This window comes from Halovulum marinum (genome assembly GCF_009697225.1).
Classification (GTDB): domain Bacteria; phylum Pseudomonadota; class Alphaproteobacteria; order Rhodobacterales; family Rhodobacteraceae; genus Halovulum; species Halovulum marinum.
The window spans coordinates 1-56,615 of sequence record NZ_WIND01000004.1; the positions used below are offsets into that span (position 1 = coordinate 1).

The 56,615-nt window shown below is 72.0% G+C and carries 50 protein-coding genes, 1 tRNA gene and 1 pseudogene; 30 read left to right on the forward strand and 22 right to left on the reverse strand.

Annotated features, from left to right (window positions below; all coding sequences use genetic code 11):
- The 4 genes from GE300_RS07235 to GE300_RS07250 all read left to right on the forward strand — a co-directional run.
- A partial coding sequence (locus GE300_RS07235; RefSeq protein ID WP_325063140.1) for a DoxX family protein occupies positions 1-440 on the forward strand: 440 nt, incomplete at its 5' end.
- A gap of 50 nt (positions 441-490) precedes the next feature.
- A complete protein-coding gene (locus tag GE300_RS07240) occupies positions 491-1,060 on the forward strand; it encodes an NADPH-dependent FMN reductase (RefSeq protein WP_154445895.1) in 570 nt (189 codons plus the stop codon).
- Positions 1,057-2,154, forward strand: a complete 1,098-nt coding sequence (locus tag GE300_RS07245; protein ID WP_154445896.1) for an NAD(P)/FAD-dependent oxidoreductase — start codon at positions 1,057-1,059, stop codon at positions 2,152-2,154. The genes GE300_RS07240 and GE300_RS07245 overlap by 4 nt, the downstream gene beginning before the upstream one ends.
- Positions 2,155-2,222: 68 nt before the next feature.
- Positions 2,223-2,663 carry a hypothetical protein gene (locus tag GE300_RS07250; RefSeq protein ID WP_154445897.1) on the forward strand — a complete coding sequence of 147 codons (441 nt, stop codon included), beginning with the start codon at positions 2,223-2,225 and terminating at the stop codon, positions 2,661-2,663.
- A gap of 520 nt (positions 2,664-3,183) precedes the next feature.
- On the opposite strand, the gene GE300_RS07255 is transcribed toward GE300_RS07250, so the two are convergent.
- Positions 3,184-3,270, reverse strand: a tRNA-Leu gene (locus GE300_RS07255).
- 59 nt (positions 3,271-3,329) lie between these two features.
- Positions 3,330-4,049, reverse strand: coding sequence for a competence/damage-inducible protein A (locus tag GE300_RS07260; RefSeq protein WP_154446118.1), 720 nt, complete (start codon positions 4,047-4,049; stop codon positions 3,330-3,332).
- 62 nt (positions 4,050-4,111) lie between these two features.
- Here GE300_RS07260 and sfsA point away from each other — a divergent pair, with 62 nt between their 5' ends.
- Entirely contained in the window at positions 4,112-4,822 is a 711-nt protein-coding gene (sfsA, locus tag GE300_RS07265; protein WP_154445898.1) for a DNA/RNA nuclease SfsA, read from the forward strand.
- Between the two features lie 74 nt (positions 4,823-4,896).
- Positions 4,897-5,700: a type I methionyl aminopeptidase gene (gene map / locus GE300_RS07270; protein ID WP_154446119.1), complete on the forward strand. Its 804-nt coding sequence runs from the start codon at positions 4,897-4,899 to the stop codon at positions 5,698-5,700.
- Here the strand turns inward: map and GE300_RS07275 are convergent.
- Positions 5,657-6,475: a hypothetical protein gene (locus GE300_RS07275; RefSeq protein WP_154445899.1), complete on the reverse strand. Its 819-nt coding sequence runs from the start codon at positions 6,473-6,475 to the stop codon at positions 5,657-5,659. The genes map and GE300_RS07275 overlap by 44 nt on opposite strands.
- 109 nt (positions 6,476-6,584) lie before the next feature.
- Here GE300_RS07275 and radC point away from each other — a divergent pair, with 109 nt between their 5' ends.
- Complete coding sequence (gene radC / locus GE300_RS07280; RefSeq protein WP_154445900.1) at positions 6,585-7,382, forward strand: RadC family protein; 798 nt, start codon at positions 6,585-6,587, stop codon at positions 7,380-7,382.
- Between the two features lie 188 nt (positions 7,383-7,570).
- Here the strand turns inward: radC and GE300_RS07285 are convergent, their stop codons facing one another.
- Both GE300_RS07285 and secA read right to left on the reverse strand, forming a co-directional pair.
- Positions 7,571-10,213 (reverse strand): hypothetical protein, encoded by a 2,643-nt coding sequence (locus GE300_RS07285; RefSeq protein ID WP_154445901.1) that lies wholly within the window; start codon positions 10,211-10,213, stop codon positions 7,571-7,573.
- A gap of 287 nt (positions 10,214-10,500) precedes the next feature.
- Complete coding sequence (gene secA, locus GE300_RS07290; protein ID WP_154445902.1) at positions 10,501-13,293, reverse strand: preprotein translocase subunit SecA; 2,793 nt, start codon at positions 13,291-13,293, stop codon at positions 10,501-10,503.
- Between the two features lie 287 nt (positions 13,294-13,580).
- Between secA and GE300_RS07295 the strand changes: the two genes are divergently transcribed.
- From GE300_RS07295 to GE300_RS22890, 4 genes are all read left to right on the forward strand, one after another.
- The gene (locus GE300_RS07295; protein ID WP_154445903.1) at positions 13,581-14,510 is read left to right on the forward strand and encodes a peptidylprolyl isomerase; all 930 of its coding nucleotides are present in this window, start codon (positions 13,581-13,583) and stop codon (positions 14,508-14,510) included.
- Positions 14,511-14,516: 6 nt separating this feature from the next.
- Entirely contained in the window at positions 14,517-15,770 is a 1,254-nt protein-coding gene (gene argJ, locus GE300_RS07300) for a bifunctional glutamate N-acetyltransferase/amino-acid acetyltransferase ArgJ (RefSeq protein WP_154445904.1), read from the forward strand.
- A complete protein-coding gene (mutT, locus tag GE300_RS07305; protein ID WP_325063141.1) occupies positions 15,767-16,165 on the forward strand; it encodes an 8-oxo-dGTP diphosphatase MutT in 399 nt (132 codons plus the stop codon). Before argJ ends, mutT begins: the two co-directional genes overlap by 4 nt.
- 116 nt (positions 16,166-16,281) lie before the next feature.
- Positions 16,282-16,446: a hypothetical protein gene (locus GE300_RS22890; RefSeq protein WP_233416857.1), complete on the forward strand. Its 165-nt coding sequence runs from the start codon at positions 16,282-16,284 to the stop codon at positions 16,444-16,446.
- Between the two features lie 19 nt (positions 16,447-16,465).
- Here the strand turns inward: GE300_RS22890 and hemH are convergent, their stop codons facing one another.
- Together hemH and GE300_RS07315 are read right to left on the reverse strand one after the other, a co-directional pair.
- A complete protein-coding gene (hemH, locus tag GE300_RS07310; RefSeq protein WP_154445905.1) occupies positions 16,466-17,566 on the reverse strand; it encodes a ferrochelatase in 1,101 nt (366 codons plus the stop codon).
- A gap of 77 nt (positions 17,567-17,643) precedes the next feature.
- Positions 17,644-18,528 carry a methyltransferase domain-containing protein gene (locus tag GE300_RS07315; RefSeq protein WP_325063142.1) on the reverse strand — a complete coding sequence of 295 codons (885 nt, stop codon included), beginning with the start codon at positions 18,526-18,528 and terminating at the stop codon, positions 17,644-17,646.
- Positions 18,529-18,611: 83 nt separating this feature from the next.
- On the opposite strand from GE300_RS07315, the gene GE300_RS07320 reads away from it, so the two are divergent.
- Genes GE300_RS07320 through GE300_RS07335 form a run of 4 tightly spaced genes read left to right on the forward strand, consistent with a single transcriptional unit; the run spans position 18,612 to position 20,926 of the window.
- Positions 18,612-19,352, forward strand: a complete 741-nt coding sequence (locus GE300_RS07320; RefSeq protein ID WP_154445906.1) for a ComF family protein — start codon at positions 18,612-18,614, stop codon at positions 19,350-19,352.
- Between the two features lie 30 nt (positions 19,353-19,382).
- Positions 19,383-19,640: a glutaredoxin 3 gene (grxC, locus tag GE300_RS07325; RefSeq protein ID WP_325063143.1), complete on the forward strand. Its 258-nt coding sequence runs from the start codon at positions 19,383-19,385 to the stop codon at positions 19,638-19,640.
- 4 nt (positions 19,641-19,644) lie between these two features.
- Positions 19,645-20,484, forward strand: coding sequence for a carbon-nitrogen hydrolase family protein (locus GE300_RS07330; protein WP_154445907.1), 840 nt, complete (start codon positions 19,645-19,647; stop codon positions 20,482-20,484).
- Positions 20,477-20,926, forward strand: a complete 450-nt coding sequence (locus GE300_RS07335; RefSeq protein ID WP_154445908.1) for a MarR family winged helix-turn-helix transcriptional regulator — start codon at positions 20,477-20,479, stop codon at positions 20,924-20,926. Before GE300_RS07330 ends, GE300_RS07335 begins: the two co-directional genes overlap by 8 nt.
- Before the next feature lie 164 nt (positions 20,927-21,090).
- On the opposite strand, the gene ubiG is transcribed toward GE300_RS07335, so the two are convergent.
- Positions 21,091-21,867, reverse strand: a complete 777-nt coding sequence (gene ubiG, locus GE300_RS07340) for a bifunctional 2-polyprenyl-6-hydroxyphenol methylase/3-demethylubiquinol 3-O-methyltransferase UbiG (RefSeq protein WP_154445909.1) — start codon at positions 21,865-21,867, stop codon at positions 21,091-21,093.
- 48 nt (positions 21,868-21,915) lie between these two features.
- Here ubiG and pip point away from each other — a divergent pair, with 48 nt between their 5' ends.
- Together pip and GE300_RS07350 are read left to right on the forward strand one after the other, a co-directional pair.
- Positions 21,916-22,926: a prolyl aminopeptidase gene (gene pip, locus GE300_RS07345; RefSeq protein WP_154445910.1), complete on the forward strand. Its 1,011-nt coding sequence runs from the start codon at positions 21,916-21,918 to the stop codon at positions 22,924-22,926.
- 110 nt (positions 22,927-23,036) lie between these two features.
- The gene (locus tag GE300_RS07350) at positions 23,037-23,690 is read left to right on the forward strand and encodes a thermonuclease family protein (RefSeq protein WP_154445911.1); all 654 of its coding nucleotides are present in this window, start codon (positions 23,037-23,039) and stop codon (positions 23,688-23,690) included.
- Between the two features lie 4 nt (positions 23,691-23,694).
- Here GE300_RS07350 and GE300_RS07355 read toward each other — a convergent pair whose 3' ends face one another.
- From GE300_RS07355 to GE300_RS07370, 4 genes are all read right to left on the reverse strand, one after another.
- Complete coding sequence (locus GE300_RS07355) at positions 23,695-25,713, reverse strand: NADPH-dependent 2,4-dienoyl-CoA reductase (RefSeq protein WP_325063144.1); 2,019 nt, start codon at positions 25,711-25,713, stop codon at positions 23,695-23,697.
- A 33-nt stretch (positions 25,714-25,746) separates the two neighbouring features.
- A complete protein-coding gene (locus GE300_RS07360) occupies positions 25,747-26,406 on the reverse strand; it encodes a hypothetical protein (RefSeq protein WP_154445912.1) in 660 nt (219 codons plus the stop codon).
- On the reverse strand, positions 26,387-28,120 hold the full coding sequence (gene ilvD / locus GE300_RS07365; RefSeq protein WP_154445913.1) for a dihydroxy-acid dehydratase: 1,734 nt from the start codon (positions 28,118-28,120) through the stop codon (positions 26,387-26,389). Before ilvD ends, GE300_RS07360 begins: the two co-directional genes overlap by 20 nt.
- 424 nt (positions 28,121-28,544) lie before the next feature.
- Positions 28,545-29,294 carry a helix-turn-helix transcriptional regulator gene (locus tag GE300_RS07370; protein ID WP_154445914.1) on the reverse strand — a complete coding sequence of 250 codons (750 nt, stop codon included), beginning with the start codon at positions 29,292-29,294 and terminating at the stop codon, positions 28,545-28,547.
- A 107-nt stretch (positions 29,295-29,401) separates the two neighbouring features.
- On the opposite strand from GE300_RS07370, the gene GE300_RS07375 reads away from it, so the two are divergent.
- Genes GE300_RS07375 through GE300_RS07385 form a run of 3 tightly spaced genes read left to right on the forward strand, consistent with a single transcriptional unit; the run spans position 29,402 to position 32,667 of the window.
- Positions 29,402-30,343, forward strand: a complete 942-nt coding sequence (locus GE300_RS07375; RefSeq protein ID WP_154445915.1) for a CPBP family intramembrane glutamic endopeptidase — start codon at positions 29,402-29,404, stop codon at positions 30,341-30,343.
- Between the two features lie 42 nt (positions 30,344-30,385).
- Positions 30,386-31,402, forward strand: a complete 1,017-nt coding sequence (accD, locus tag GE300_RS07380) for an acetyl-CoA carboxylase, carboxyltransferase subunit beta (RefSeq protein WP_154445916.1) — start codon at positions 30,386-30,388, stop codon at positions 31,400-31,402.
- On the forward strand, positions 31,399-32,667 hold the full coding sequence (locus GE300_RS07385; protein WP_325063145.1) for a bifunctional folylpolyglutamate synthase/dihydrofolate synthase: 1,269 nt from the start codon (positions 31,399-31,401) through the stop codon (positions 32,665-32,667). The genes accD and GE300_RS07385 overlap by 4 nt, the downstream gene beginning before the upstream one ends.
- Positions 32,668-33,288: 621 nt before the next feature.
- Here the strand turns inward: GE300_RS07385 and trxA are convergent.
- From trxA to regB, 8 genes are all read right to left on the reverse strand, one after another.
- Entirely contained in the window at positions 33,289-33,609 is a 321-nt protein-coding gene (gene trxA / locus GE300_RS07390) for a thioredoxin (RefSeq protein ID WP_154445917.1), read from the reverse strand.
- A 65-nt stretch (positions 33,610-33,674) separates the two neighbouring features.
- On the reverse strand, positions 33,675-37,004 hold the full coding sequence (addA, locus tag GE300_RS07395) for a double-strand break repair helicase AddA (RefSeq protein ID WP_154445918.1): 3,330 nt from the start codon (positions 37,002-37,004) through the stop codon (positions 33,675-33,677).
- The gene (gene addB / locus GE300_RS07400; protein ID WP_154445919.1) at positions 37,001-39,928 is read right to left on the reverse strand and encodes a double-strand break repair protein AddB; all 2,928 of its coding nucleotides are present in this window, start codon (positions 39,926-39,928) and stop codon (positions 37,001-37,003) included. Before addB ends, addA begins: the two co-directional genes overlap by 4 nt.
- On the reverse strand, positions 39,921-40,616 hold the full coding sequence (locus GE300_RS07405; RefSeq protein WP_325063146.1) for a nucleotidyltransferase family protein: 696 nt from the start codon (positions 40,614-40,616) through the stop codon (positions 39,921-39,923). The genes addB and GE300_RS07405 overlap by 8 nt, the downstream gene beginning before the upstream one ends.
- 7 nt (positions 40,617-40,623) lie before the next feature.
- Positions 40,624-41,664, reverse strand: coding sequence for an aminoglycoside phosphotransferase family protein (locus GE300_RS07410; protein ID WP_325063147.1), 1,041 nt, complete (start codon positions 41,662-41,664; stop codon positions 40,624-40,626).
- Entirely contained in the window at positions 41,661-42,152 is a 492-nt protein-coding gene (gene tsaE / locus GE300_RS07415) for a tRNA (adenosine(37)-N6)-threonylcarbamoyltransferase complex ATPase subunit type 1 TsaE (protein ID WP_325063148.1), read from the reverse strand. The genes GE300_RS07410 and tsaE overlap by 4 nt, the downstream gene beginning before the upstream one ends.
- 80 nt (positions 42,153-42,232) lie before the next feature.
- Positions 42,233-43,741, reverse strand: a complete 1,509-nt coding sequence (locus tag GE300_RS07420; RefSeq protein ID WP_154445921.1) for a PAS-domain containing protein — start codon at positions 43,739-43,741, stop codon at positions 42,233-42,235.
- A gap of 85 nt (positions 43,742-43,826) precedes the next feature.
- Complete coding sequence (gene regB / locus GE300_RS07425; RefSeq protein WP_154445922.1) at positions 43,827-45,266, reverse strand: sensor histidine kinase RegB; 1,440 nt, start codon at positions 45,264-45,266, stop codon at positions 43,827-43,829.
- Between the two features lie 94 nt (positions 45,267-45,360).
- On the opposite strand from regB, the pseudogene GE300_RS23850 reads away from it, so the two are divergent.
- Positions 45,361-45,786 (forward strand): annotated as a pseudogene (locus GE300_RS23850) (SCO family protein); the annotation flags it as partial.
- Between the two features lie 155 nt (positions 45,787-45,941).
- Here the strand turns inward: GE300_RS23850 and GE300_RS07435 are convergent.
- Together GE300_RS07435 and GE300_RS07440 are read right to left on the reverse strand one after the other, a co-directional pair.
- Entirely contained in the window at positions 45,942-46,703 is a 762-nt protein-coding gene (locus GE300_RS07435) for an SDR family oxidoreductase (RefSeq protein ID WP_154445924.1), read from the reverse strand.
- Between the two features lie 76 nt (positions 46,704-46,779).
- Positions 46,780-47,277, reverse strand: a complete 498-nt coding sequence (locus GE300_RS07440) for an Lrp/AsnC family transcriptional regulator (protein WP_154446125.1) — start codon at positions 47,275-47,277, stop codon at positions 46,780-46,782.
- Positions 47,278-47,415: 138 nt separating this feature from the next.
- Here GE300_RS07440 and cysG point away from each other — a divergent pair, with 138 nt between their 5' ends.
- From cysG to GE300_RS07485, 9 genes are all read left to right on the forward strand, one after another.
- Positions 47,416-48,813: a siroheme synthase CysG gene (cysG, locus tag GE300_RS07445; RefSeq protein ID WP_154445925.1), complete on the forward strand. Its 1,398-nt coding sequence runs from the start codon at positions 47,416-47,418 to the stop codon at positions 48,811-48,813.
- Entirely contained in the window at positions 48,813-49,121 is a 309-nt protein-coding gene (locus GE300_RS07450) for a DUF2849 domain-containing protein (RefSeq protein WP_154445926.1), read from the forward strand. Before cysG ends, GE300_RS07450 begins: the two co-directional genes overlap by 1 nt.
- A 2-nt stretch (positions 49,122-49,123) precedes the next feature.
- Positions 49,124-50,785 carry a nitrite/sulfite reductase gene (locus GE300_RS07455; protein ID WP_154445927.1) on the forward strand — a complete coding sequence of 554 codons (1,662 nt, stop codon included), beginning with the start codon at positions 49,124-49,126 and terminating at the stop codon, positions 50,783-50,785.
- Positions 50,775-51,515 carry a phosphoadenylyl-sulfate reductase gene (locus GE300_RS07460; RefSeq protein WP_154445928.1) on the forward strand — a complete coding sequence of 247 codons (741 nt, stop codon included), beginning with the start codon at positions 50,775-50,777 and terminating at the stop codon, positions 51,513-51,515. The genes GE300_RS07455 and GE300_RS07460 overlap by 11 nt, the downstream gene beginning before the upstream one ends.
- Complete coding sequence (locus GE300_RS07465; RefSeq protein WP_154445929.1) at positions 51,512-51,946, forward strand: DUF934 domain-containing protein; 435 nt, start codon at positions 51,512-51,514, stop codon at positions 51,944-51,946. The genes GE300_RS07460 and GE300_RS07465 overlap by 4 nt, the downstream gene beginning before the upstream one ends.
- A gap of 16 nt (positions 51,947-51,962) precedes the next feature.
- Complete coding sequence (locus GE300_RS07470) at positions 51,963-52,769, forward strand: ferredoxin--NADP reductase (protein ID WP_154445930.1); 807 nt, start codon at positions 51,963-51,965, stop codon at positions 52,767-52,769.
- A 161-nt stretch (positions 52,770-52,930) separates the two neighbouring features.
- Positions 52,931-53,719 (forward strand): alpha/beta hydrolase family esterase, encoded by a 789-nt coding sequence (locus tag GE300_RS07475; RefSeq protein ID WP_154445931.1) that lies wholly within the window; start codon positions 52,931-52,933, stop codon positions 53,717-53,719.
- A 22-nt stretch (positions 53,720-53,741) separates the two neighbouring features.
- Positions 53,742-54,977, forward strand: a complete 1,236-nt coding sequence (locus tag GE300_RS07480; protein ID WP_154445932.1) for a CaiB/BaiF CoA transferase family protein — start codon at positions 53,742-53,744, stop codon at positions 54,975-54,977.
- Positions 54,974-56,569, forward strand: a complete 1,596-nt coding sequence (locus tag GE300_RS07485; protein ID WP_154445933.1) for a thiamine pyrophosphate-binding protein — start codon at positions 54,974-54,976, stop codon at positions 56,567-56,569. Before GE300_RS07480 ends, GE300_RS07485 begins: the two co-directional genes overlap by 4 nt.
- Positions 56,570-56,615 lie beyond the last annotated feature (46 nt).

Below are 56,615 nucleotides of genomic sequence, written 5' to 3' on the forward strand. Positions count from 1 at the left end.
ATGTCCGGCCGGAAGGCAAGTCAATGTATTTGCTTGGAAACGAGATTGTTGACTTCACTACGCCCATTACGGAAGCGAACGTCATGAAATCCATCTCGATAGGTCTGCGCGCTCTATTGTCCCTCGCTTTCGTCGGAGCCGGCGGAGCCAAACTTGCCGGCGTCGACATGATGGTCGCAACCTACGACGCAACCGGGCTGGGCCAGTGGTTCCGGTATCTCACCGGGATCGGCGAAATCGCAGGTGCGGTTCTGCTCTGGCTGCCCGGCCGGCAGGTCGTGGGCGCGGGCCTGCTGGGTGCCACGATGGTTGGCGCGGTGCTGGCTCACTGGCTCGTGATTGGTCCGTCAGCCGTCCCTTCCATCGTCCTCGGCCTGCTCTGCGCCAGTGTCCTCTACATCCATCGCGCCCAGATTCCCGCCTACCTCGGCCGCGCCTGATTGGCGTTCAGTCATCCTGCCCCGGTTCAAGATCAGAACGGAGTGAGTCCATGAAAATCCTCGCTTTCGCGGCTACAAACAGCAGCAATTCCATCAACCGCGCCCTGGTCGAATTCGCGGCCGAGCGCCTTGGGTCCGTGATGTCGCCGAAGGCGGAGGTCGCCTTCGTTGATCTGAACGACTTCGAAATGCCGATCTATTCCATTGATCGCGAGCGCGCGTCCGGTATTCCGCAGGCGGCCAAGAGCTTCTTCGACCGGATCGGCGAAGCGGACGCCGTGCTGGTCTCCTTCGCGGAGCACAACGGCTCGGTCACGTCCGCCTGGAAGAACCTTTTCGACTGGATGAGCCGGATCGACATGAAGCTCTGGCAGGACAAACCGGTCGTCTTCCTCGCCGCCACCCCGGGGCCGCGCGCCGGCGCGGGCGTGCTGGGCCATCAAGCGCAGCTGGCGCCGTTCTTCGGGGCCGACCTGCGTGGCGTGCGCGGGATCGGTACATGGGGCGAAGCCTGGGACGCCGGGACCGGATCACTGGCGCGGGCCGAGGACATCGCGGCGCTGGACGCCGCCCTCTCGGGACTGGTTGCGGAAAAGGCGCAAAGGGGAGAGGCCGCATGAGCCTAGAGCCAAGCCAACCGAAGCTCGTCATCGTCGGTGGCGGCTACCTGGGCAGCGATCTGGCAAAGTCGCTGGACGCGGTGATGGATGTCACCCTTATCGAGCGCGCCAGCCATTTCACCCACGCCCCTGCGATGATCCGCGCCATGGTCGACCCGGCGCTGCTGGACCGGGCGTTGATCCCCTACGACGGGCTGCTCGAGCGCGGGCGGGTGATCCGGGGCGAGGCGACCTCGGTCGACGGCACCGGGGTGACGCTGGCCGACGGCACGCGGATTGCGGGCGACACCATCGTTCTGGCGACCGGCTCGACGAATGCCGCGCCGTTCAAATCCGCGACCGGCGAGATCGAGGACCTGCGGGCCGACAATGCGCGCTGGAACGCCGCCCTGCGCGAGGCGTCCCGGGTTCTGATCATCGGCGCAGGGGCGGTCGGCACCGAACTGGCCGGCGAGATCGCCCATGCGCACCCCGAAAAGAAGGTCACACTGGTTGCCAGCGACCCGGCGCTCTTCCCCGGCTTTCCCTCAAAGCTCGGCGCCTCGCTGGCTGCCAAGCTCGCGGCGATGGGAGTGGAGGTCATCACCGGCGCCCGGGCCCAGACCTTGCCGGGCCGGAACCGGCCGGAGGGCGGCACCGTCGCCCTGTCGAACGGCCGCGAGATCGAGGCCGACCTGATCGTGCCGGCCGTGGGTTCGCGCGCGCTGACCTCCGTGGCCGCCACTCTGCCGGACGTGGACCGCGCCGCCGATGGCCGCATCAAGGTCGACGGCTATCTCCGTCCGTCCACTCTGCCGAATGTCTTCGCCGCCGGAGACATCGCTGCCGCAGGCGATGCCATGACCATCGTCGGCATATCTCGCCAGAAACCGTGGTTGGAGAAAACCCTGAAATCCCTCGCCTCCGGCAAACGGATCGACGACCTCAAACCCTATGCGCCCTGGGGCGACAAGGCCCCGATCCTCGTGCCGCTGGGGCCGGAACGCGGCAACTCCTTCATGATGGTCGCAACGCTCGGTGACTGGGTCACGCGGATGATGAAGGGCCGCGACCTCTTCCTGACCAAATACAACAAGCTTCTGGGGCGCGCCTGACGGCGCTGGAAGACCGCCTCCTGCATCGGAAGACGCGGTGCCGTGACCCTGAACCAAAGGCAACCAAGATGACCGACACGCAAAGGACAGCCCTGAAAATCGCCACCGTCCTGTGGGTGATCTGGGGCCTGGTTCATGCATTCGCCGGCGTGGTCGTCCTGAGTTCCGACGCGTCCTCCGGCTTTGCCGCCATTGCCGACGCAGTCGACCCCGCAGCGCTCGCGGCCGAGTATCACCCGGCTGCCGGCGGCATTCTCAACCAGCACGGATGGAACCTGCTGTGGTTCGGTGTTGCGACCGTCATCGGCGGCGTGCTGATCTGGCGCGGCAACGTGACGGCGATCTGGGTGACCGGCATGGTCGGCGGCCTGGCCGATCTGGGCTACCTGCTGTTCGTCGATTTCCCCGGCTATGTGAACTTCTTCCCCGGCACGGTGATGACCTTCATCTCCGGCGCTGCGATCCTGCTGAGTTTCCGGGTCTGGTTCACCGCCCGTAGGGCCCGCTGAAGAACAGTCTCCGGGTTCACGGCCAACGATGCCGGGGCCCGACCCTCGAGCCGCCAGCAGCGCACCGGGGGCGAAGCAGCGCATTCGATCAAGTAGGCTGTCAAGACCCGGCTATCGTTGCCGGCGACAACGGAGCGCGCATAGCGGGCGTACTTCGATCCCGCAGCGAACCACCGCTTTCCGCCCACTGTGTCGGATCAAGCTTTTTGCACGAAAGTGCGAAATGTTATCGAAGCGGTCCTATAGCAAGGAATGGATAAACGTCCGCAACGGCCCGCCACCTGAACGCTAGGAAAGGCCCCGTCCCGAGGGCTCAGGGCCACTTACAACGCGTAAATATGCAGCCGCCTCGCCGCCATGAGTGCGGGAGCATGACATCCACGAAGAATCCTCAGCCCGAATAGATAAACGCTTCGAGCGTTCTGCCAGAGCATGACAGCTGCGCCTGTGGGGCCATCTGTGGGGCCCATAGGATCATCTACAATCAGTTTTTAATTTTCAGCCACTTAATGCAATATCGTGGTGCGGGCGGCCGGACTCGAACCGGCACGGCCTGTCGGCCCAGGCATTTTAAGTGCCATATGTCTACCAATTCCATCACGCCCGCAGCGGTGCGACGGCAGGCATTTCTGCCCCCGCGGCGCGCCGGTTGCAAGCGCCGAGCGGCTATTCCGCCAGCGCCCGGACGTCGTTGGTGGCCGCGTCCAGCGCCGCCCGGTCGGCCGAGCGCAGCACGATGTTGACCAGGAAGCGGCCGTCGCGCTGCACCGGATAGCTGCCGATCGCGACCTGCGGGAAGCGCGCGTCGATCTCGGCCAGCGGCCCGGCGATGTCGCCCTCGCCGCGGTCGATGCGCACGTTCTCGGTCAGCAGCGGCGCGCCGCCGGTCAGCGTCGGCAGCAGGCTCTCGACCATCACCTCGAACACCGAGGGCACGCCGGCCATCACGTGCACGTTGTCCATGCTGAACCCGGGCGCCTTCGACACCGGGTTCTCGATCAGCACGGCGCCGTCGGGGATCCGCGCCATGCGCAGCCGCGCCGGGTTCAGGTCGGCCGCGCCGCCCGGATAGTGGCTGGCCAGGATCGCGCGGGCGTCGGCGCGCACGTCGATGCCGACGCCGAAGGCGCGCGCCACGCAGTCCGCGGTGATGTCGTCGTGGGTCGGGCCGATGCCGCCGCTGGTGAACACGTGGTCATAGGCCGCGCGCAGCTCGTTCAGCGCCGAGACGATGGTGTCGGCGACATCGGGCACCATCCGCACCTCGCGCAGGTCGATCCCCTTCGCCGCCAGCTTGCCGGCAAGGTGATACATGTTCGAATCGCGGGTCCGGCCCGAAAGGATCTCGTCGCCGATCACCAGCATCGCGGCGGTCGGGTTCGGCAGGGGTGTGCTGGGCATCGCGGCCTCGTGCTTGTCCTTCGCGGCGCGGCACGGTAGCCGGGGGAATGCAGTTCGACCGGCCCCTGATCCGCGCGACGCTCCTGCGCAGGTATAAACGCTTTCTGGCCGACGTCACCCTGGAAGACGGGCGCCAGGTCACCGCGCACTGCGCCAACCCCGGCGCGATGACCGGGCTGGCGCAGCCGGGCGCCGCCGTCTGGCTGCGGCCGGCGGCGAACCCGAAGCGCAAGCTGCAGTGGTCGTGGACGCTGGTCGAGCTGCCCGGCGGGCACTTCGCCAGCGTCGACACCGGCCTCGCCAACCGGCTGGTGGCCGAGGCGCTGGCGGCGGACGCGGTGCCGGCGCTGGCGGGCTATGCCAGCGTCCGCCCCGAGGTCCGCTACGGCGCCGGCAGCCGCGTCGACTTCCTGCTGCGCGGCCCGGACCGCGCCGACGCCTATGTCGAGGTGAAAAGCGTCACCCTGCGCCGCGCCGGCCGGCTGGCCGAGTTCCCCGACACCGTCACCGCCCGCGGCGCCCGCCACCTGGCGGCGCTGACCGAGATGGCGGCGCAGGGGCACCGGGCGGTGCTGCTGTACCTGGCGCAGCGCGACGACTGCGACGCCGTGGCGCTGGCCGCCGACATCGATCCGGCCTATGCCGCCGCGGCGCGGGCGGCGCACGCCGCGGGGGTCGAGGCGCTCGCCCACGGCACGCGGATCACACCGGACGGGCTGCGGCTGGACCGCGCCTTGCCGGTCCGGCCCCCGGGTTGATAAACAAGCCCCACCAGACCACATTGCTGGCAGCGCCCCCGCCGCAAAACCGCAAGGAGCCCGTGTTGGAAGGCATGAATCTCGGCCGTCTGAACCGCGACGGCATCCGCATCCACGACCCCGAGCACTTCGCGGGCATGCACAGGGCCGGCCGGCTGGCGGCCGAGATCCTCGACGCGATCGCCCCGCACGTCGTGCCGGGCGTCGAGACGGGCGAGCTGGACCGCCTCATCCACCAGCAGATCAGGGACGCGGGCGCGGTCTCGGCCACGGTCGGCTACAAGGGCTACCAGCACGCCAGCTGCATCTCGATCAACCACGTGGTCTGCCACGGCATCCCGTCGGACAAGAAGCTGCGCGACGGCGACATCCTGAACATCGACGTCACCGTGATCGTCGACGGCTGGTACGGCGACACCAGCCGCATGTACGTCGCCGGCAAGCTGGCCCGCAAGGCCGAGCGGCTGATCGACATCACCCACGAAAGCCTGATGCGCGGCATCGCCGCGGTGAAGCCGGGCAACACCTTCGGCGACATCGGCCACGCGATCCAGACCTACGCGGAAAGCCGGCGCTGCTCGGTGGTGCGGGATTTCTGTGGCCACGGGCTGGGGCGGGTGTTCCACTCCGCCCCCAACGTGCTGCACTACGGCCGGCCCGGCTCTGGGCCGAAGCTGGAGCCCGGGATGTTCTTCACCATCGAGCCGATGATCAACCTCGGCCGCCCGGAAACCAAGGTGCTGGCCGACGACTGGACCGCGGTGACCAAGGACAAGTCGCTGTCGGCGCAGTTCGAGCATTCGATCGGCGTGACCGGCGACGGCTGCGAGATCTTCACCCTTTCGCCGGCCGGGAAATTCCACCCGACCTGGGGCTGATCCTTCGGCGCAGCCCGCGCGCCACGCTGCGCACCGAGCGGATGTCCCAGCCCGGGAGCCCGTCGAACCGCGGCACCGCCTCCAGGCTGTAGCCGATCCGCGCCTCCTGCTCCAGGTCCAGCTCGCGGGCGATGAACGCCAGATCGTCCGCGTCGATGCGCGGCAGCTGCTTCGGGACATAGGGGCTGGTGGTGATGCCCTTGAACGTCTGGACCGGCGCATAGGGCTTCAGCCGCAGATCGAACCCCGCGGCCAGCGCCGCCAGCGTCGCCTTCGGGTCGCGGTTCACGTCCTCGTAGCGCAGGAAGGCGACGCGCGCCGGCATTCCGGCCAGCTCCTCGAAATAGCCGATCTTGGCGCTGCGCAGCTTCAGCGCGTTGGCATAGTTGACCTTGGCCTTCGGCTCCATGTCGGCGGTCGAGGCCTCCTCGCCGCCGTCCTTGCGGAACGCGCCCTGCCATTCGTGGCGGATGAACCCGGAAAAGTTCAGCCCCTGCATCGCCCGGCTCAGGTCCAGCGGGCGGGCGTGCAGGCTTTGCAGCCAGCGCAGCGGGTGGCGGTAGACCAGCACCGTCAGCAGCCCCGCGGTCGGCGCCACGCGGCGGTCGACGAAGCCGTGCTTCCAGCCGTAGACCGGGGTGCGCGCCGCACCGTCCAGGTTGCGCAGCAGCAGTTGCGTGACGAAGTTGGTGCCCGAGCTGCGCTCGCCCAGCACCTGGAAGCCGGTGATCGGATCGTCAAGATTGCGCGCCATGCGCGGGGGCTGCCACTTCATGCGCCGAGCCTATGTCACGGAACGCGGCGGATTCCACGCCTTTTTGCGGCCCCCGGGTTCGCACGGCAGGGTTAAGCGCGCATTAACCGGCGCCGCGCCAAATGGCGGCATGAGACGCCGCAGGACCGCCCCGCCGACCGACCTTGCCGAAGCGCCGCTGCTGGCGCTGACCGGCGGCCCCGCGCCCGGTGACGCGGACGAGGTGCCGCCGCCGCGCGCCGGCGCGCCGGCACCGCCGTCCTACCTCGCCGACCACCGCAAGCGGCTGCGCGGCCGGTTCCTGCGCGCCGGCGCCACCGCGCTCGAGGATTACGAGCTGCTGGAGCTGGTGCTGTTCCGCGCCATCCCCCGGCGCGACGTCAAGCCGCTGGCGCGGGCGCTGCTCGACGCGTTCGGCGACTTCAACCACGCGATCTCGGCCCCCGCCGCGCGACTGGCCGAGGTGCCCGGCGTCGGCGAGGCGGTGATCTGCGAGCTGAAGATCGTCGAGGCGGCGGCGCACCGGCTGGCCCAGGCCCGGGTGCTCGGGGCCGAGGTGCTCAGCTCGTGGGACGCGCTGATGAGCTACTGCAAGACCTCGATGGCGCACCGCGACACCGAGCAGTTCCGGGTGCTCTATCTCGACCGCAAGAACGTGCTGATCGCCGACGAGGCGCAGGCCCGCGGCACCGTCGACCATGTGCCGGTCTACCCGCGCGAGGTGGTGAAGCGCGCGCTGGAGCTGGGCGCCTCGGCGCTGATCCTGGTCCACAACCATCCCTCGGGCGACCCCGCGCCCAGCCAGGCGGACATCAGCATGACCCAGCGCGTCGCCGACGCCGCCGAGGCGCTGGGCATCGTGCTGCACGACCACGTCATCGTCGGCAAGGAACGCGACACCAGCTTCCGCAGCGCCGGGCTGCTGTAGCGGTCGGCGCGGACGTCGGCGGCGGCGGTTTTGTCGGTGCCCGTGCCAGTGCCAGTGCCAGTGCCAGTGCCGGTGCCGGTGCCGGAATTCGCCGTTAACGAAGTTTCAACAAACGATCCCCCAGAGATTTCATGGGCTTGAGGGGGTTTTCACGGTGAGATCGCCGGTTTACGGCTACGCAGGCCGGGTCAGTAGGCGTCGACGATCCTGACCCGCGCCAGCCCGAAGTCGGCGCCGGCGACCCGCCCGCCGCTGCAGATCCCGGTGTCCAGCGCCAGGTCGGCGGTGTCGACCAGGTGCGCCTGCTCGGAACGCAGCACCCGGACCACCGGCTGCCGGGCGCAGGCGTCGGAATAGGCGTTCATCTCCAGCGCGAACTCGATGTCGCCCGGATCCGTGCGCAGCGTCTCGAAGATGGTGTAGACCTCGGCCCGCGCGCCCGGTCCCTTGAACGGCCCCAGCAGCGTGACATAGCCGCCGCCCGAGCGCCGCGCGGTGCGGTAGTCGCGGGCGTTGCCCTCCCAGATGTCGCCGTCGCTGCCGGGCCGCGCGCCGAACTCGCGCGCGTGCAGGTCGAAATCCAGCTCGTCGGTCCAGATCACCGCGATCCGCGTCATCCGCGACATGCCCTCGACCGTGGCCCGGTCGACCGCGCTGCCGCCGTCGGGGAAGGTCACGCGCACGATGGCGTTGGACTGCATCGCCGGCACGATGAAATTGGCGACGCCGTCGGCATCGGTCTCGGCCGAGAACACCAGCCCGGCGTGCTCGACCAGGAAGGTCTGCTCGGGGCGGCAGGGCGAGGACAGCGAGGCCACCAGTTCGGCCCCCACCTGCACCTGCATCGACAGGTCGATGTCGCACCGCGGCGCCGCGCCCAGCGCCGGCGTCGCGCGCGGCATCTCGAGCACCGGATCGGCGGCCGCCGGCGGCAGCGCCGCCACCTCGGTCTCCGCGGTCGCGGGCGCGGGCGCGGGCAATCCCGCGGCGGCCGGCCCGGTGCCCGCCTCGGGCAGTGCCGGCCCGGTACCGGCGCCGGACAGCGCGGCGACCTCGGGGCCCGGCGCGGCGGCGGGTGCCGTCGCGGTTTCCTCGCCGCCGAGCAGCAACTGCAGCGGCGTCAGCGCCTCCTCGGTGCGGCGCTTGTACGGCCGGCGGTCCTGCTGCGGGTCAAGCGACGCCATCTCCACCGGCTTGCCGGCGGTGTCGGGGCGGATGTCGGCCGTGCCGGCGGTCAGCGTGCCGGCGGCCTCCTCGATGCCGCCGGCGTCCAGATCCAGCGTGGCAACCTCGACCGGTCCCTTCGGTCGGGGCGCCGGGGCCGACTCGACCACCGCCGCCGCGGGGGCCGGCTCGCCCGGGCCGAACAGCGCCTTGGCCGCCGAGACGGTGGCGCCCAGCACAGTGTTGCTGCGCGCAAGGCTGGCGATCAGGCTGCGCTCCTCGGGCTGCGGCGCCGGGGCCTGCGCGGGCTGGGTGATCTGCGCGTCCGGCGCCAGCGCGACCTCGGCGGCGGCGGGCGCTGCGGGCGCCGCCGTGGGCGCCCGCGCGACGTCGGCCGCAGGCAGCGGGGTCTGCGGCGCGGGCACGGCGGCAAGCTGCTGCAACGCCGGCTGCGACGGGGCGGTCGCGCCGCCGGCCGCGACGCGCGCCACATCGGCCTGCACCGCAGGCGCGGACTGCACGTCGGCGGACGCCGGCATGTCCAGCGCGGCGACGCCGGTCGCGGCGGCGGGGCCGGTCGGCGAGGCCGGCACGGGCAGCGCGTCTTCGGTCGCGGGAACGTTCAGGGCGGCGATCTCGGTGGCGACCGCGGGCCCGGTCTGCGGCGCCGGCGTCGGCGCCGCGACCTGAGCGGCTGCCGGGGCGGCTGCCGGGGCAACGGCCGATGCGGTGACCGGCGGAATGATGCCAGGCTCGGCCGCACGCAGCGACCCGGCGGCGGCTGGCGCGGCGGCGGTTTCGGGCAGCGGCATCGTCGGCAGGGCCGGCACGCTGGCCATCACCTGCGGGGTCGCGGCGACCGGCGGCGCCGGGGGCCGGAAGGCGGGCGGCCGGAACGCCGGCGCGGTGCGCGGCGCGGCCGAGGCCACGGCCAGCCCCATCGGCGCCGGCGCGCGGCGCGGGTCGCGGTCGCCCGGCCCGGCGACGGCGATGCCGGCGGTTTCGGTGGCCGGCGCCGGGGCGGCCATCTCGGCCCCCGCGACCGAGACTGCGCCGCTGCGCGCCGAGGTCCGCGACACGGTGACGTTGGCGTCGTGGCCCGCATCCGCGGCCTGCGCCACCGCCGGCGCGGCCTCGCGCATGCGCCGCACCTCGGCGGTCGCCTCGGACGGGGTGATCACCTCGGCGGCGTCGGGCAGCGTCAGCCGCATCGGCTGCCGCAGCGCGACCCGGTCCTGGTCCGGCGCGGCGACCACGGGGGCGCCCGGCCCCTGCGGCAGCGCGGTGTCGACGCTGGCCACCTGCAGCGACGAGAGCACCTTCAGCGTCACCGGCACCGCCTTGCACTTGCCGTCGTAGGGCAGGCAGTACGAGATCTCGATGGTCCCGGCGCAGTCGGCCGGGCTGGAATACTGCACCGCGCCGTCGACCACGCTGGCGACGCCGCATTCCGGCGCCCGCAGGATCTGCATCGCCGAGACATCGGCGCGGTCGGCGTTGGCGTCGTTCAGCAGCACGTCGAGCGTCTGCACGCGGCCGGCCCGCAGGGTGAAACTGTCGGCACGGGGCTCGAAACTGCCGCCCCCGATCAGCGATTCGCCATCCTCGCCGCGCTGGATCACAGCGCCGACGCCGACGATGAGGAACATCGCCGTGATGATGGTCATGAACCGCTCGTCAACCTTCACGCCTCACCCCTCCGACAGCAGGTGGACCCGTTTCCACCAACTATTCGCGAAACCCGGCCCGCTTGCACCCTTTTCCTTCGGACTACCGCCCGATCGGCCGCAATTGCGGCCTTGCAGCCGCACCCGACCCCCTAGGGCTAGAGTCCGACTCCGGCGACAATATGATTACTGCCGCCTGAATGTGGCGTATCGGACACAAACTACGAAATACCCGGGAACTGTCAGCAGGATACGCGAAGCAGGCGCGCCACGCAATCCGGCCGGCGTCAGAGCCGGCCGTGGCAGTGCTTGAACTTCTTGCCGGAGCCGCAGGGGCAGGGCTCGTTGCGGCCGGTGCTGGCCCATTCGGCCGGCATCTCGTCGGTGTCGCCCACCGGCAGCGCGGCGGCGGCCGCGGCCTGGACGGCATCGCCGGTCCGCGGCGCGGCGGCGGCACCGGGCGCGGCCGCAGGGCCGGCGGACCCAAGATCAGCGGGCCCAGGACCGGCGGGCCCGGGTCCGGCAGACTCGGTGCCGGCCTGGGCGGCCATGCGCTGCTGCGCCTGGAGCTGCTCGATCAGCGCGCGCTGCTCGGCCTCGGTCATCAGCTTTATGTGCGCCATGCGCCGGGTGACGTCGACCCGCAGCCGGTTCAGCAGGTTCTCGAACAGCTGGAACGCCTCGGACTTGTACTCGTTCAGCGGGTCGCGCTGCGCATAGCCGCGGAAGCCCACCACCGAGCGCAGGTGGTCGAGCGTCATCAGGTGGTCGCGCCAGCCCTGGTCGATGGTTTGCAGCAGCACCTGCTTCTCGATCTTGCGGATCGGCTCGGCGCCGTATTTTTCCTCGCGCTCGGCGGCGGCCTTGTCGGCGGCCTCGACCAGGCGCTCGCGGATGATCTCGTCGTCGACGCCCTCTTCCTCGCCCCAGGCCATGATCGGCAGGTCGAGGTTCAGCACCCGGATCGCCTCGGCATAGAGGCCTTCGGTGTTCCACTGGTCGGCATAGGCCTTGGGCGGGATGTGCTCCTCGACCAGATCCTCGATCACCTGGTCGCGCATGTCCTTGATCGTCTCCGAGACGTCCGCGTCCTCCATGATCTCGCGGCGCTGCTCGAAGATGGTCTTGCGCTGGTCGTTCATCACGTCGTCGAACTTCAGCAGGTTCTTGCGGATGTCGAAGTTGCGCGCCTCGACCTTGCGCTGGGCCTTTTCCAGCGCCTTGTTGATCCAGGGGTGGACGATCGCCTCGCCCTCTTCCATCCCCAGGCGCTTGAGCATGCCGTCGAGCCGCTCGGAGCCGAAGATCCGCATCAGGTCGTCCTCGAGGCTGACGTAGAACAGCGTCCTGCCCGGATCGCCCTGCCGGCCGGAGCGGCCGCGCAGCTGGTTGTCGATGCGGCGGCTCTCGTGCCGCTCGGTGGCCAGCACGAACAGCCCGCCGGCCTCGATCGCCTCTATCTTGGCGGCGGCGATCTGGGTCTCGACCGCCTCGCGGATCGCGTGCGGGTCCTCGTCGGGGCGGGCATCGATCTGCTTCTGGATCTCGGCGTCCATGTTGCCGCCGAGCTGGATGTCGGTGCCGCGGCCGGCCATGTTGGTGGCGATGGTCACCGCGCCCGGCACGCCGGCCTGGGCGATGATCTCGGCCTCCTGCTCGTGGAAGCGGGCGTTCAGCACCTTGTGCGGCACACCGGCTTCGGTGAGCATTTTCGAAAGCAGTTCGGATTTCTCGATCGAGATCGTGCCCACCAACGACGGCTGACGCTTTTCATAGGCCTTGGCGATACGCTCGACCACGGCGGCGTACTTCTCGCGCTGGGTGCGGTAGACGCGGTCGTCCAGATCCTCGCGCGCGATCGGCTTGTTGGTCGGCACCTCGACCACGCCCAGGCCGTAGATGGTCATGAATTCCTCGGCCTCGGTCTGCGCGGTGCCGGTCATGCCGGCCAGCTTCTCGTAGAGGCGGAAGTAGTTCTGGAAGGTGACGCTGGCCAGCGTCACGTTCTCGGGCTTGATCGACACCCGCTCCTTCGCCTCGAGCGCCTGGTGCAGGCCGTCGGACAGGCGCCGGCCGTGCATCATCCGGCCGGTGAACTCGTCGATCAGCATCACCTCGTCGTTGCGGACGATGTAGTCCTTGTCGCGGCTGAACAGCTGGTGCGCGCGCAGCCCCTGCTGCACATGGTGCACCAGGCTGGCGCTTTCCGGATCGTAGAGCGAGGCGTCGCTGTCCAGCAGCCCGGCGGCGTGCAGGCGCTGCTCGACAAACTCGTTGCCGGCGTCGGTCAGCGTCGCCTGGCGGGCCTTCTCGTCGACCTCGAAATGCTCGGCCGTGAGTTCGGGGATCATCTCGTCGATCCGGGTGTAGAGCTCGGACCGGTCCTCGGTCGGCCCCGAGATGATCAGCGGCGTGCGCGCCTCGTCGATCAGGATCGAATCGACCTCGTCGATGATCGCGAAGTAGTGGTCGCGCTGGAAGATCTCGGACAGCTCGGACTTCATGTTGTCGCGCAGGTAGTCGAAGCCCAGCTCGTTGTTGGTGGCGTAGATCACGTCGCAGGCATAGGCGGCCTGCTTCTCCTCGTTCTCCATCTGCGGCACGACCACGCCGCAGGTGATGCCCAGCGCGTGGTACACCTTGGACATCCAGTCGGCGTCGCGGCGGGCCAGATAGTCGTTGACCGTCACCACGTGCACGCCGCGTCCGGTCAGCGCGTTCAGATAGACCGGCAGCGTCGCCATCAGCGTCTTGCCCTCGCCGGTCTTCATTTCCGAGATGTTGCCCTGATGCAGGAAGATCCCGCCCATCAGCTGCACGTCGTAGGGGCGCAGGCCCAGGGTGCGGACCGCGGCCTCGCGCGCGTTGGCGAACGCCTCGGGCAGCAGGTCGTCCAGGCTTTCGCCCTTGGCCAGGCGGTCGCGGAATTCCTGCGTCCTGGCCAGGATCTGCTCGTCGCTGAGCGCCTGGTACTCGGGCTCCAGCGCGTTGATGCGCTCGACCAGCGGGCGGACGGACTTGATCTTGCGGTCGTTCGGGGTGCCGAACACCTTCTTCTGAATCGTGGCGAGGCCCAGCATCTGAACTCCGTTCATTTCTGTCGGCCGCGCGCCGGCGCCGAGCGTGATTTGCGCTTCGCCGCGCGGTTCGTTCCACCGACTGCGACCGGCCTTGCCCGTGCGGATGCGAGTGTCTAGGTAGGGCGGAAGGCGCGCGCGTCGCTCGATCGAGGTCGCAAGCCATGTAAGCGGCGTGCGCTGGGCTGTCAACGTTACCCTCCGGCAGCCGCCGGCAGGGCATCTTCGGTCCGGCCGGCATCGACGCAACACCGGTGCGCGGCGCAGCGCACAACAGGAGAGAGCCTTTCATGAAACACCGCATTCCGTTCACCGCCGTGCTGGCGGGTTCTCTGGCGCTGGCCGCGCCGGGTTTCGCCCAGGACCAGCAGGCCGAGGGCCAGGACGCCGGCACCAGCGAAACCGTGGCCGAAACCGCGGCCGAAACCGCGACCCAGGACACCGCGGCCGAGGTCGGCGCGGACACCGTGGTCGCCCGTGTCGGCGACATCGAGATCACGATGGGCCATGTCATCGCCGTGCGCCGCCAGCTGCCCGAGCAGTATCAGCAGCTGCCCGACGAGACCCTGTTCAACGGCATCGTCGACCAGCTGGTCGACCAGTACCTGTTGTCCGAGGAGCTGACCGAGGTTCCGGTCGAGCTGGAATACCGGCTGGAGAACGAGCGCCGGGCGATCCTCGCCCAGGAGGTGATCGAGCAGGCGCTGGCCGGCGAGGTCACCGACGAGGCGCTGCAGGCGCTCTATGACGAGACCTACGGCGACGTCGCGCCGTCGACCGAGTACAACGCCAGCCACATCCTGGTCGAGACCGAGGAAGAGGCGCAGGCGATCGTCACCGAACTGGAGGGCGGCGCCGATTTCGCCGCGCTGGCGGCCGAGAAGTCCACCGGCCCGTCCGGTCCGAGCGGCGGCGAGCTGGGCTGGTTCGGCCCCGGCGCGATGGTGCCCGAGTTCGAGCAGGCGGTGGTCGGGCTGGAGCCGGGCACGGTCTCGGACCCGGTGCAGACCCAGTTCGGCTGGCATGTGGTGCGCCTGAACGAGACCCGCGAGGTGCCGCCGCCGTCGCTGGAAGAGACCCGCGCCGAGCTGGCCGACCAGGTCCGGCAGCAGGCGATCCAGGAGCGGATCGAGGGGCTGCGCGCCGACGCCGAGGTCGAGAGGTTGACCGGCGACGTGCCCGCGGACGCGTTCCGCGACGATTCGCTGCTGCCGGAGTGAGCTGACATGGCCGGTCCGCTTTCCCGGTCGCCGCTCGCCCCGGCGGGCGGCTTTCCCGCCCTGCCCCGGATCGCCGGCGTGCGCTTCGCCGCCGCCGAGGCCGGGGTGCGCTACAGGAACCGCAAGGACGTGATGCTGGCCGAGATCGCCGCCGGCAGCGCGGTGGCGGGCGTTTTCACCCGCTCGGCCACCCGCTCGGCCCCGGTGCTGTGGTGCGAGGAGAAGATCGCCGCGCCCCACGATCCGGCACAGGGGTTCGCGATCCTGGTGAACTCGGGCAATTCCAACGCCTTCACCGGAAAGAACGGCCACGAGGCGGTGGAGCGGACCGCGCGCGGCGCGGCAGACGCGCTGGGCGTGCCGCTGGAGCATGTGTTCGTCGCCTCGACCGGGGTGATCGGCGAGCCGCTGCCCGCCGAGCGCATCACCGCCAGGCTGGCGGAACTGGCCGCGAGCCTGGACGAGGGCCAGGCCGAGGCCGCCGCACAGGCGATCATGACCACCGACACCTTTCCCAAGGGCGCGGCCGCGACGGCCGCGGTCGGCGGGAAAACCGTGACCATCTCCGGCTTCGCCAAGGGCTCGGGGATGATCGAGCCGAACATGGGCACGATGCTGGCCTATGTCTTCACCGACGCCGCCGTGGCGCAGCCGGTGCTGCAGCAGATGCTGCGCGAGCTGTGCGACGTGACCTTCAACGCGATCACCGTGGACAGCGACACCTCGACCTCGGACACGCTGATGGTGGCGGCGACCGGCAAGGCCGGGAACCCGGTGATCGACAGCCTGGACGGGACCGACGCGCAGGCGTTCCGGCAGGCACTGCACGGCGTGCTGCTGGACCTGGCGCAGCAGATCGTGCGGGACGGCGAGGGCGCCACCAAGTTCGTTTCGATCACCGTCGAGGGCGCGGCGAGCGACGCCTCGGCGCGGATCGTCGGCAAGGCGATCGGGAACTCGCCGCTGGTCAAGACGGCGCTGGCGGGCGAGGACCCGAACTGGGGCCGCATCGTCGCCGCCATCGGCAAGGCCGGCGAGCCGGCCGACCGCGACCGGATCGGGATCCGCTTCGGCGACATCCTGGTGGCCGAGAACGGCTGGGTCGCGCAAAGCTACAAGGAAGCCGACGGCGCCGCCTACATGAAGCGCCCCGAGATCGCGATCACCGTGCAGATGGGCGTCGGCGAGGGCCGCGCCACGGTCTGGACCTGCGATCTGACCCACCAGTACATCTCGATCAACGCGGATTACCGGTCGTGAAGACGGTCCTGGTCTCGGCCGTCGCGCTCATCGACCGCGACGGCCGGGTGCTGCTGACGCAACGCCCCGAGGGCAAGTCGATGGCCGGCCTGTGGGAGTTTCCCGGCGGCAAGGTCGAGCCGGGCGAGACGCCCGAGGCCGCGCTGATCCGCGAGCTGCACGAGGAACTGGGCATCGACACCTGGGAAAGCTGCCTGGCGCCGCTGAGCTTCGCCTCGCACAGCTATGACGACTTCCACCTGCTGATGCCGCTGTTCGCCTGCCGCAAGTGGCAGGGCGAGGCGCACGGCCGCGAGGGGCAGGCGCTGGCCTGGGCGCGGCCGCAGCGGCTGCGCGACTATCCGATGCCGCCGGCCGATCTGCCACTGATCCCGGTGCTGCGCGACTGGCTGTGATGTCACAAAAGGGCACGGCTTGTCGCATTTGCGACACCCGCCCTTGTATTCCGAGTGAAAAACTTCACACTTTTCGAAAAGGCCCAGTCAAGCGGCCGACAGGAAAGGGGACGTCAATGCTGCAGACGATCGTGACGGCCAGTCACATATTCGTTCAGGGCGAACTCGTGAAGAAGCTGGCGGATGGTCGGGTGATGGTGCGCGTCGGCACGATGAAATACATCGGCAAGCCGGTGCAGGCGCTTCGAAGGCGCGCCCGGCCGACCATCGTATCGGCCTGAACGGCCCGCGCCGGCGGCGTCAGCCTTCGACCCAGCCGGACAGCTCGCGCCCGATGATCGCCATCATCATGGCGATATGCGCCGCATCGTCGTTGAGGCAGGGGATGTAGGTGAAGCTCTCGCCGCCCGCCGCCTCGAAACTCTCCCTGATCTCCTCGTTGATCTCTTCTAGCGTCTCGACGCAGTCCGACGAGAATGCCGGCGCCATGATCGCGATGTTCCTGATGCCGTCCTCGCGCGCCAGCCGGGCGACCTCGTCGACGGTATAGGGCTTCAGCCATTCCTCGGGGCCGAAGCGCGACTGGAAGGTGACGCGCAGCGCGTCCCCGTCCCAGCCCAGCCGCTCGCGCAGCAGGCGCGAGGTCTTCTGGCACTGGCAATGGTACGGGTCGCCCTCCAGCAGATAGCGCTCGGGCACACCGTGGTACGAGGTCACCAGCAGGTCGGGACGGCGGTCGAGCCCGGCATAGGCGCGCTCGACCGACTGCGCCAGCGCCTCGATGTAGAGCGGGTCGTCGTAATAGGCGGGCACCGTGCGGATCGACGGCTGCCAGTTCATCTTCATCAGCGTACGGAACACCTGGTCGCAGGCCGTCGCCGTGGTCGCCGCCGCGTATTGCGGATACAGCGGGAAGAACAGGATCCGCTCGCAGCCCTCGGCGCGCAGCCGGCGGATCGCCGCGTCGGTCGAGGGGTTGCCGTAGCGCATGCCGAAGTCGACCAGCACGTCCTCGCCCCAGCGCGCCGCGACCTGCGCGGCCACCGCCTGCGCCTGCTTCCGGGTCCAGGTCAGCAGCGGCCCTTCGTCCAGCTCGTCGTTCCAGATGCCGCGATAGGCCGCCCCCGAGGTGAACGGCCGCTTGCTGAGGATCACCAGCTGCAGCAGCGGCTGCCATTTCCACGGCGCGTAGTCGATCACCCGGCGGTCCGACAGGAACTCGTTCAGATAGCGCCGCATCGAGCGGTAGTCGGTGCCGTCGGGCGTGCCGAGGTTGGCCAGGATCACGCCGATGCGCGCCCGGGGCACCGGCGGGTGGTCGGGCTGCGCATGGGTCAGGCGGCCTTCGCCGGGCTGCACGCGCGGGTGTGTGGGCGAGTGTGTGGTCTGGCCGCCATCCATCGGTGTCGCTCCCTCTGTGCCTGGGCCCGATTCTCTGCCTGGGTCGGTCGCGAAGCCTAGCCTACCCGGTCCGGGCTTCAATTGCCGTCGTTGTCGCGGTCCCCGGTGCCGGCCACGGTCTCGCCGGCGGGGATCTCGGCGGTGCCCAGCGCGTCGGCCAGCCGGGCGCGGGCTGAGCCCGGACGCAGCGGCTGCGGCTGACCCGGCGCCGGTTTCCAGCCGGTCAGCAGCACGATCTCGGCGGTGGCCAGGATCCGGCCGGGGTCGTCCGGCGCGGGGAAGTTGCGGGCGTAAAGCGCCGCCGCCCGCGCGAACAGCGCCCGCGGCGGCGGGCGGCGGTCGCGGGCGGCCAGCGCGTTGCTCTCGCCCATCGCGCGCAGATCGCGCATCAGCGCCAGCGCGTCGGGATAGGTCACCGGCAGCACCAGCGCATCGGCCACCGGCAGCGCGAAGCCGGCCCGCTGCAGCAGCCCGCCAAGGTCGCGGATCTCGCCCATCGGGGCGATGCGCGGGCTGAGCCCGCCGCGCAGCGCCAGCTCGGCCTCGGACAGGCTGGCGCGCAGTTCCTGCAGCGAACGGCTGCCGAACTGCGCCGCGATCATCAGCCCGTCGGGGGCCAGCGCGTGGCGCATCTGCACCAGCTGGCCCACCGGATCGTCCGCCCAGTGCAGCGCCAGCGCGTGGATCAGCAGGTCGTGCGCCTCCGGCACCAGGTCCAGCACCTCGGCGTCCTCGGCCAGCGCCGCGCCGCCGATCACCCCGTCCGCCACCAGCAGCTCGCGCCACAGCGCCGCCATCGGCCCGACGATCGCCGGCCGCGTAAAGCGCCTGTTAACCTCGGCCAGCCTATCCGAGACCTCGGCGGCGGCGGCGCGGTGCAGGAAATCCGCCGGATCGCGGGCGGCGCGGGCGCGGCGCAGGGCCAGCGCGGCGCGGTCCGTCAGTCTGGGCGGCGTGGTCACGGGCGTCTCCGTCCTTCGCGGCCGTCGCTCGGCGGCCGTGCCGCTGACTTAGGCGCGCGGGCGCGGGAAGGAAAGGCCGGGCGATGGGGCTGCTGCCGGGATCGCTGCTGAACATGCTCTACCCGCCGGAATGCGCCCGCTGCCGGGAACAGACCGATTCCGTCTACGGCCTGTGCCCCGCCTGCTGGCGCGAGACCGCGTTCATCACCGGCGGCGCCTGCGGCTGCTGCGGCATGCCGGTGCCCACCGCGCGGCCCGGCGACGCGGTGCGCTGCGAGGGCTGCACCGCGCACCCGCCGGCCTGGGACGCGGGCCGCGCGGCGGTGCTGTACCAGGGCGCGGCGCGCGAGGTGATCCTGAAGTTCAAGCATGCCGACCGGCTGGACCTGGCGCCGGTGCTGGCGCGCTGGATGGCGCGCGCCGGCGCGCCGCTGCTGGCGCGGGCGGACATCGTCGCGCCGGTGCCGCTGCACTGGACCCGGCTGCTGCGCCGGCGCGCGAACCAGGCCGCCGAACTGGCCCGGCGGCGCGAGCTGGCGCCGGCGGGCCGGGTGCTGCCGGACCTGCTGCGCCGGCACCGCGCCACCGCGCAGCTGAAGGGCGCCACCCGCGACGAGCGCCACGCGATCCTGCGCGGCGCGATCAGCGTCACGCCGCGCCGCGCCGGGCTGCTGCCGGGCGCGCGGGTGCTGCTGGTCGACGACGTGATGACCACCGGCGCCACGCTGTCCGCCTGCGCCGAGGCCTGCCGCAGCGCCGGCGCCGCAGCCGTCGACGTGCTGGTCGTGGCCCGCGTTGCAAGAGAGGATTTCGTGCCTACCTGATAGCACCGAAAACACGACGGAGGCTGGGCAGTGAAACCGGTAACCCTTTATACCACCCCGATCTGCGGCTACTGTGCGGCCGCAAAGCACCTGCTGAAGGGCAAGGGCGTGAGCTATACCGAGATCGACGTGATGGCCAGGCCCGAGCGCCGGGCCGAGATGACCCAGCGTGCCATGGGCGGCCGCACCGTGCCGCAGATCTTCGTCGGCGACATCCACGTCGGCGGGTTCGACGACATCGCGGCGCTGGACCGGGCCGGCAAGCTCGATCCGCTGCTGGCCGACTGAGGCGATGCGGGCCGGGCTGGTACAGCTGACCTCCTCGGACGAGCCGACCGAGAACCTGGCCGCCGCCACCGCGACAATCCGCCGCGCCGCCGCCGACGGCGCGCGGCTGGTGCTTACCCCCGAGGTGACGAACTGCGTCTCGGCCTCGCGCCGCCGCCAGAACGAGGTGCTGCGCGCCGAGGCCGAGGATCCGGTGCTGGACGGGCTGCGCGATCTGGCCGCCGAGCTTGGCATCCACCTGCTGATCGGCTCGCTGGCGCTGAAGACCGAGGGCGCGCGGTTCGCCAACCGCTCGCTGCTGGTCGCGCCCGATGGCGCGATCGCCGCGCGCTACGACAAGATCCACATGTTCGACGTCGACCTGGGCGGCGGCGAGGCGTATCGCGAATCCGACGGCTTCCGCCCCGGTGCGCGCGCGGTCACCGCGGCGCTGCCCGGCGGGCCGGTGCTGGGGCTGTCGATCTGCTACGATCTGCGCTTCGCGGCGCTGTACCGGACCCTGGCGCAGGCCGGCGCGCAGGTGCTGACGGTGCCCTCCGCCTTCACCCGCCCCACCGGCCGCGCGCACTGGGAGCCGCTGCTGCGCGCCCGCGCGATCGAGACCGGCTGCTATGTGCTGGCCCCGGCGCAGACCGGCGACCACCCGGCCCGCGCCGGACGCAGTCGCAGCACCTGGGGGCACTCGATGGCGGTGTCTCCCTGGGGCGAGGTGCTGCTGGACATGGGCGACGCGCCGGGCGCCGCCGTCGTCGATCTGGATCTGGACACGGTGGCCGAGGCCCGGCGCCGGATCCCCAGCCTGGCCCACGACCGGCCGTTCCGCCCGCCGGTGTCCGATGACTGACCAGGTGACCACCGACCCGCTGGCCATCGGCCTGTTCTCCGAGATCGCCACGGTCGACCAGCTGATGCGCGCGCGGCTGGGCAAGGCGCTGCCGCGCGGCATGGCACTGTCGCATTTCAGCGTGCTGAACTACCTGGCCGGGATCCACGCCGAGCGCACCCCGGCGCAGCTGGCGCGGGTGTTCCACGTCACCCGCGCGGCGATGACCAACACCCTGACGCGTCTGGACCGCGCCGGCTATGTCCACATCCGCCCGGACTGGGACGACGCGCGGCAGAAGTTCGTGGCGATCAGCCCGGCGGGGATGCGCGCGCGCGACCAGGCGGTCAGCGCCATGACGCCGGTGCTGGAGGGCGCGATGCGCGAGCTGGGCGCCGACAACATCCGCGCCGCGCTGCCGGTGCTGCGGCGGCTGCGCACGCTGCTGTCCACCGACGAGTAGACACCCCGGACGCCGGTCAGTCCTCGACCCCGACGGCGCGCCAGAAGGCGGCGTCACGGGCGTCCTGCCACGGACCGCGCAGCGCGATCCACAGGCAGAGGGCAAGCACGGCCAGGCTCAGCATGTGCGGATGATGGCGCGAAACCGGGCGCGGCGCCAGCGGCTCAGTCGACCGGTTTCACGCTGGTGGTGACGTAGTTCACGCTGAGGTCGCGGTCCGACAGCGACCAGCTCCACGCCAGCGGGCTGAACACGAAGCCCTTGCGGTCGACCGGCTCCAGCCCGGCCCCGCGCAGCAGGGCGAACAGCTCGTCCGGGGTGATGAACTTGCGCCAGTCGTGGGTGCCCTTCGGCAGCCAGCGCATCACCTGCTCGGCGCCGACGATCGCCACCATGTAGCTTTTCGGATTGCGGTTCAGGGTCGAGCACACCATCAGCCCGCCGGGCCGCAGCAGGCGGCGGCAGGCGGTCAGGTACGCCAGCGGGTCGGCGACATGCTCGACCACCTCCATGTTCACGACCACGTCGAACTGCTCGCCGGCGTCGGCCAGCGCCTCGGCGGTGGCGTGGCGGTAGTCGATGTCCAGCCCGGACTGGCTGGCATGCACCGCCGCCACCGGGATGTTGCCGGCGGCGGCGTCGGCGCCGGTGACGATCGCGCCCAGCCGCGCCATCGGCTCGCACAGCAGGCCGCCGCCGCAGCCGATGTCGAGCAGGCGCAGGCCCTCGAACGGGCGCGGCTGGTCCGGGTCGCGGCCGAACTCGGCGGCGACCTGCGCGATGATGTAGTCCAGCCGGCACGGGTTGAGCATGTGCAGCGGCCGGAACTTGCCCTTCGGGTCCCACCACTCGGCGGCCATCGCCTCGAACTTGGCGATCTCGCCGGCGTCCACCGTCCCCGTCGCCGGGGCGTCGGACGCGGTCTGGGTCGTTGCACTCATGTTTCCAACCTGCGATGCTGCGCTCAGCCACATTTAGCACGAAGGTCCATGCCGGAAACCCAGTCCCCGAGCGGCGCGGCGCCACGGCGCACCCTGTACCCCCCGCGTGAACCGTTCCGCCAGCAGGTCATGGACATGCCGGGCGGCCATCGCGTCTATGTCGAGGAATGCGGCATCCGCAACGGGCAGCCGGTGATCGTGCTGCACGGCGGCCCCGGCGGCGGCTGCTCGCCGGGCATGCGGCGGTTCTTCGATCCGACCCATTACCGCGCGGTGCTGTTCGACCAGCGCGGCTGCGGTCGCTCGACGCCGCACGCCAGCGTCGAGAACAACACCACCTGGGATCTGGTCGAGGACATCGAGCGCATCCGCAGGGCGCTGGGCATCCGCAAGTGGATCGTGTTCGGCGGCTCGTGGGGGGCGACGCTGGCGCTGGTCTACGCCCAGACCCACCCCGAGCGGGTCGAGGCGCTGGTGCTGCGCGGCATCTTCACCATGACCCGGAGCGAGCTGGACTGGTTCTACGGCGGCGGCGCCGGCACGTTCTGGCCCGAGCAGTGGCGCGCGTTCGCGCACATGGTGCCCAAGGCCGAGCGCGGCGACCTGATCGGCGCCTATCACCAGCGCTTGTTCGGCGACGACGTGGCCGAGCAGACCCGCTTCGCCCGCGCCTGGGCGGGCTGGGAAAGCGCGCTGGCGGTGCTGGCGCCCACCGGCCCGCGGGGCCTGCCCTCGGGCGCCTACGCCCGCGCCTTCGCCCGGCTCGAGAACCACTATTTCATCAACGACGGCTTTCTGGACGCGGACGGGAAGATCCACCGCGACATGCCGGTGCTGCAGGACATCCCCGGCTACATCGTGCAGGGCCGCTACGACATGGTATGCCCGCCCGCCACCGCGCAGCGCGTGCACGAGGCCTGGCCGGGCTCGCGGATGACGATGGTGCCCGACGCCGGGCACGCGCTGTCCGAGCCCGGCATCTCGGAGGAGCTGGTCGGCACCATGGACCGGCTGCGCGACAGCGCCCGCGCGGCGCGGCTGCGGCGGCACCTGGGCTGAGGGCGGCGCGCCCGTCCCGTCGTTAACCCTTCCTTAATCTTTCCTAATTTCCGACGTACTCTCCGCCTCCGCCCGTGGTCTGATGGCCACGGGATCGGAAGGGGCGAGACATGCGGAAATTTGTCCTGGCCTGCGCGCTGGCGCTGGCCACCGCGCTGCCGGCGGCGGCGCAGCAGGTGCGGGTGATCGACGGCGACACGTTCGAGATGGACGGCCGCCGGATCCGGCTGCTGAACATCGACGCGCCCGAGATCGGGCAGACCTGCCGCGACGCCGCCGGGCAGGCGTGGCGCTGCGGCGAGGCCGCCGCGAACGCGCTGCGCGCGCTGGTGGCCCGCGGCCCGGTGCGCTGCGCCGCCGACGACGTGGATCTCTACGGCCGCGATCTGGCGCACTGCACCGCCGGCGGCGCGGACATCGGCGGCGCGCTGGTGGCGCAGGGTCTGGCGGTGGCCTTCGTGCGCTACAGCGACGAGTACCTGGACGCCGAGATCGCCGCCTTCAAGTCCGGCAAGGGCATGTGGGCGGGCAGCTTCGTGCGGCCCGAGGTGCATCGCCGCACCGCCTGGTCGACAAGCGCCGGCGAGGCGCCGCGCGCCGACTGCCCGATCAAGGGCAACATCAATTCCAAGGGCGAGCGGATCTACCACACGCCCTATTCGCGGCACTACGGCCGCACCAAGATCGACGAAGCGCGCGGCGAGCGCTGGTTCTGCACCGAGACCGAGGCGCTGGAGGCCGGCTGGCGCGCGCCCTACTGGTGACGCGCTACAGCCGCGCCGCCAGCCGCGCGCCCTGGTCGATGGCGCGCTTGGCGTCCAGCTCGGCCGCGACGTCGGCGCCGCCGATCACATGCGCCGGGCGGCCCCGCGCCAGCAGCGCGTCGGCCAGCGCGCGCTCGGGCTCCTGCCCGGTGCACAGCACGATCGTGTCGACCTCCAGCAGCTCGGTCGCGTCGCCGCGGCGCAGCCGCAGGCCGGCCGGCTCGATGGCCTCGTAGGCGACGCCGCCCAGCATCCGCACGCCCTTGGCGCGCAGCGCCGCGCGGTGGATCCAGCCGGTGGTCTTGCCCAGCCCCTTGCCGGGTTTCTGCGCCTTGCGCTGCAGCAGCGTGATCTGCCGCGCCGCCGGTTCCGGCCGCGGCGCGGTCAGCCCGCCGCGGTCGCGCCAGGGGCGGCTGACGCCCCATTCCCCGGCCCATTCGTCGGGGTGCAGCGTGGCGCTGTCGCCCTGCTCGGCCAGGAAGGTGGCGACGTCGAAGCCGATGCCGCCGGCGCCGAGGATGGCGACGCGCCGGCCGACCTCCGCGCCGCGCAGCAGCACGTCGGTGTAGCGCAGCACCTGCGGCGCGTCCTGGCCCGGGATCCGCGGATCGCGCGGCACCACGCCGGTGGCGATCACCACCTCGTCGAAACGCTCCAGCATCTGCGGCGTCGCCCCGGTGTTCAGCCGCAGGTCGATGCCCAGCCGGGCGACCTCGGCCTGATACCAGGCGACGAGGCCGTGGAACTCCTCCTTGCCGGGGATCCGCCGGGCCATGTTCAGCTGGCCGCCGATGCCGGCCGCGCGCTCGAACAGCGTCACGCGGTGGCCGCGCTCGGCCGCGACCATGGCGGCGGTCAGCCCGGCCGGGCCGGCGCCGACCACGGCGACGGCGCGGGGCGCGCGCGCCGGTTCATAGACCAGTTCGGTCTCGTGGCACGCGCGCGGGTTGACCAGGCAGGTCGACACCTTCATCTCGAAGGTGTGGTCCAGGCAGGCCTGGTTGCAGGCGATGCAGGGCGCGATCCGCGCCGCCTGCCCCGAGCGCGCCTTCGCGACGAAATCCGGGTCCGCCAGGAACGGCCGCGCCAGCGAGACCATGTCGGCGCAGCCCTCGGCCAGCACGTCTTCGGCGACCTGCGGCGTGTTGATCCGGTTCGAGGTGATCAGCGGGACCCGGACCTCGCCCATCATCCGCCGGGTCACGTCCGCGAAGGCGCGGCGCGGGACGCTGGTGGCGATGGTCGGCACCCGCGCCTCGTGCCAGCCGATGCCGGTATTGATGATCGACGCGCCGGCGGCCTCGATCGCGCGGGCCAGCGTCACCACCTCGTCCCAGGTCGAGCCGTCGGCGATCAGGTCGATCATCGACAGCCGGTAGATCAGGATGAAATCCGCCCCCACCGCCTGACGGCAGCGGCGCACCACCTCGACCGGCAGGCGCATCCGGTTCTCGTAGGCCCCGCCCCAGTCGTCGGTGCGCTTGTTGGTGTGCGTGACCAGGAACTGGTTGAGGAAATAGCCCTCGGAGCCCATCACCTCGATCCCGTCATAGCCCGCCTCGCGGGCGCGGGCGGCGGCGGTGGCGAAATCGTCGATCTGCTTGCGGATGCCTTCCTCGTCCAGCTCGGTCGGGGCGAAGGGGCTGATCGGCGATCTGACCGGCGACGGGCCGACCGCCTCGGGCGAGTAGGCATAGCGGCCGGCGTGCAGGATCTGCATGGCGATGCGCCCGCCGTCATCGTGCACCGCGTCGGTGACGCGGCGGTGGTTGGCGATGTCCCGGGCGCCGAACAGCCCGGCGGCGCCGGGCATCACCGCGCCCTCGCGGTTCGGAGCCATGCCGCCGGTGACGATCAACCCGGCGCCGCCGCGGGCGCGCGCGGCGTAGAACTCGGCGATCCGGCCCCAGTCGCCCAGCTCCTCCAGCCCGGTGTGCATCGAGCCCATCAGCACCCGGTTGGGCAGCGTCACATGGCCCAGGTCCAGGGGCGCGAACAGGTGCGGGTACAGATCGTGCGTCACGCGGGGGGCTCCTTCCGGGGTCCGAGGGCGCAGTTAGCCCGGCGCGGCGCCCCCTGTCACCGGCGACGCGGCGGCAGGTGCCGCCACGGCATTCGCGCCGAGCGTGCGCACCACCAGCTCGCTGAGCACCCGCTGCGCCTGCGCGTCGCTGAGCGCGGCGTCCGAGAACCCGGTCAGCGAGGCGCTGACCAGCCGCGGGCCGGCGTCGAAGAACACGCGCCAGAACTCGGGCGCGGCGCCGGGCACCGGCTGCGGACCGGTGTCGCGGATCTTGACGAACAGCGCCTCGGGCGTGCGGCTGCGGGCGCGGATGCTGACCGCCTCGGGCCGGCCGCTCTTGCCCAGGGTCAGCAGGCCGGGGCCGGTGACGAAGGCCTCGAGGTCGGCCAGCGTGCCGGGCAGATCGCCGGTGGTCACGCTGACCGTCAGCACGCCGGGCAGGCCGGGGCCGGTCGCGGCGACCTCGCCGATCACGGCGCAGTCGGTGATCAGCATGAAGCCCCCGGCGCGGCCGACGTCCAGCGAGGCCGGGTCGACGCACAGACCCTGCGGCGCGACGATGGTGACGGTTTCGCCCAGCACGCGCACGTCGGCGCGGTCGGGCGCCGGCAGACTGGTGGCGCAGGCCGCCAGCAGGGCGACCAGCCCCGCCAGCGCGCCGCGCCGCAGCGGATCACAGATCGGCGTAGACATGCGCCTCGTGCGCGCCACCCGGATGGGTGACCGCGCCCTTGTGGGTCGCGCCGACCAGCTGCGCGTACTTCCACAGCGCGCCCGAGGTGTAGATCGTCTGGCGCGGGCCCTTCCAGTCGGCCTTGCGCTGCTCCAGCTCGGCATCGCTCAGATCGACGCTGATCGTGCCCTTGACCGCGTCCAGGGTGATCACGTCGCCGTCCTTCAGCAGCGCGATCGGCCCGCAATGCGCCGCCTCGGGGCCGACGTGGCCGACGCAGAAGCCGCGGGTCGCGCCCGAGAACCGGCCGTCGGTGATCAGCGCCACCTTCTTGCCCATGCCCTGGCCGGACAGCGCCGCTGTGGTGGCCAGCATCTCGCGCATGCCGGGGCCGCCCGAGGGGCCCTCGTTGCGGATCACGATGACCTCGCCTTCCTCGTACTCGCGCGCCTGCACGGCGGAAAAGGCGTCTTCCTCGCACTCGAAGACGCGGGCCGGGCCGGTGAACACCATCTGCTCCTCGGTCATGCCGGCGACCTTCACGATCGCGCCTTCCGGCGCCAGGTTGCCCTTCAGCCCCACGACGCCGCCCCATTTCGAGATCGGCGTCTCGACCGGGTAGATCACCCGGCCGTCGGCCTCGCGCTCGACCTTGTCGATCTCCTCGCCGATGGTGTTGCCGGTGACGGTCATGCAGTCCTCGTGGATCAGGCCCGCCTTGCGCAGCTCCTTCATCACCACCGGCACGCCGCCGGCCTCGTACAGGTCCTTGGCGACGTAGGCGCCGCCGGGCTTGAGATCGACGAAATAGGGGGTGTCGCGGAAGATGTCGCAGACGTCGTCGAGGAAGAAGTCGATCCCGGCCTCGTGCGCGATAGCGGGCAGGTGCAGGCCGGCGTTGGTCGAGCCGCCGGTGCAGGCGACGACGCGGGCCGCATTCTCCAGCGCCTTGCGGGTGACGATGTCGCGGGCGCGGATGTTCTTCTCGATCAGGTGCATCACCGCGGCGCCCGAGGCCTCGGCGTACTGGTCGCGGCTTTCGTAGGGCGCCGGTGCGCCCGAGGAATTGGGCAGCGCCAGGCCGATCGCCTCGGACACGCAGGCCATGGTGTTGGCGGTGAACTGGCCGCCGCAGGCCCCGGCCGAGGGGCAGGCGACCGCTTCCAGCTTTTCCAGCTCGCAGGTCGACATGTTGCCGGCCTGGTGCTGGCCCACGGCCTCGAACACGTCCTGCACGGTGACGTCCCTGCCGTTCAGCCGCCCCGGCAGGATCGAGCCGCCGTAGATGAACACCGACGGCACGTTTAGCCGCACCATCGCCATCATCATCCCCGGCAGCGACTTGTCGCAGCCGGCCAGCCCGACGATGGCGTCGTAGGCGTGGCCGCGCATCGTCAGCTCGACCGTGTCGGCGATCGCCTCGCGGCTGGCGAGCGACGAGCGCATGCCCTCGTGGCCCATGGCGATGCCGTCGGTGACGGTGATGGTGGTGAACTCGCGCGGGGTGCCGGCCATCGACTTGACGCCCAGCTTGACCGCCTGCGCCTGGCGGCTGAGCGCGATGTTGCACGGCGCGGCTTCGTTCCAGCAGGTCGCGACGCCGACGAAGGGCTGGTGGATCTCGTGCTCGGACAGCCCCATCGCGTAGTAGTAGGACCGGTGCGGCGCGCGGGCCGGACCCTCGGTCACGTGACGGCTGGGCAATTTTGACTTGTCGTAGCGGCTGGCGTCCATCGGGCGGCCTCCCTAAGGCGAAATGCGATGCGCGTCAGGATTAGGTGAGCGACAGGGAAAGCACAAGCGGCGGTCAGGCGCGGCAGGACGGCTGCGGGTCCCCGTTGGGGGTCGGGGACCCGCGCCTGATACCCTGAACCCGCTCGGCGTGAACAGGGCCCAGCTTAGCGCCACAACGAAAATGCGGTGCACAAGCAATTGCTCGACAGGCCTGCCGCGCGGCTGCCCGCGACGGGGCAACGGCCAGAAGCAAACCCGCAGCCGGCCGGTTTGGGGAGGTGGCCGGGCGACGGGTCCGACGTGTCTAGCGAAGCGGGCGCACGGGTGAAATACACGCAGGCGGTGCCGCGCGATCGCGTGTCATCCGGGGCTGTGTCGGAATTCAAGGCCGGTTGCGGCCCCGCAACGGCGGCTCGGCGCGGGTTCAGTAGCCGCGGATCAGCCCGCTGCCGATCGCCTTGACCACCGCCGAGATCCGGTCGGTGGTGCCGAGCTTGTAGAACACGCGCCGCAGGTAGGCATCGACCGTGTGCGGCGAGATCTGCATGATCTCGGCGATCACGTTGTTGCTTTTGCCGCGCGCGACCCAGCCCAGCAGTTCGCGCTCGCGCGTCGACAGCAGCGGCATCTCGGGCAGGTTCTGGCGCAGCAGCCGGCAGTAGCGCAGGTGCGCCGCCTGGCAGGCCAGCTGGTGGCGCGACATCTCCGCCCGCCCGATCGAGCGTTCCGGGTCGGACAGCCCCAGCCCGAAATAGCCGTTGCGCCCGCCCGGCCCGAACGCCGGGATCGCCAGCCCGTCGCCGCCGCGGGATTCGAGCAGTTCGAGGATCCGCAGTTCGGGCTTGGTCATCTCGCGCAGCTTGCGGATGTCGCCCCAGCGGAACGGCTCCTCGGCGCTGACCGCCTGCGCCGGGATCGGGTCGGTGCGGTACATCTTCTCGGCGATGTAGCGGCGGCTCCAGGCCTCGTCGTAGCCGGACGCGGCGACGCGGATCTTGTCCTCGTCCGGCGCCCCCAGCGGCGGCAGGTGCTGGTAGCAGATGCTGGTAAAGCCCTGGCTGCGGAAAAACTCGATCGCCGCGTACCACAGCGGTTCGGTCCATGTCGCTTTCGCACATGACTCGAGGAACCCGTCCAGCCGACAGCTGGTTCCGACACCGATACTCTGGCTCACATTTCGTCCAGGCAGTCGAATTTGCTGATCCGGATTATTTTAGCACGGGAGCTTATCGTTTGATATGGCTACCCGCGCCGATTGTACCAGCCAACCCGGAGCAACGCATGACCACGCCGCTCGACAACTACCGTACCGAGGTGGCGCCGCTGCGCGACCGCGCCCAGATCTGGCGCCTGCTGGTGGGCCTCGGCTTCGCCGCCGGCGGCCAGGTCGCGGCGACGCTGGTGATCTTCGCCGCCTTCGCCGGCATCGTCGCGCTGGGCGGAGTCCCGTTCGGCCAGGCGCTCGACCAGGCCGGCGCGCTGCGCTCGCCCGGCTCGCTGATCGCGGTGCTGGCGACCTTCGCCGGCGTCACCGCGGGGCTGTGGCTGGCGATGCGCCTGCTGCACCGGGCGCCGCTGGGCGCGGTCACCGGCACCGGCGGGCGCCTGGACGGCAACGGCTTCGCCGTCGCCGCGGCGCTGTTCCTGGCGCTGGGCCTGGTGGCGGTCCTGCTGACGCTGCCGTTCCAGGGGCTGCAGCGGAACCTGGATCTCGGGCGCTGGGTGATCTGGGTCGGGCCGGCGCTGCTGGTGACGTTCATCCAGGTCCACGCCGAGGAACTGGTGTTCCGCGGCTACCTGCAGGCGCATCTGGCGTCCCGGTTCCGCAGCCCGGCGGTGTTCATCGGGGTGCCGGCGCTGATCTTCGCATCGGCGCACCTGCCCAATGCCGCGGCGTTCGGCGCCAATGCCTGGCTGGTGCTGCTGGCGCCGCTGATGATCGGCCTGATGACCGGGCACCTGACCGTCCGCACCGGCAATCTGGGCGCGGCGGTGGGACTGCATTTCGCCAACAACACGCTGGGGCTGCTGCTGGTCGCGGTGCCCGGACCGTTCGGGCAACTGGGGCTGTTCCAGCACCCGTTCGATCCGGCCGACGTGGCCACGGTGCGCCCGTTCATCCTGGGAAACCTCGGCTTCCTGCTGCTGGCCTACGGCGCCTTCCTGGTGCTGGTCCCGCCGCGCCGCGCCGGATTGCAACACTCCGCCGAGGTGTTTAAGTAACCGCCAGCCCACGGCCCGGAACGACAACGGAGGCAGCCGGGAATGAACTGGATATCGAATTACGTCCGGCCCAAGATCAACTCGCTGTTCTCGCGCCGCGAGGTGCCCGAGAACCTGTGGACCAAGTGTCCCGACTGCGGGCAGATGCTGTTCCACCGCGAGCTGGCCGACGCGCTGAACGTCTGCCCGAACTGCAACAGCCACATGTACATCTCGCCCCGGCGGCGATTCGAGGCGCTGTTCGACGGCGGGCTCTACATGGACGTGGCGGTGCCCGAGCCGCTGGCCGACCCGCTGCACTTCCGCGACAAGAAGCGTTACGCCGACCGGCTCAAGGACGCCCGGCGCGAGTCCGAGGCGCCCGACGCGATGCTGGTCGCCGAGGGCGAGATCGGCCGCATGAAGACGGTCGTGGCGATCCAGGACTACAAGTTCATGTCCGGCTCGATGGGCATGTACGTCGGCAACGCGTTCATCGCCGCGGCCGAACGCGCCGTCGCGCTGAAGTGCCCGCTGGTGGTGTTCACCGCCGCCGGCGGCGCGCGCATGCAGGAGGGCATCCTGTCGCTGATGCAGATGCCCCGCACCACCGTCGCGGTGCAGATGCTGAAAGAGGCCGGGCTGCCGTACATCGTCGTGCTGACCCATGCCACCACCGGCGGCGTCACCGCCAGCTACGCGATGCTGGGCGACGTGCAGATCGCCGAGCCGAACGCGCTGATCTGCTTCGCCGGCCCCCGCGTCATCGAACAGACCATCCGCGAGACCCTGCCCGAGGGCTTCCAGCGGGCGGAATACCTGCTGGATCACGGCATGCTGGACATGGTGGTCGACCGCAAGAGCCTGCGCCGGGAACTGGGCCGCGTGCTGCACCTGCTGATGAAGGCGCCGCCGATGGTGGCCGGCGATCTGCCGCCGCCGTCCGAGCCGGCGCTGCCGCCCGCCGAGCCCGCCGCCGAGCCCGCCGCCGCCGGGCCTGCCGCCGCCGGGCCTGCCGCCGACACCGCCGCCAAGGCCCCGGACGCGCCCGCCCGGGCTGAAGGGGCCGAAAAGCCGTGAGCCCGGACTCCAGCGACACCCTGCTGTCGCGGATGATGCAGCTGCATCCCAAGGTGATCGACCTGTCCCTGGGGCGCATGAGCCGCATCCTGCGGGCGCTGGGCAACCCCGAACAGCGGATCCCGCCGTCGGTGCTGATCGCGGGCACCAACGGCAAGGGCTCGACGCTGGCGATGATCCGCGCCGGGCTCGAGGGCGCGGGCAAGACCGTGCACACCTACACCTCGCCGCATCTGGCGCGGTTCCACGAGCGCATCACCGTCTCCGGCCAGATCATCGGCGAGCAGGAACTGACCGAGATCCTGGCCGAGTGCGAGGTGGCGAACGAGGGCCGGCCGATCACCTATTTCGAGATCACCACCGCCGCCGCCTTCCTGGCGTTCTCGCGCGCCGAGGCGGACTACACCCTGCTCGAGGTCGGGCTCGGCGGGCGGCTGGACGCGACCAACATGGTGGTGCCGAGGGTGTCGGTGATCACCCCGGTCTCGGCCGACCACCAGGCGTTCCTGGGCGACACCGTGGCGCAGATCGCCGGCGAGAAGGCCGGCATCCTGAAATCCGGCGTGCCCGCCGTGATCGCGCCGCAGGTGCCCGAGGCCGAGGGCGTGATCCTGGCCGCCGCCGAGCGCCGCGGCGCGCCGCTGTCGCTGGCCGGGCGCGACTGGCAGATCTGGGAGGAGCACGGCCGCGTCGCCTTCCAGGACGAGCGCGGGCTGCTGGACCTGCCGCTGCCCCGGCTGATCGGCGCGCACCAGGTGACCAACGCCGGCACCGCGCTGGCCACCCTGCGGCTGCTGGACGAGGGCGACCCGGAACGGGCGCTGACCGAAGCGGTCTGGCCGGCGCGCCTGCAGCGGCTGAAACGCGGGCCGCTGATCGACATGGCGGGACCGGCCGAGCTGTGGCTGGACGGCGGCCACAACCCGGCCGCGGGCCACGCGCTGGCCGAAGCGGTCACGCGGCTGAGCCCGCGGCCGCTGCATCTGGTGTGCGGAATGCTGAAGACCAAGGACGTGCGCGGCTACCTGACGCCGCTGGCGCGGGTCGCCGAAAGCCTGCACGCGGTCACCATCCCCGGCGAGACCGCGACGCTGCAGGCCGAACAGACCGCCGCCTTCGCGCGCGAGGCCGGGTTCACCGAGGTCCGCACCGCGCTTGGCGTCGAGCGCGCGGTCGCCGACATCGTCGCTGCGGACCCCAGCGCGCGGGTGCTGATCTGCGGCTCGCTCTACCTCGCCGGCACGGTCCTGCGGCAGAACGGCTGAGCCGGATCAGGGCCCCGAAAAAGCAGCGGACCGCCGGAAACAGGTAACCGGCGGCCCGTACACGCGGCTTGGTCTCAAATCACACGTCCGCTCACGCCGCGCTGGCGGACACCACTCTACACAAAAACGCGTTCCGCCGATGCGTCGCGCCCCCACGCGATGCAGCCCGCTTACGGGCCTGACGGCACTCGTTACTCACCGACCCTTGGCGAAGCGCCGGTCCCAAACTCCGGGTCCGCTCAGGGATCACGTTCTCAAACGTCGCCGGCAGCGGATTGTTCCTGTTAAAGGTGCGAAAAATTTATCGACAGTTAACTTAGAGCGGAATGAACCGACTGCGCCGCAACCGATGTGCGATTTCGGGCACCCGAGGCTCGGGCCGCGCGCCGGCCGCTGGAAGCCAGGTATCTGAAAATAGATGTAAATTTTTGGCGCGACGCGGATCCCATGTGCCCGCCGGGCGCGCTGGCGGAATTCCGCCGCCGCGGCCGGCCGGACGCTGGTGCAGCGATGCCGCGCCCGCCCGCTGCCCGGCCGCGGCGGCGCAAAAAAACGCCTGCCGGGCGTCACCCGGCAGGCGCGGCTGTCGATCCGGATACCGCGCCAGAGGCGCGGTTCGGTTCAGATCGAATCCTCGATCCAGCCCTGCAGCGCGGCCTTGGGCGCGGCGCCGGTCTTGTTCGACACCACCTGGCCGTCCTTGAACAGGAACAGCGCCGGGATGCCGCGAACGCCAAGCTGGCTGGGCGAGGCCGGGTTCTCGTCGACGTTGACCTTGGCGATCTTCACCTTGCCCTCGTACTGCACCGCCAGTTCCTCGAGCGCCGGGCCGATCTGCTTGCACGGGCCGCACCATTCGGCCCAGAAATCCACCACGACGGGGATATCGGAATTCACCACCTCGGCCTCGAAGGTGCCGTCGGTCACTTTCACAGTCGCCATTGCTGGCCTCCAAACTCTTTGCGTCTCGCGTCAGGCACAGAAGCTATGGTCGCGCCCCCCGAGGGTCAATAAGCCGCGTGCGTCCTTCGTATCGCGGTCACGGCATCGTGGTCCAGCTCGGTCAGCCGGCGGGCGCCGGTCCACAGCACCGCCGCGCGCACCGGGCGGCCGGGATAGATCTCGGCCAGCGCCAGCGCATAGAGCGCCAGCTGACCGGCGTAGGCCGGCGGCAACGGCGCGCCCGGCGGCGGCGGGCTGGCGTCGGTCTTGAAGTCGATCGCCCACACCGTCTCGGGGGTGACGATCAGCCGGTCGATCTGGCCGCGCAACTTCCGTCCGCCCAGGCTGGCCAGCCGGCCCGTCAGCGGCACCTCGGCCAGCGCCCCGGGCGCGAAGATCCACGCCAACGCGGGGTCGGCCAGCAGCGCCTCGGCCTCGGCCAGCAGCGCGGCGCGCGCCGGCGCGTCCAGATCCGGCAGCAGCGCCGCCGCGCGCGCGGCGCGGGCCTCGGGCGCGGCATGCGGCAGATGCTCCAGCAGCAGGTGCAGGTGCAGGCCGCGAGCGCGCGCCTCGTCGGCGGTCAGGGCGCCTGCGGGCAGGTCCGGGTCCGCTTCGTGCTCGCCGCCGTCGCGCGACGGGGCGAGCGGCGTCTCGGGCGCGGGCGGCGGCGCGGCGGCGATGGTGGCCCAGGCCGGCAGCGGTTCGGCGGCCGGCGCGTCCGCCACCGCAGCGACCGCCGCCGACGGACCCTCGTCCCAGTGCTCGGCCAGCACCCGCGCGCCGTCGGCGGTCTCGCCCGCGCCAAGCCGGTCCATCGCCTGCGCCACCGCCGCGTACCACGCCTTGTCCGGATCGTCGGGCTGCTTCGGTCCCGCCCCGGCGACGATCAGCCAGCGCTCGGCGCGGGTCAGCGCGACATAGAGCAGACGCCAGCGCTCCTCGGCCTCCTGTGCGGCGCGCACGTCCTCGGCGGCCTGCAGCGCCGGCGGGCGCTCGGCCCTGGTTCCGGCCAGCGCGGCGACGCCGGGGCCCAGCGCACGCAGCGGCGCGCCACCGGCGCGGTTGCCGCGCGGCACGTCGGTCTCGGGCAGGATCACCACCGGCGCCTCCAGCCCCTTGGCGCCGTGCACGGTCATCACCCGCACCTCGCCCGCGCGGCTGTCCAGCTGGCGCTTCACCTCCGGATCGCCGCTGCCCATCCAGTCGAGAAACCCGGTCAGCGTCGGCGGCTCGACCCGCTCGTAGTCGAGCGCCAGGTCGAGCAGCGCGGCGACCGCCTCGTCGGCCTCGGCGCCCATCCGGGCGCGGATCCGGGCACGGCCGCCGTGGCGCACCAGGATGCGCTGCAGCATCTCGTAGGGGCGCAGGAAGTCGGCCCGATTGCGCAGATCCTCCCACAGCGCCCAGGCCTGCGGGAAATCCGCGCGCCGGGCGCGCAGCGCGCGCGCCAGGGTGCCGGTGCGGCCGTGCGCCAGACGGAAGAGATCGGCCTCGGACAGCGCCATCAGCGGCGAGCGCATCGCCTCGGCCAGCGCCAGATCGTCGGCATCGGTGGCCACCGCGCGCAGCAGCGACAGCAGGTCCCGGACCGCCAGCACCTCGGCGATCTTCAGCCGGTCGGCGCCCGCCACCGGCACGCCGGCGGCCTTCAGCTCCGAGATCAGCGCGCCGAACAGGGTGCCGCGGCCGCGCACCAGGAACAGGATGTCGCCGGCGGCGACCGGCCGGCCGGTGCCGGGCAGCGGACGGCCCGCCGCCAGCAGATCGCGCACCCGCAGCGCCAGCTGCCGCGCCAGCGCCAGCCGCGGATCGGCGGCCTTGGGCTGGTCCACCGGCAGGTACCAGGGCTCGGGCGCGCCGGGTTCGTCCGGGGTCAGGAACGGCAGCAGCTCGACCCGGCCGGGGCGCGCGTCGTGGAACGGCACGTGTTCGGCCGCGCCGCCCTGCGCCGGCGCGCGGCCGTCGAACACCGCGTCCACCAGCCGCAGGATCGGCGGCGCCGAGCGGAAGGAATGCAGCAGCGCGCACTCCTGCAGTTCCAGTTCGACGTCGTGCAGCGCGTCGGCATAGCGCTTGCGCTGCAGGCCGAATTCCCGCGGTTCGGCGCCCTGGAAGGAATAGATCGACTGCTTCTCGTCGCCGACGACGAACACCGTGCGCGCCCGCTGGTGCGCGCCCTCGCCGGCGAAGAACTCGCGGGTCAGCGCGTCGATCACCGCCCATTGCGTCCGGCTGGTATCCTGCGCCTCGTCGACCAGCACGTGCTCGATGCCGCCGTCGAGCCGGTAGCGGATCCACTCGGCCGCGTCCGAGCGGGTCAGCAGCGCCAGCGCCTTCTCGATCAGGTCGTCGAAATCCAGCGCGCCCAGCGCCTGCTTGCGGGCGTCGTGCGCGGCGATGTAGGCACGGGCAAAGCGGGTCAGCGCGCGGGCGCAGTCCACCGCGCGGACGGTGCGGGCGTGGTCGCGCAGCGCCACAAGGGCGTCGGCGATCCGGGCCAGCAGCGCCGGCGCCTCGGCCAGCGCCTTGCTGGTGGCGGCGGTGCACATCGTCTTGAGCGGCGTGCCGTCCTTCTTCAGGAAACCGGCGCAGACCAGATCGCCGGCCGGGTCCTCGCCCTTGCGCAGCGCGACCAGCGCGGCATGGGCGTTCCGGTCCGACTTGCCGCCCGCCGCCGACAGCGCCGACAGCAGCGCCTCGAGCCGCGCCGCGGCGATGCCGTGCAGCGGCGCCGGCGGCGGGTCGCCCAGCCCGAAGGCGGCGGCGATCGCCGGCGAGGCCGGCTGGTGGGCGAACCGCCGGCGGTGCTTCAGGATGTCCCGCAGCAGGCCGTCGATGGCAAACTCCAGCGACAGGATGTGCGGGGCCAGCGCGGCGAACCCGCTGGCCGGGTCCTCGGCCAGCTCCTCCAGCAGGGTCTGGCGCAGCTGCAGGCCGCGCCGGTCCTCGAGCACCTCGAACTGCGGCGAGACCCCGGCCTCGAGCGGAAAGCGCCGCAGCAGCGCCTCGCAGAACGCGTGGATGGTCTGGATCTTCAGCCCGCCGGGGGTTTCCAGCGCGCGGGCGAACAGCGTCCGCGCCGCCGCCAGGTCGCGGTCCGAGATGCCGCGGGCACTTTCGTCAAGCTGGTGCAACTCGGCGCGCAGCGCGGCGTCGTCCAGCATCGCCCACTTGCCCAGGCGGGCGAACAGGCGGTTCTGCATCTCGCCCGCCGCCGCCTTGGTGAAGGTCAGACACAGGATCCGGCGCGGGTCGGTGCCGCGCAGCAGCAGCCGCGCCACCCGGTCGGTCAGCACCCGCGTCTTGCCCGAGCCGGCGTTCGCCGCCACCCAGGACGAGGCGTCGGGCCGGGCGGCGCGCACCTGCGCCTCGGTCGCGGCGTCGCGCCCGCTCATGCCACGTCCTCCGCGGTCCAGGGATCGCCGTCCGCCCACTCGCCCCGGCGGGCGAGCTGGTCGTAATCGCCGCTGTCGCGCAGCAGCCTGGGCCGCAGCCGGGCGGGGTACGGCAACTCGCCCGACTGGTAGGCGGCGACCATCTCGCGGAACCGGTCCCAGGTTTCGTTCAGCGAGTCGGTGTCGCAGGCGAAATCCAGCTCCTGCCCCTTCAGCCCGATCAGCTGCAGCGCCGCGACCGCCCGCGGCAGGTGCCCCCGGAACCCGCCGCGCAGGGCGATCCCGGCTTCCAGCGGCAGTTGCTGGTTGAACTGCGCCGCCTCGTTCCGCGATGGCAGGTTGCCGGTCTTGTAGTCGTAGATCGCCACCGCGCCGCTTTCGTCCCGGTCCACCCGGTCGGCCTGCGCGCGCAGGCGGAACGGGCGCGGCAGCGGCGTGACCGCCACCTCGCCCAGTTCCTCGTGCAGCCACGGGCTGGCGACGGCGCGCCGCGCGGTTTCGGTTTCGGCCAGCCAGGGCGCGATGCCGGCCAAGCGCTGCCGCCAGATCACCCGCGAGGCGGGCCAGGGCACCGCGGCGGCCATCTCCTGCGCCGCCAGCCGGGTCAGCAGCGCCGCGGCGTCCGCGGGCAGCGCCGCGCGGGTCTCGTCGAGGAAGCGCGCCATCACCGCGTGCAGGCTGATGCCGCGCAGCAGCGCGTCGGCGGCGCGGGCCAGCGGCGGCAAAGGCTTCAGGCGCAGGATGTTGGCGGCATAAAGCGCGTAGGGGTCGCGCACCAGCGTCTCGATCCGCGTCACCGACAGCGATTCGGGGAACGCCTGCCCCGGCGGGCGTGGCGCCGGCCGGGGCGCGGGCGGCAGGCGCGGCGCGTCGTCCAGCCGCGCGGCGATGTCGAGGTAGCGCGCGCCGCGCGCACGCATCGCCGGCACCGCGCCGCCGGGATCCAGCCCCTCGGCCAGGTTGGTCAGGCGCAGCAGCCAGCGCGCCGGCACGGTCGGTGCCTCGCCGTCGCGCAGCGCGCGCGACAGCACCACGCGCGGCCGGCCCACCGCCTGCTGGAAATCGTGCGCCGACAGCCCGATCTGACGCTCGGGCAGCGGCAGCCCGGAAGCGGCGCGCATGTCGCGCGACAGCCACGGGTCGGGCCGCGGCAGGCGCGGCCAGATGCCCTCGTTCAGTCCGCCGAGGATGGTCAGCGGCGCGGACTGGGTGCGCGCCTCGAGCGTGCCCCAGATCGCCACGCCAGGGTGCGAGCGGTACGGCGCGGGCGGCACCGACACCCCGGCCAGCACGCCGCGCAGCAGCGCCGGGTACTCGCCCGGCTCCAGCGCGCCGCCGGCCTCGGCATGTTCCAGCAGGTCGGCCATCGCCGCCTCGGCCTTGCGGCCGGCGTCCTGCTGCCACAACGGGCCGGGATCGGCGCCGCCGGGGCCGGCCGCCAGCGCGGTCGCCAGCGCCAGGTGGCGTTCGACCAGGGTCCGCAGCGGCGCCGGATCGCGCAGCGGCGGCGCCAGCAGCGGCGCCAGCCAGTCGATCCAGGCGCGGCGCGCCGCGTCGCCCCTGTCGGCCCAGGCGCGCAGCACCTGCGGCGTGACCACCGGGCCGCCGTCGCGCAGCACCTTCAGCTCCAGCGGGCCGACCTGCTCCAGGTGCGCGCCGCGCGCCCCCTGCCCGGCGGCGCACAGCGGATGCTTCAGCAGCGCCGCCAGCGTCACCGGGTCGGGCGGTGCGGTCAGCAACTGCGCGCAAAGCCGCAGGAACGTGCCCGGCGGCGTCAGGTCCAGCGGCCGCCCGGCGCTGTCGTCGGGCACGATGCCCCAGCGGTCGAGCGCCGCCGTCACCCGCCGGGCCAGCGTGCGGTCGGGGGTGACCAGCGCCGCCGGCACCCCGTCCGCGACCGCCTCGCGCAGGATCAGCGCGACCGCCTGCGCCTCGGCCTGCGGATCGGCCGCCTCCAGCAGGGTCAGCCCCGCGGTCGCCGCGCCCAGCGTCGGCGTCAGGCCAGGCCCCTCGGCCAGCCACTGGTCGGTGACCGGCGCCGGGCGCAGCGCCAGCGAGAGCAGCGCCGCGCGCGGCGGGCTGGGCGGCGGCGTGTCGGTCCAGCGCGGCAGCGCCCAGGGTTCCAGCCCGCTGTCGCGGCAGAAGGCGGCCAGCCCGAACTGCGGATGGTCGGCGGCGTGGCGCGGATCGTCCAGCCGCTGCCACACCTGCCGCGGCAGATCGACATCCAGGCCCGGCAGGATCACCGCGCCCTGCGGCAGCGCCGCCACCGTGCGCATGAACCCGGCCGTCGCCCCGCGCGAGCCGGTCGAGCCCGCCACCAGCACCGGGTGCCGCGGCGGCGCGGCCGCCCAGCGCGCGGCGCGGGCGGCCATCGCCAGCACCATGCGCCGGTCGGGATCGGCGCCGGCGGCCTCGGGGGCCTCGAGCACGTCGCGGATCAGCCGCAGGAACGACAGTGCCCGCTGCCAGTGCCCGGCGTCGTCGGGCGCGTCCAGCCCGGCGACGGCACCGAACGCGACGCCCTCGATGTGCATTTCGGACAACAGCTCCGCCAGCCCCTCGGCCAGCGGGTAGGCGGCGGCGCGGCCGGCGGTGTCGGGCGCGGCGGCGATCAGCGCGCGCACCAGCCGGGCCAGCTCCAGCCGGCGCTTCAGCGGCGGCATCACCGGCGGCAGGCCGGCGGCGTCGTCGACCAGTTCGGACAGCGCGCGGATCCGCGGCGGCAGGCCGACCGGGCGATCCTCGAGCAGCGCCAGCAGCCGCCGCCGGGCACGCTCGGTGTTCACCCACAGCTCGATCCTGGCGCAATCCTCGGCCGGCAGGCCGGCGGTACGGGCGCGCAGCCCCGCCAGCACCTCGGCGGCGAAGTCGACGCCGGGGGGCAGGCCGTAGACGCCGGGGGTCAGCAGCGGCTCAGGCATCGGCCAGCAGGCCCTCGGCCAGAGGAATGCTCTCGGGCCGGCCGACGTCGCACCAGTCGCCGTCGTAGACCGCGCCGAACAGCCGCCCCTCGGCCAGCATCGCGTCCCACGCCAGGTTCAGCGAGAACGCCTGCGCGTCGAGCGCCGCCACCGGCGCGGGGTCGATGATCTGCAGTCCGGTATAGACGTATGGCGCGGCGTCGGCGCCGCCGCGCCGCCGCAGCCGGCCGTCGGGCATCAGGAAGAAATCGCCGACGCCGCGGTGGCCCAGCGCGCGCCCGCGCGGCACCAGCAGCAGGCGCGCGCCGCCGGGCACCCCGCCGGGCAGGGCGCGCAGCGGGTTCGGGCCGCGCCAGATCGCGTCCGGGTTCAGCGTCCACACCGGCCCCGCGCCCAGCAGCGGCGCGGCGTGGCGCAGCCCGCCGCCGGTGTCCAGCAATGCGCCGTCCTCGGGCGAGAGCGCGATCCGCAGCCGCCGCTCGGCCGCCAGATGCGCCGCGATCTGCGCGCCCAGGTAGTGCGTGTTGACCACCACCCGGCGCACGCCGCCGGCGACCAGCAGGTCGAGCGCGTGGTCGATCAGCGGCCGGCCGGCGACCGGCACCAGCGGCTTCGGCCGGCCCTCGGTCAGGTGGCGCATCCGGGTGCCGCGCCCGGCGGCGAACAGCATGGCGGTATCGGGGATCACGCCGGCCTCACCCGGACCGCGCGGCGCGCAGCCGGGCCAGCACCTCGGCGGTGGGCGGCGGCAGGTGCGCGGCGACGAAGGCGCGCAGCGCCGCCAGGTCCGGATGGCCCAGGTCGCGCTGCACGTGCGCCCAGACGCGCGGGATCAGCGACAGGTACTGCGGCTTGCCGTCGCGCAGCCACAGCCGGGCGAAGATGCCCACGATCTTCAGGTTGCGTTGCGCGCCCAGCGCGGCGTAGGCGGCGCGGAACGCCTCCGGCGCGGTGTCCGAAGCGGCCAGGTAGCGCGCGATCATCGCCTGCCGCAGCGCCTCGGAGGTGTCACGCCGGGCGTCCTCCAGCAGCGAGACGAGGTCGTAGGCCGGGTGCCCGGCCAGCGCGTCCTGGTAGTCCAGCAGGCCGACCCGTGCGTCGCCCGCGCGCTCCGGCAGCCAGACCAGGTTCTCGGCGTGGTAGTCGCGCAGCACGCAGACCGGCGGCCGCACCGCGTGTGGCGCGCAGGCGGCCTCGATCAGGTCCAGATACGCGGCGCGCAGCGGCGCGGCGGTGGCGCGCCCGGTGGCGGCGGGCAGGTACCAGTCGGTGGCCAGCGCCGACTCGCGCCGGTAGACCGCCGCGTCGTAGGGCGGCAGCCCCTCGGCCGCCTGCGGCAAGCGGTGCAGCGCGGCCAGCAGATCGACCGCGGCGGCGTAGAGCATGGCCTCGTCGTCCGGCCGCCCCTCGAGCACGCGGGCGTAGAGCGCGTCACCCAGATCCTCGAGCAGCAGCAGCCCGGCGCGCGGGTCCTGCGCGCGGATCTCGGGGGCCGACAGGCCGATCCGGCGCAGGCGGGCGGTGACGTCGACGAACGGGCGCACGTCCTCGCCCTTCTCGGGCGGCGCGTCCATCAGCACCAGCGGCGCCGCGCCTTCGGGCAGCAGCCGCTCGTAACGGCGGTTCGAGGCGTCGCCGGCCAGGTGCGCCCGCCGCGCGCCGGCGCCGGGTCCGCCGGCCAGGAAGGCGTCGATCAGCGCGGCGCGCAGGCCTGCTTCGGCGGCGCCCGGCATCATGCGGCGTCGGCCATCGCCAGCGCCGCCAGCGCGGCGTCCCAGCCGCCGCCCGCGGCGCGCACCCGCAACTGGCGCACGTCGTCGGCGGCGGGGTCGGGGCGCAGGTCCAGGCGCAGTGCGCGCGCCGGCGCCGCCTCGCCCAGGCGCTCGGGCCATTCCAGGAACACGATGGCGCGGGTGAACGCCTCGTCGAGGCCCAGCTCGACCAGCTCGTCCGGATCCGAAAGACGGTAGAGGTCGGCGTGCCAGATCTCGACCCCGCCCGCGTCGTAGGCCTGCACCAGCGTGTAGCTGGGCGACGGCACTTCCTCGGGCGTCAGCCCGGTCGACGCCTGACGCGCGCGGATCGCGGCGCGCGCGAAGGCGCTCTTGCCCGCGCCCACCGGGCCGGACAGCAGCACCGCGTCGCCGGGCGCAAGCGCCAGCGCCAGCGCTGCCGCCAGCGACTCGGTCTCGGCCTGCGAGCGCAAGGTTCGGGTTCGGTCCACGCCTGTTCGCCTGTGTGTCATGCCTCGGCGCGGATTCTGACCGGGCGCGGCGCGGGTTTCAAGCGCCTTCGACGCGCCGGTCAGCCGCAGCCGATGCGGCGCAGGGGCTGGGCCAGATCCGGCGTCGGTGCCGCCGCGGCGGGGTCCGGATCGAGCAGCCCCAGCAGTGTCGAGCCGTCGGGCATGGCACTGGCCCGCAACAGCAGGCGGCCGTCGCCGGTCTCGGCCACCGCGGCCCAGTGCTCCTGCCGCTCGGCGGCCAGCGCGAACGCCTTGAACGCCAGCCAGGTCTCGGGATCGGCGCTGGCGGTGCGGGCCGCCTCGGTCAGCCCGTCCAGCCCCGCCGACAGCAGATCGTCCAGCGATTCCCGCCGCATGGCGCGTTCGAACACGTCATTGGTGAACAGCACCCGGCCCGAGCGGTCGAACAGTGCCACGCCCTCGTCCAGCCGCTCCAGCATGGCGTGGCCCAGCTCGATCTCGGCGCGGTAGCGGCGTTCGAGCGTGACGTAGTCCGAGATGTCGTCGAACACGAAGGCGACCGCGCCGCGCGGGTGCGGCCGCGCGGTGACGCGCAGGACCTGCCCCGAGGGCAGCGACCAGTCCTCGTGGTACGGCACCTCCGAGACGGTGGTGGCGGCGGCGGTGATCCGCTGCCGCCAGGCACTGAAATCGGTCTGCTCGGGCACCATCCGCCGTTGCCGCAGCGCCTCGAGGAACTCGCGCAGGCTGGGCCGCATCGCCAGGCCCACCGGGTCGAGGCCGAACAGATCGTGCAGCGCCGGGTTGAACAGGCTCAGCCGGCGCTCGCGGTCGAACACCGCCAGCGCGGTGTCGATATGGGCGAAGGTGTCGGTCAGCGTCGAGGTGAAGCTGTCCAGCGCCTCCTCGGCGCGGATCTGGGCGTCGATGTCCTCGACGAAGATCAGCTGGCCGCCGATGTCCGACGGCACCGTGGTGATCCGGCCCCAGCCCAGCCGGGTGCCGTCCGAGGTGCACAGCTGCGAGGTGCCGTCGCCGCTGGCGATCAGACCCGGGATCGCGCCCAGCCCGCCGGCCATCCGCGCCAGCGGCCCGGCGGCGCGGTTGTGCCAGAGAATGCGGCCGGTCGCGTCGCTTTCGAAGGTCGGCACCGGCGACAGCTCGGACCGGCGCGCGACGGCCTGCAGTTCGTCGACGGTGGCGGCCGCCGCCGTCAGCCGGTCGTGCAGCGCCGCCTCGGCCGGGGTGGCCGGTTCCAGCGCCAGGCAGGCGGTCAGCCCTTCGGTCCGGCCGGTCAGCCGCCACAGGCGCCGGTCCGCCAGTCGGTGATGCTCGACAAAGCCGGTGCCCTCGCCGACCAGCGCGTCGAGCGCGGCGCGCAGTGCGGCGTCCAGCCCCAGCCGGTCGGCCAGGTCCAGCACCCGCATCCCGGACAGCGGCGCCGGATCGACCGCCGCCCCGCCCACCGCCGGCACCCGGCCGCGGGCGCGGTCGACGCGATCGCCGGCGAAGGTCAGCCGGCAGCCGTGCGGGTGCGGCAGCGCCGACCGCCGGTCGCGATCGCGCGGCAGCCGCATCACCGTGCGCAGCAAAGACGATAAAGGCACCGACGGCACTCCTGTACCCGGGTCGGGGGGTTCGTTCCGACGATGCGTCGCGCAGGGTTAACGAACCGTAAACCTGAACAGGAAATTAACTCGGCATTTGCACGGGAAGGTTGTTTCCCAGGGCGCCGCGCGCCGCGTCGGGGGCGACCTCCAGCGCGCCGCGCGGCCAGACCACCTCGACGATCGCGCCACTGGGCCGAGCCCGGTCCGCGGCCGCGCCGCCGGCATCCGGCGGCGCGTCGGCGCCGGTGCCGGTGCCGGTGCCGTTGGTGAAGGTCAGCCGCGCCCCGGTGCGCTCCAGCAGGGTCTTGGCGATGAACAGGCCAAGCCCCATGCCGGCATAGCCGGGCCGTTCGGCGTCGCTCGGGCCGCGCCCGCCGCGGCGGCGCAGGAACGGATCGCCGATCCGGCCCAGCAGGTCGGGCGGATAGCCGCGGCCGTCGTCGCCGACACGCAGGATCAGCTGCTCGTCGCTCCAGTCCAGATCGATCCACACCGTCGCGCGGGCGAAATCCACCGCGTTCTGCACCAGGTTGCGCACCCCGTGCAGCACCTCGGAACGGCGCGCCAGCACCGGTTGCGCGGCCGGCGGCGGCCCCGGCTCGCCGCGCACCCGCAGGATCACCCGCTTGCCGCGCTCGACATGCGGCTCGGCCGCCTCCTCGACCAGCGCCGAGAACGGCGCGTGACGCACATGCAGGTCGTCCTTCCCCGAGCGCCCCATCGCCGCCAGGATGTCGCGGCAGCGTACCGCCTGCGCGCGGATCAGCGCCACGTCCTCGGCCAGTTCCGGGCGGTCCTCAAGCTCGTCGGCCAGCTCGGTCGATACCAGCATGATCGTCGCCAGCGGCGTGCCCAGCTCGTGCGCCGCGGCGGCGACCATGCCGCCCAGCGCGGTCAGCTTCTGCTCGCGCTCCAGCGCCAGCTGGGTCGCGGTCAGCGCCTCGGACATCGAATAGGTCTCGGTCGACACCAGCCGGGCATAGACGCCGATGAAGATGATCGACAGCGACAGCGCCGCCCAGGAGCCGACCAGCAGCAGCGGCGGCACCTGCAGCGCCTGCCCGTCGGCCAGCGTCAGCGGCAGGTGGAACACCGACAGGAACGCCACCGCCGCCAGGCTGAGCGCGCCCAGGATCAGCGTCGCGCCCAGCGTGAGCACGGTGGCCGAGATGATCGTCTGCGCCAGGATCAGCGTCGCGAACGGGTTCGAGATGCCCCCGGTCAGGTACAGCAGCGCGGTCAGCTGCGCCAGATCGTACAGCAGCGTCAGCAGCGCCGCGCGCTGGTTCAGCCGCGCGTTCGCCGGCTGCACCAGACTGGCGCCGACGTTGAACGCCGCCGACAGCCCGATCAGCAGCAGGCACCGGTCCAGCGGCAGCGCGATGTCCAGGTGCCAGGCCGCCACCAGCACCGCCGTCGCCTGCCCGGCCACCGCCAGCCAGCGCAGGTAGATCAGCGTCCGCAGCCGCACCCAGTTGGTGCGCGCGGGGCCGCCGCCCAGCAACCTGTCGAGATACTCCATGCCCCGGTCTTATCCCGGCCCCGAGCGTGACAAAACAGCAATCTTTCCCCTGCGCCGGCGCCCGCGCGATACCACCACGCAAGGGAGGACGCGCATGACGCGCACATTGGCTCTGGCCGCCGGCGCCGCGCTGGCGGCGCTGCTGGCCGGGACCGCGGCGGTGATCTGGCTGCTGCCGCCGAGCGCGCGCTTCGCCGGATGCGGCGGCGGCCGGGCGGCCGGCGGCAGCGCCACCGTCGGCGGCCCGTTCACCCTGCTGGACCAGACCGGCACGCAGGTCATCGACGCCGACGCGATCCAGGGCCTGACGCCGATCTGTTTCGGCTACACCTTCTGCCCCGACATCCGCCCGTTCGACGTCGCCCGCAACGCCGCGGCGACCGACCTGCTGGAGCGGCGCGGCATCGAGGTCACCCCGGTGATGATCACCGTCGATCCCGAACGCGACACGCCGCAGGTGATGGCCCGGCACACCGGGTACATGCACCCGCCGATGATCGGCCTGACCGGCCCGGACGGGCAGGTCGGGGCCGGCAGGTCCGCGTATCGCACGATCACACCACGCCGGCCTGCCCGGTCGCGCCGGACGAGGGCGTGCCGAGCTTCGTCCGCCGCGACATGCCGGCCGAGGAGATGGCCGACGCGGTCGCCCGCTGCGCGCGCAACCTCCGACGGTCAGGCGCTCAGCCCGATCCGCTGCCGGATCGCCGCATCGCGCAGCGACACGTCGGTGCCGGCGAATTCGGCGGCGTCGTCGGTGGCCAGCCAGACCAGCGCCCGCGCCGGCCACTCGGCGGGAATGTGCACCGACGGGTCCAGCTGGCTGACCGGATTGATCCCCGAGGCGCGGATCTTCACCTGCATGTCGGTCGCCACGGTGCCGGGCGACAGGCCGACCACGCGCACGTCGCCCTGCGCCTCGCGGTCGGCGCACTGCGTCAGCATCGCCGCCGCCGCCTTGGCCGCGCAATAGTGGCTCCAGCCCTCCAGCGGGCTGTTCGCAGCGCCGGACGACAGGTTGATCACCACGCCGGACCCCTGCGTCTGCATCACCGGCAGGGCGGCGCGCAGCCCGTGGTAGGTGCCCTTGAAGTTGATGTCGGTGGCATGGGTCCAGGCGGCGGGATCGGAGCGGCCGAGCGGGCCGATCGGCTCGATCACGCCGGCGTTGTTCACGAACACGTCCAGCCGGCCCCATTCGCGGCGCGCGGTCTCGACCAGGGCCCGGACATCGGCCCAGACCGCGACGTCGGCGGCCTGGGCAATGGCGCTGCCGCCGGCCTTGCGGATCTCGCCGGCGATGGTCTCGATCGCCGCGGCGCTGCGCGCGGACAGCAGGACGTGCGCGCCTGCCTTGGCGAACGCCCGCGCGGCCGCGGCGCCGATGCCGCGGCTGGCGCCGGTGATGATGACGGCCTTGCCGGCGAGTTCTGACATATGCGGTTCCCCTTGCGTTTCCCCCTGCGGCGCCGCGCGCCCCCTGGCCCGAGTAAAGGGGATCGCCCGCGCGGCTTCAAGCGCGGTCAGGCCCGGTCTTCTCGGCCACGACGGGCAGCGGCAGCGCGGTGGTGTTCTTCATCTCCTCCATCGACAGGGTCGAGGTGACGTTGAAGATGCTGACCTCCTTGATCAGCGCCCGGTAGAAGTCGTCATAGGCGCGCGGGTTCGTCACCCGCACCTTCAGGATGTAGTCGATGTCGCCGGCCAGCCGGTGCGCCTCCAGCACCTCGGGGCGGTTCAGGATCGCCTGCTGGAACCGCGCCAGCCAGCCGGCGTCGTGCTCGGCGGTGCGGATCAGCACGAAGAAGCAGGCCTCCAGCCCCAGCGCGTCGGGGTCCAGCACGACCACCTCGCGGCGGATCACCCCGGCCGCCTTCAGCTTGCGGATCCGGTTCCACACCGGGGTCTTCGACGCGCCCACCGCGCGCGCCAGTTCCTCAAGCGAGCGTGAGGCGTCCTGTTGCAGCGCATCAAGAATTTTCCGGTCAAGCGCATCCAGCGCGGCAGCCATTCCACGGCCCTCCAGCAAATCGAACGGACGTTCCTTGATGGCCATGATTGCAGGACAATTTCCTTATCTTCAAGCGCATATCGCATGTTTCAGGAATATTTGACTATATTCCCTACTGAACGAGAAGGGATTCCCACCATGCGGCACTTTCCGGTTTTCCTGAACCTTCGCGGTCGGCGCGTCGTCGTGTCCGGTGCGGGGGCGTGTGCCGTCGCCAAGCTGCGCCTGCTGCTGAAGACCGAGGCGGCGCTGGCGGTCTATGGCGCCGACGCCGACCCGCTGGTGCGCCAGTGGGCCGGGCAAGGGCGCCTGACCCTGACCGAGCGCGCGATTTTGCAGGGTGACGCGGACGGCGCGGCGCTGGTCTACGGCGCGAACGAGGATGCCGCCGAGGATGCCCGCGCCGTCGCCATCGGCAAGGCCGCCGGCGCGCTGACCAACATCGTCGATAACCTCGACGACAGCGAGTTCATCACTCCGACCATCGTCGACCGCGACCCGGTGACCGTCGCCATCGGCACCGAGGGCGCGGCGCCGGTGCTGGCCCGCCGGATCAAGGCCGACCTGGAGGAACGCCTGCCCGCCGCGCTGGGCCAGCTGACCCGCATCGGCCAGGCCTTCCGCCCGCGTGCCGAGGCGCTGCCGATGGGCCGCAAGCGCCGCAACTTCTGGTCCCGCTTCTACTTCGACCGCGGCCCCGAGGCGCTGACGCAGGGCGAGGACGCCGCCCGGCTGGCGCTGGAGGACCTGCTGTCCGAGGAACTCGCCGCCCGCCCCGAGGTGGGCCATGTCTGGCTGGTCGGCACCGGCCCCGGCGATCCCGAGCTGCTGACGCTCAAGGCCCGCCGCCTGCTGCACGAGGCCGACGTGGTGATCCACGACCGGCTGGTGCCGCAGCCGATCCTGGAACTCGCCCGCCGCGAGGCCGCGGTGATCGAGGTCGGCAAGATCCCCTACGGCAAGTCCTGGAAGCAGGAGGACATCAACGACCTGCTGGTCGCGCACGGCCGCACGTCGCAGGTGGTCCGCCTGAAATCCGGCGATCCGGGCATCTTCGGCCGGCTGGACGAGGAAATGGACGCGCTGGACCGCGCCAATGTCGCCTTCGACATCGTGCCGGGCGTGACCTCGGCCTCGGCCGCCGCCGCCTCGATCAAGGTCAGCCTGACCAAGCGCGGCCGCAACGGCAGCCTGCGGATCCTGACCGGCCACGACGTGAAGGGCTTCGCCGAGCATGACTGGCGCGACCTGGCCAAGCCGGGCGCGGTCGCCGCGATCTACATGGGCGTGCGCGCCTCGGCCTTCCTGCGCGGGCGGCTGATGATCCACGGCGCCGCCGAGGATACGCCGATCACCGCGATCGAGAACGCCAGCCGCCCCGATCAGCGCGTCTTCGCCAGCACCCTGATCGACCTGCCGGACACCCTGGAAGCCGCCGCGCCGCAGGGCCCGGTGATGCTGTTCCTGGGCCTGACACCCCGCGCCGCGGAAATCGCCGCGCGCGAACCCGAATTCCAACTGAGTGAGGCACTCTGATGGCCCGCAAGTTCCTGCCCCAGGTGGCCACCGCCAACGACCTGTTCGAGGGCGACGTGATCTACCTGACCGCCGACAACACCTGGACCCGAGAGCACGCCGAAGCGGCGGTCGCCGAAACGCCCGAGGCGGCCGAGGCCCTGCTGAAGGCCGCCGAGGCGTTCCCGCTGCAGGTCGTCGGCCCCTACCTCGCCGATGCGCAGATCGTCGACGGCCGCCCCGCGCCGGTCCACTTCCGCGAGGACTTCCGCACCCGCGGCCCGTCCAACTACTTCCACGGCAAGCAGGCCGAAAAGACCGAGGCTTGAGCATGTACAGCTACACCAATTTCGACGCCGCCTTCGTCCGCGACCGGGTGAAGGAGTTCCGCTCCCAGGTCGAGCGCCGCCTGGACGGCAGCCTGACCGAGGACGAGTTCAAGCCGCTGCGCCTGATGAACGGGCTGTACCTGCAGCTGCACGCCTACATGCTGCGGGTCGCGGTGCCCTACGGCACGCTCAACAGCCGCCAGATGCGGCAGCTGGCCCATATCGCCGACACCTGGGACAAGGGCTACGGCCACTTCACCACGCGGCAGAACATCCAGTTCAACTGGCCGAAGCTGAAGGACGTGCCGGACATCCTGGACGCGCTGGCCGACGTCGGCATGCACGCGATCCAGACCAGCGGCAACTGCATCCGCAACGTCACCGCGGACCATTTCGCCGGCGCCGCCGCCGACGAGATCGAGGACCCGCGCCCGACCGCCGAACTGATCCGCCAGTGGTCCACCGACCATCCGGAGTTCGCCTACCTGCCGCGCAAGTTCAAGGTCGGCGTCACCGGCTCGCCCAACGACCGCGCCGTGACCAAGGCGCACGACATCGGCCTGCGCATGGTCCGGGGCGAGGCGGGCGAGCCGGGCTACGAGGTGATCGTCGGCGGCGGCCTGGGCCGGACCCCGATGATCGGCAAGGTGGTGCGGGACTTCCTGCCCAAGCGGGACCTGCTGGCCTATCTGGAAGCGATCCTGCAGGTCTACAACCTGTCCGGCCGCCGCGACAACAAGTACAAGGCGCGGATCAAGATCCTGGTCCACGAGACCGGCATCGACGAGCTGCGCGCGCGGATCGAGGAGACGTTCCGGCGCAACCGCCGGCTGCTGCCCGACGTCGACCCGGCCATCGTCGCCCGGATCGAGGCCGCGTTCGCCGCGCCCGCATGGGCCGACCGCCCGGTGCCCGACGCGCCGCGACTGGACGCCGGCCTGGCCTCGTTCATCGACACCAACGTGGTCGCGCACAAGCGGCCCGACCACGCCATCGTCTCGGTCTCGCTGAAGCCCACCGGCGGCACGCCGGGCGACGCCACCTCGGCGCAGATGCGGGTGCTGGCCGACCTGGCCGAGCGTTATTCCCACGACGAGCTGCGCATCAGCCACGAGCAGAACGTGATCCTGCCGCATGTCCACCGCGCCGACCTGCCGGCGGTCTACGCCGCGCTGCGCGAGGCGGGGCTGGCGACCGCCAACATCGGCCTCGTGGGCGACATCATCGCCTGCCCCGGCATGGACTACTGCGCGCTGGCCACGGCCCGCTCGATCCCGATCGCCCAGCAGATATCGGAAATGTTCGCCGATCTCGACGCGCAGCGGGACATCGGCCCGCTGAAGATCAAGATCTCGGGTTGCATCAACGCGTGCGGCCATCACCACGTGGGCCATATCGGCATCCTGGGTCTGGATCGCGCCGGCGTCGAGAACTACCAGCTGACGCTGGGCGGCGACGGCACCGAGACCGCGACCATCGGCACCCGCACCGGCCACGGCTTCGCCTACGACGAGATCGTGCCGGCGGTCGGGCGGCTGATCGGCGCCTATCTCGACGCGCGCGAAACCCCCGAGGAGACCTTCCTCGAAACCTATCGCCGGCTGGGCATGGATCCGTTCAAGGCGGCGCTCTACGGGCAGGAGGAACAGGCGGATGCTGCTTGAACCCGCCTTCCGGTTCGCGCCCGACAAGGGCGTGGGCGTTCTGAACGAACGCTACGGGGAAGCGCCGGCCGAGGATGCGCTGCACGCGGCGCTGCGCCTTTATGCCGGGCAGATCGCCGTGGTCTCGTCCTTCGGCGCCGAGTCGGCGGTGCTGCTGCACATGGTCAGCCAGATCAACCCGCACACGCCGGTGCTGATGATCGACACGCAGATGCTGTTCCCGCAGACGCTCGACTACCAGCTGGAGCTGACCGGACTCTTCGGCCTGACCGACGTGCGTCGCATCGGCCATACGCGTGACGAACTGAAGCGCCGCGACCCCTATGGCGCGCTGCACCTGGCCAATCCCGACGCCTGCTGCCACCTGCGCAAGGTCGAGCCGCTGGAGAACGCGCTGCGCGGGTTCTCGGCGCACATCTCGGGGCGCAAGCGGTTCCAGACCGGCCGTCGCGCCGTGATGCCGGTGTTCGAGCCCGACGCCGCCGGGCGCGTGAAGGTGAACCCGCTGGCGGCGTGGAAGCCGGCCGATCTGGGCGCCTACATGGACCGGCACGACCTGCCCCGGCACCCGCTGGTGGCGCAAGGCTACCCGTCGATCGGCTGCGTGCCCTGCACCAGCAAGGTCGGCGCAGGCGAAGACCCCCGCGCCGGGCGCTGGCGCGGCACCGACAAGGACGAATGCGGCATCCATTTCGGACCGGATGGCCGCGTGGAAAGGATCGCATCATGACCCAGATCGTGACCCGCCAGGGCTTCGCGCGCGAAACCTGGCCCGAGGCCGGGGTGATCGTGACCTTCGAGTCGCTGTGGAACGGCCAGGACCTGCCGATCGAACGCCCGATCGGCGTGCGGCTGGCGCCGGACAGCAACGCCGCCGACCTAGAGCCGTGGTTCGACACCATGGCGATGGTGATCGTGCCGTTCGGCAAAAGCGCCGACGGCCGCGGTTTCAGCCTGGCCCGCCAGTTGCGCCAGCTGGGCTATGCCGGCATCATCCGCGCCGAGGGTCACGTGCTGGTCGACCAGTTCCGCGCCGCGCTGCGCGTCGGCATCGACCAGGTCGCGATCTCGGACGAACAGGCCGCCCGCAACCCCGAAGACCAATGGCTTGCCGTGCCGCATTTCGACGGCTACCAGTCCCGGCTCTTCGCCGCCGAATAAGCAAGGAACACCCCGCATGAACATCCAGACCGCGGCGACGGCCGCCGCCCCCGTGTTGCCCGACGCGCAGACCGTGACCGAGGTCCGCCACTGGACCGACCGGCTGTTCAGCTTCCGCCTGACCCGGCCGCAGTCGCTGCGCTTCCGCTCGGGCGAATTCGTGATGATCGGCCTGCCCGGCGACAACGGCAAGCCGCTGCTGCGCGCCTATTCCATCGCCTCGCCCTCCTGGGACGAGACGCTGGAGTTCTACTCGATCAAGGTGCCCGACGGCCCGCTGACCTCGAGATTGCAGAAGATCGCGGTCGGCGACCAGGTGATCCTGCGGCCCAAGCCGGTCGGCACGCTGGTGGTCGACGCGCTGCTGCCGGGCAAACGGCTCTACATGATCGCCACCGGCACCGGCATCGCGCCGTTCGCCTCGCTGATGCGCGATCCCGAGGTGTACGGGAAGTTCGACGAGGTGATCGTCACCCACACCTGCCGCGAACGCGCCGAGCTGCAGTACGGCGCCCGCCTGGTCGGCGCGCTGCCGACCGACCCGCTGATCGGCGAGTTCGTCGGCAACAAGCTGAAGTACCTGCCGACCACCACCCAGCAGGACAGCGCCAACACCGGCCGGATCACCGAGTGGATCGAAAGCGGCAGGCTGTTCGAGCATTTTCGCCTGCCGGCGCTCGATAAGGCCACCGACCGGGTGATGATCTGCGGCTCGATGGGCCTGAACACCGACGTCAAGGCGCTGCTCGAGCAGGCCGGGCTGACCGAGGGCTCGAACTCGGCCCCCGGCGAATACGTGCTGGAAAAGGCGTTCGTCGGCTGAACCGCCCCGACCGCCCCGGAACCCGCCGCAGGCGGGGCCGGGGCTGAAACGACCTGGCGCGCCAGCGCCTCCGCATCGCGGCCGGCTCAAGCGGCTGTGACTTCCCAGCGCCGGTCCGGCATGGCAAGCCTGTGCCGAACCAACCGGACCGGAGACCGCCGATGCGCTGGATTCTCGCCCTCGTCCTCGTTCTCGGCGCGCAGCAGGCCCAGGCCTGCGGCCGCGCCACGGATTGCCAGACGCCGTCGGGCAGCTACCGCATCGCCCTGCCGGACGGCGCGCCCGAGGGCGTGGTGCTGTTCTTCCACGGCTACCGGGGCACCGCCGCCGCGGCGGTGCGCCCGGGCGGCCTCGCCGAGGGGCCGCTGGCCGAGGGGCTGGCGTTCGTCGCCCCCCAGGGGCTCGGCGGAAGCTGGGCGTTCGGCGGCGCGCCGCGCGACGGCCGCGACGAGATGGCATTCCTCGACGAGGTGCTGGCCGATCTCGACGCGCGCTTCGATCTGCCGATGGACCGGATCATGGTCACCGGCTTCTCGATCGGCGGCACCATGGCGTGGGAGGCCGCCTGCTACCGCGGCGCCGCCTTCGCCGGCTTCGCGCCGATCGCCGGCGCCTACTGGCGGCCGCAGCCGGACAGCTGCCCGTCGCCGCCACCGGTCCTGCTGCACATCCACGGCACCGCCGACCGCACCGTGCCGATGCAGGGCCGCCCCATCGGCCCGAACGCGCACCAGGGCGACGTGCGCGAAAGCATCGCGCAATGGACCGAGCAGGCCGGATGCGGCGCGCCGGTGCGCCGCACCGACGCCGTGTTCAGCTGCGAACGCTGGAGCGATTGCGAGGAGGGTGTTATCCAGTTGTGCCTGCACGACGGCGGCCACTCGATCCGCGCCGAATGGTTGCTGCGGGGCTGGAACGAACTGGCAGAGATCAAGGGCTGGACCGAATGACCACGACACCGGCGAACACCGCATGAGCGCACCGCTGAGCGGGCTGCGCGTCCTCGACCTCAGCCGCATCCTCGCCGGGCCGACGGCGACGCAGCTGCTGGCCGACCTGGGCGCCGAGGTGATCAAGATCGAGCGTCCCGGCAGCGGCGACGACACCCGCGGCTGGGGCCCGCCGTTCCTGCAGGACGCGGACGGCCGCGACACCCGCGAAAGCGCCTACTACCTCTGCGCCAACCGCGGCAAGAAATCCGTCGCCGTGGACATCGCCGCCCCCGAGGGCCAGGCGATCATCCGCGACCTCGCCGGGACCGCAGACATCCTGATCGAGAACTTCAAGGTCGGCGGCCTGGCGAAATACGGCCTCGACCACGACAGCCTGAAGGCGCTGAACCCGCGGCTGATCTACTGCTCGATCACCGGCTTCGGGCAGACCGGGCCGCTGAAGCACCGCGCCGGCTACGACTTCCTGATCCAGGGCATGGGCGGGATCATGTCTCTCACCGGCAGCGCCGACGGCGCGCCGATGAAGGTCGGCGTCGGCATCGCCGACGTGATGTGCGGCATGTACGCGGTCTCGGCGATCCTGGCGGCGGTCCACGCGCGTCATACCACGGGCCGCGGGCAGTACATCGACATCGCGCTGCTCGACAGCCAGCTCGCCTGGCTGATCAACCAGGGCGCGGCCTACCTGATGAACGGCAAGGTGCCGCCCCGGCGCGGCAACGAGCATCCGACCATCGTGCCCTACGGCACCTTCCCCGGCGCCGACAAGCCGTTCATCCTGGCGGTCGGCAACGATGGCCAGTTCGCCCGCTTCTGCGCCATCGCCGCCCGGCCCGAGCTGGCCGAGGACCCGCGCTTCGCCCGCAATGTCGACCGGGTGCGCAACCGCGAGACGCTGATCCCGATCCTGAACGAGATCACCGCCACCCGCCCCGCCGCCGACTGGATCGCCGCGCTCGACGACCAGGCGGTGCCCTGCGGGCCGATCAACGACCTGGCCGAGGCCCTGGACCAGCCGCAGGCGCAGGTGCGCCAGATGAAGATCACCCTGCCTCACCCGGTCTCGGGCAGCGTGGATCTGATCGGCAACCCGATCCGGATGAGCGAGACGCCGGTGGCATACGGCAACGCGCCGCCAACGCTGGGCCAGCACACCGCGCAGGTGCTGACCGATCTGCTGGGCGCGGACCCGGCGCAGCTGCGGGCCTGGGCCGCCGCCGGCGTGATCGGCACCGCCGAAGAGGACATCGCATGAGCCGGACCACAGGCGCCGACATCATCGCCCGCGCGCTCGCCGCCGCCGGCGCCAGCCGCGCCTTCGGCATTCCCGGCGGCGAGGTGCTGGCGCTGATGCAGGCGCTCGACCGGGCCGGGATCGGCTTCACCCTGACCAGGCACGAGAACGCCGCCGGCTTCATCGCCGAGGGCCACTGGCACGCCACCGGCGCGCTGCCGGTGCTGCTCGCCACGCTCGGCCCCGGCGTCGCCAACGCGGTCAACGTGGTGGCCAACGCGCACCAGGACCGGGTGCCGCTGATCTTCCTGACCGGCTGCGTCGAGGCGGACGTGGCCGAGACCTACACCCACCAGGTGTTCGACCACCGGGCGCTGCTGGCGCCGGTGACCAAGGCCAGCTTCCGCGCCACGCCCGGCGCGCTGGGGCCGATGATGGCCAAGGCGATCGGCATCGCCACCGCGTGCCAGCCCGGGCCGGTGCACATCGACGTGCCGATCGCCGTCGCCGAGGGCGCGGCCGACGAGCCCGGCGCCGCGGCGCAGCCCCGCACCGCCGCCGCCGCGCCCACAGGCGACACGCTGCACGCCGCGCGCGCCGCGCTGGCGGCGGCGAAGCGGCCCATCGCCATCGCCGGGCTCGACGCGGTGAACGAGGGCGCGGGCGCGGCCGTCGCCAGCTTCTGCCGCACCCGCGCGGTGCCGCTGATCACCAGCTACAAGGGCAAGGGCCTGCTGGACGAGGGCGACCCGCTGAGCCTGGGCGGCGCGGGCCTGTCGCCGAAGGCGGACGCGATCCTGCTGCCGCTGCTGCAGCAGTCCGACTGCATCCTGCTGCTGGGCTACGATCCGATCGAGATGCGCGCGAACTGGCGCAACCCCTGGCCCGCGGACGCCACCGTGATCGAGATCGCGTCCGCGCCGCGCAGCCACGGCATGCACACCGTCAGCCACCTGCTGACCGGCACGCTGGCCGGCACGCTGCCGCTGCTGGCGCCGGCGCTGACCAACGCGCCGAACTGGGCCGCCGAGGCGCGCCGGGCGCTGGCCGAGGCCTTCGCGCCCGGCGACTGGGGGCCGGCGGCGGTGTTCGACACGCTGCGCGACATCGTCCCCGCGGACACGGTGATCACCGCCGACAGCGGCGCGCACCGGATCCTGCTCAGCCAGATCTGGCGCTGCGCCGGACCGCGCACGATGCTGCAGTCGACCGCGCTGTGCACCATGGCCTGCGCGGTGCCGCTGGCGGCCGGCTACGCGCTGGGCGCGCCCGGGCGGCCGGTGATCGCCTTCGTCGGCGACGCCGGGCTGGAGATGGGGCTGGGCGAGCTGGCGACGCTCCGCGACCTGCGCCTGCCGGTGGTGATCGTGGTGCTGGTCGACGAGAGCCTGGCGCTGATCGAGCTGAAGCAGCGCGGCGCGCAGCGACCCAATCTCGGCGTCGACTTCGGCGGCACCGATTTCCCCGCCGTCGCCGCGGCGCTGGGCGGGCACGGCGTCTGGGTCGACGACGCGGACACGCTGCGCACCGAGGCCGGGGCAGCCCTGGCGCGGGAGGGCTTCACCATCCTCGCCTGCCGCATCGGGCGCCGCGCCTACGACGGGGCGTTCTGAGGTCCGGCCCGTGCGGGCCGGAGCCTCCGGCGGGGATACTTGAAGA

What these genes read in the sequence shown, in the direction of transcription:
- GE300_RS07435 (WP_154445924.1), bottom strand. Translation starts at nt 46,703, where the DNA reads ATGTCAGAACTCGCCGGCAAGGCCGTCATCATCACCGGCGCCAGCCGC.
- sfsA (WP_154445898.1), top strand. Translation starts at nt 4,112, where the DNA reads ATGCAGTTCGACCGGCCCCTGATCCGCGCGACGCTCCTGCGCAGGTAT.
- argJ (WP_154445904.1), top strand. Translation starts at nt 14,517, where the DNA reads ATGGCCGGTCCGCTTTCCCGGTCGCCGCTCGCCCCGGCGGGCGGCTTT.
- GE300_RS07460 (WP_154445928.1), top strand. Translation starts at nt 50,775, where the DNA reads ATGCTGCTTGAACCCGCCTTCCGGTTCGCGCCCGACAAGGGCGTGGGC.
- trxA (WP_154445917.1), bottom strand. Translation starts at nt 33,609, where the DNA reads ATGGCGACTGTGAAAGTGACCGACGGCACCTTCGAGGCCGAGGTGGTG.
- GE300_RS07335 (WP_154445908.1), top strand. Translation starts at nt 20,477, where the DNA reads ATGACTGACCAGGTGACCACCGACCCGCTGGCCATCGGCCTGTTCTCC.
- ilvD (WP_154445913.1), bottom strand. Translation starts at nt 28,120, where the DNA reads ATGGACGCCAGCCGCTACGACAAGTCAAAATTGCCCAGCCGTCACGTG.
- regB (WP_154445922.1), bottom strand. Translation starts at nt 45,266, where the DNA reads ATGGAGTATCTCGACAGGTTGCTGGGCGGCGGCCCCGCGCGCACCAAC.
- GE300_RS07410 (WP_325063147.1), bottom strand. Translation starts at nt 41,664, where the DNA reads ATGATGCCGGGCGCCGCCGAAGCAGGCCTGCGCGCCGCGCTGATCGAC.
- GE300_RS07455 (WP_154445927.1), top strand. Translation starts at nt 49,124, where the DNA reads ATGTACAGCTACACCAATTTCGACGCCGCCTTCGTCCGCGACCGGGTG.
- pip (WP_154445910.1), top strand. Translation starts at nt 21,916, where the DNA reads ATGCCGGAAACCCAGTCCCCGAGCGGCGCGGCGCCACGGCGCACCCTG.
- GE300_RS07470 (WP_154445930.1), top strand. Translation starts at nt 51,963, where the DNA reads ATGAACATCCAGACCGCGGCGACGGCCGCCGCCCCCGTGTTGCCCGAC.
- map (WP_154446119.1), top strand. Translation starts at nt 4,897, where the DNA reads ATGAATCTCGGCCGTCTGAACCGCGACGGCATCCGCATCCACGACCCC.
- addA (WP_154445918.1), bottom strand. Translation starts at nt 37,004, where the DNA reads ATGAGCGGGCGCGACGCCGCGACCGAGGCGCAGGTGCGCGCCGCCCGG.
- cysG (WP_154445925.1), top strand. Translation starts at nt 47,416, where the DNA reads ATGCGGCACTTTCCGGTTTTCCTGAACCTTCGCGGTCGGCGCGTCGTC.
- GE300_RS07250 (WP_154445897.1), top strand. Translation starts at nt 2,223, where the DNA reads ATGACCGACACGCAAAGGACAGCCCTGAAAATCGCCACCGTCCTGTGG.
- GE300_RS07350 (WP_154445911.1), top strand. Translation starts at nt 23,037, where the DNA reads ATGCGGAAATTTGTCCTGGCCTGCGCGCTGGCGCTGGCCACCGCGCTG.
- GE300_RS07440 (WP_154446125.1), bottom strand. Translation starts at nt 47,277, where the DNA reads ATGGCTGCCGCGCTGGATGCGCTTGACCGGAAAATTCTTGATGCGCTG.
- radC (WP_154445900.1), top strand. Translation starts at nt 6,585, where the DNA reads ATGAGACGCCGCAGGACCGCCCCGCCGACCGACCTTGCCGAAGCGCCG.
- GE300_RS07240 (WP_154445895.1), top strand. Translation starts at nt 491, where the DNA reads ATGAAAATCCTCGCTTTCGCGGCTACAAACAGCAGCAATTCCATCAAC.
- GE300_RS07330 (WP_154445907.1), top strand. Translation starts at nt 19,645, where the DNA reads ATGCGGGCCGGGCTGGTACAGCTGACCTCCTCGGACGAGCCGACCGAG.
- hemH (WP_154445905.1), bottom strand. Translation starts at nt 17,566, where the DNA reads ATGGATGGCGGCCAGACCACACACTCGCCCACACACCCGCGCGTGCAG.
- GE300_RS07375 (WP_154445915.1), top strand. Translation starts at nt 29,402, where the DNA reads ATGACCACGCCGCTCGACAACTACCGTACCGAGGTGGCGCCGCTGCGC.
- GE300_RS07450 (WP_154445926.1), top strand. Translation starts at nt 48,813, where the DNA reads ATGGCCCGCAAGTTCCTGCCCCAGGTGGCCACCGCCAACGACCTGTTC.
- GE300_RS07485 (WP_154445933.1), top strand. Translation starts at nt 54,974, where the DNA reads ATGAGCCGGACCACAGGCGCCGACATCATCGCCCGCGCGCTCGCCGCC.
- GE300_RS07465 (WP_154445929.1), top strand. Translation starts at nt 51,512, where the DNA reads ATGACCCAGATCGTGACCCGCCAGGGCTTCGCGCGCGAAACCTGGCCC.
- accD (WP_154445916.1), top strand. Translation starts at nt 30,386, where the DNA reads ATGAACTGGATATCGAATTACGTCCGGCCCAAGATCAACTCGCTGTTC.
- GE300_RS07285 (WP_154445901.1), bottom strand. Translation starts at nt 10,213, where the DNA reads ATGACCATCATCACGGCGATGTTCCTCATCGTCGGCGTCGGCGCTGTG.
- GE300_RS07360 (WP_154445912.1), bottom strand. Translation starts at nt 26,406, where the DNA reads ATGTCTACGCCGATCTGTGATCCGCTGCGGCGCGGCGCGCTGGCGGGG.
- GE300_RS07475 (WP_154445931.1), top strand. Translation starts at nt 52,931, where the DNA reads ATGCGCTGGATTCTCGCCCTCGTCCTCGTTCTCGGCGCGCAGCAGGCC.
- GE300_RS22890 (WP_233416857.1), top strand. Translation starts at nt 16,282, where the DNA reads ATGCTGCAGACGATCGTGACGGCCAGTCACATATTCGTTCAGGGCGAA.
- secA (WP_154445902.1), bottom strand. Translation starts at nt 13,293, where the DNA reads ATGCTGGGCCTCGCCACGATTCAGAAGAAGGTGTTCGGCACCCCGAAC.
- ubiG (WP_154445909.1), bottom strand. Translation starts at nt 21,867, where the DNA reads ATGAGTGCAACGACCCAGACCGCGTCCGACGCCCCGGCGACGGGGACG.
- GE300_RS07480 (WP_154445932.1), top strand. Translation starts at nt 53,742, where the DNA reads ATGAGCGCACCGCTGAGCGGGCTGCGCGTCCTCGACCTCAGCCGCATC.
- GE300_RS07275 (WP_154445899.1), bottom strand. Translation starts at nt 6,475, where the DNA reads ATGAAGTGGCAGCCCCCGCGCATGGCGCGCAATCTTGACGATCCGATC.
- GE300_RS07295 (WP_154445903.1), top strand. Translation starts at nt 13,581, where the DNA reads ATGAAACACCGCATTCCGTTCACCGCCGTGCTGGCGGGTTCTCTGGCG.
- GE300_RS07245 (WP_154445896.1), top strand. Translation starts at nt 1,057, where the DNA reads ATGAGCCTAGAGCCAAGCCAACCGAAGCTCGTCATCGTCGGTGGCGGC.
- addB (WP_154445919.1), bottom strand. Translation starts at nt 39,928, where the DNA reads ATGCCTGAGCCGCTGCTGACCCCCGGCGTCTACGGCCTGCCCCCCGGC.
- GE300_RS07320 (WP_154445906.1), top strand. Translation starts at nt 18,612, where the DNA reads ATGGGGCTGCTGCCGGGATCGCTGCTGAACATGCTCTACCCGCCGGAA.